This is a genomic window from Aequorivita iocasae (assembly GCF_016757735.1).
Taxonomy (GTDB): Bacteria; Bacteroidota; Bacteroidia; order Flavobacteriales; family Flavobacteriaceae; genus Aequorivita; species Aequorivita iocasae.
Map to the genome: position 1 here is coordinate 3206713 of NZ_CP068439.1, position 54819 is coordinate 3261531.

65 protein-coding genes and 1 tRNA gene (2 of these 66 cut by a window edge) are annotated in these 54819 nt (G+C 38.4%); 30 read left to right on the forward strand and 36 right to left on the reverse strand.

The genetic code is table 11. The annotated features are described in order from the left end of the window. Nucleotides 1-151, reverse strand: the start of a protein-coding gene (locus JK629_RS14670; RefSeq protein WP_202336353.1) for a lytic transglycosylase domain-containing protein. Its footprint begins 770 nt before the window's first position; only the first 151 of its 921 coding nucleotides appear in the window; the start codon lies at nt 149-151; its stop codon lies off the left edge, out of view. Between the two features lie 67 nt (nt 152-218). Next, nucleotides 219-872 carry an alpha/beta fold hydrolase gene (locus JK629_RS14675; protein WP_202336354.1) on the reverse strand — a complete coding sequence of 218 codons (654 nt, stop codon included), beginning with the start codon at nt 870-872 and terminating at the stop codon, nt 219-221. Nucleotides 873-1117: 245 nt separating this feature from the next. Here JK629_RS14675 and JK629_RS14680 point away from each other — a divergent pair, with 245 nt between their 5' ends. After that, nucleotides 1118-1417 carry a GNAT family N-acetyltransferase gene (locus JK629_RS14680; RefSeq protein WP_062620971.1) on the forward strand — a complete coding sequence of 100 codons (300 nt, stop codon included), beginning with the start codon at nt 1118-1120 and terminating at the stop codon, nt 1415-1417. Here the strand turns inward: JK629_RS14680 and mtaB are convergent. After that, the gene (gene mtaB / locus JK629_RS14685) at nt 1414-2745 is read right to left on the reverse strand and encodes a tRNA (N(6)-L-threonylcarbamoyladenosine(37)-C(2))-methylthiotransferase MtaB (RefSeq protein ID WP_202336355.1); all 1332 of its coding nucleotides are present in this window, start codon (nt 2743-2745) and stop codon (nt 1414-1416) included. The genes JK629_RS14680 and mtaB overlap by 4 nt on opposite strands. 67 nt (nt 2746-2812) lie before the next feature. Here mtaB and JK629_RS14690 point away from each other — a divergent pair, with 67 nt between their 5' ends. Both JK629_RS14690 and JK629_RS14695 read left to right on the forward strand, forming a co-directional pair. Further along, the gene (locus tag JK629_RS14690) at nt 2813-4447 is read left to right on the forward strand and encodes an ABC transporter substrate-binding protein (RefSeq protein ID WP_202336356.1); all 1635 of its coding nucleotides are present in this window, start codon (nt 2813-2815) and stop codon (nt 4445-4447) included. Nucleotides 4448-4510: 63 nt separating this feature from the next. Further along, the gene (locus JK629_RS14695) at nt 4511-4765 is read left to right on the forward strand and encodes a hypothetical protein (protein ID WP_202336357.1); all 255 of its coding nucleotides are present in this window, start codon (nt 4511-4513) and stop codon (nt 4763-4765) included. Here the strand turns inward: JK629_RS14695 and JK629_RS14700 are convergent. Beyond that, nucleotides 4762-5937 (reverse strand): GlmU family protein, encoded by a 1176-nt coding sequence (locus tag JK629_RS14700; protein WP_202336358.1) that lies wholly within the window; start codon nt 5935-5937, stop codon nt 4762-4764. The genes JK629_RS14695 and JK629_RS14700 overlap by 4 nt on opposite strands. An 89-nt stretch (nt 5938-6026) precedes the next feature. Then, nucleotides 6027-6308, reverse strand: a complete 282-nt coding sequence (locus JK629_RS14705; RefSeq protein ID WP_202336359.1) for a type B 50S ribosomal protein L31 — start codon at nt 6306-6308, stop codon at nt 6027-6029. Nucleotides 6309-6494: 186 nt separating this feature from the next. On the opposite strand from JK629_RS14705, the gene JK629_RS14710 reads away from it, so the two are divergent. From JK629_RS14710 to JK629_RS14740, 7 genes are all read left to right on the forward strand, one after another. After that, nucleotides 6495-7037 carry a DUF4199 domain-containing protein gene (locus JK629_RS14710; protein ID WP_202336360.1) on the forward strand — a complete coding sequence of 181 codons (543 nt, stop codon included), beginning with the start codon at nt 6495-6497 and terminating at the stop codon, nt 7035-7037. A gap of 3 nt (nt 7038-7040) precedes the next feature. Continuing rightward, the gene (locus tag JK629_RS14715) at nt 7041-7994 is read left to right on the forward strand and encodes a glycosyltransferase family 2 protein (protein ID WP_202336361.1); all 954 of its coding nucleotides are present in this window, start codon (nt 7041-7043) and stop codon (nt 7992-7994) included. Between the two features lie 39 nt (nt 7995-8033). Further along, nucleotides 8034-9749, forward strand: coding sequence for a phospho-sugar mutase (locus JK629_RS14720; protein WP_202336362.1), 1716 nt, complete (start codon nt 8034-8036; stop codon nt 9747-9749). Continuing rightward, a complete protein-coding gene (locus JK629_RS14725) occupies nt 9749-11575 on the forward strand; it encodes an ABC transporter ATP-binding protein (protein ID WP_202336363.1) in 1827 nt (608 codons plus the stop codon). The genes JK629_RS14720 and JK629_RS14725 overlap by 1 nt, the downstream gene beginning before the upstream one ends. A gap of 72 nt (nt 11576-11647) precedes the next feature. Beyond that, nucleotides 11648-12202 (forward strand): RNA polymerase sigma factor, encoded by a 555-nt coding sequence (locus tag JK629_RS14730; RefSeq protein ID WP_202336364.1) that lies wholly within the window; start codon nt 11648-11650, stop codon nt 12200-12202. Nucleotides 12203-12226: 24 nt separating this feature from the next. Continuing rightward, entirely contained in the window at nt 12227-12724 is a 498-nt protein-coding gene (locus JK629_RS14735) for a hypothetical protein (protein WP_202336365.1), read from the forward strand. Next, the gene (locus JK629_RS14740; RefSeq protein WP_202336366.1) at nt 12724-13167 is read left to right on the forward strand and encodes a sensor of ECF-type sigma factor; all 444 of its coding nucleotides are present in this window, start codon (nt 12724-12726) and stop codon (nt 13165-13167) included. Before JK629_RS14735 ends, JK629_RS14740 begins: the two co-directional genes overlap by 1 nt. Before the next feature lie 57 nt (nt 13168-13224). On the opposite strand, the gene JK629_RS14745 is transcribed toward JK629_RS14740, so the two are convergent. Further along, on the reverse strand, nt 13225-14070 hold the full coding sequence (locus JK629_RS14745; RefSeq protein WP_202336367.1) for a DUF2911 domain-containing protein: 846 nt from the start codon (nt 14068-14070) through the stop codon (nt 13225-13227). 335 nt (nt 14071-14405) lie between these two features. On the opposite strand from JK629_RS14745, the gene JK629_RS14750 reads away from it, so the two are divergent. From JK629_RS14750 to JK629_RS14770, 5 genes are all read left to right on the forward strand, one after another. Further along, nucleotides 14406-14867, forward strand: a complete 462-nt coding sequence (locus JK629_RS14750; RefSeq protein ID WP_202336368.1) for an SRPBCC family protein — start codon at nt 14406-14408, stop codon at nt 14865-14867. Nucleotides 14868-14884: 17 nt separating this feature from the next. Beyond that, nucleotides 14885-15580 (forward strand): SDR family NAD(P)-dependent oxidoreductase, encoded by a 696-nt coding sequence (locus JK629_RS14755; RefSeq protein WP_202336369.1) that lies wholly within the window; start codon nt 14885-14887, stop codon nt 15578-15580. Between the two features lies 1 nt (nt 15581). Next, nucleotides 15582-16886 carry a cryptochrome/photolyase family protein gene (locus tag JK629_RS14760; RefSeq protein WP_202336370.1) on the forward strand — a complete coding sequence of 435 codons (1305 nt, stop codon included), beginning with the start codon at nt 15582-15584 and terminating at the stop codon, nt 16884-16886. 79 nt (nt 16887-16965) lie between these two features. Further along, nucleotides 16966-17247, forward strand: coding sequence for a (4Fe-4S)-binding protein (locus JK629_RS14765; RefSeq protein WP_237460061.1), 282 nt, complete (start codon nt 16966-16968; stop codon nt 17245-17247). 77 nt (nt 17248-17324) lie between these two features. Continuing rightward, a complete protein-coding gene (locus JK629_RS14770) occupies nt 17325-17912 on the forward strand; it encodes a hypothetical protein (protein WP_202336371.1) in 588 nt (195 codons plus the stop codon). A 3-nt stretch (nt 17913-17915) separates the two neighbouring features. Here JK629_RS14770 and murA read toward each other — a convergent pair whose 3' ends face one another. The 3 genes from murA to JK629_RS14785 all read right to left on the reverse strand — a co-directional run bounded on the left by murA (nt 17916) and on the right by JK629_RS14785 (nt 20266). After that, nucleotides 17916-19229, reverse strand: coding sequence for a UDP-N-acetylglucosamine 1-carboxyvinyltransferase (murA, locus tag JK629_RS14775; protein WP_202336372.1), 1314 nt, complete (start codon nt 19227-19229; stop codon nt 17916-17918). A gap of 17 nt (nt 19230-19246) precedes the next feature. After that, the gene (locus tag JK629_RS14780; protein ID WP_202336373.1) at nt 19247-19900 is read right to left on the reverse strand and encodes a DUF4290 domain-containing protein; all 654 of its coding nucleotides are present in this window, start codon (nt 19898-19900) and stop codon (nt 19247-19249) included. A gap of 75 nt (nt 19901-19975) precedes the next feature. Further along, nucleotides 19976-20266, reverse strand: a complete 291-nt coding sequence (locus JK629_RS14785) for a DUF493 family protein (RefSeq protein ID WP_202336374.1) — start codon at nt 20264-20266, stop codon at nt 19976-19978. A gap of 82 nt (nt 20267-20348) precedes the next feature. On the opposite strand from JK629_RS14785, the gene JK629_RS14790 reads away from it, so the two are divergent. The 5 genes from JK629_RS14790 to JK629_RS14810 all read left to right on the forward strand — a co-directional run bounded on the left by JK629_RS14790 (nt 20349) and on the right by JK629_RS14810 (nt 24964). Continuing rightward, a complete protein-coding gene (locus JK629_RS14790) occupies nt 20349-20894 on the forward strand; it encodes an AAA family ATPase (RefSeq protein ID WP_202336375.1) in 546 nt (181 codons plus the stop codon). Then, on the forward strand, nt 20891-22789 hold the full coding sequence (locus JK629_RS14795; RefSeq protein ID WP_202336376.1) for a RecQ family ATP-dependent DNA helicase: 1899 nt from the start codon (nt 20891-20893) through the stop codon (nt 22787-22789). The genes JK629_RS14790 and JK629_RS14795 overlap by 4 nt, the downstream gene beginning before the upstream one ends. 4 nt (nt 22790-22793) lie before the next feature. Then, nucleotides 22794-23744, forward strand: coding sequence for a methionyl-tRNA formyltransferase (fmt, locus tag JK629_RS14800; RefSeq protein ID WP_202336377.1), 951 nt, complete (start codon nt 22794-22796; stop codon nt 23742-23744). Nucleotides 23745-23925: 181 nt separating this feature from the next. Beyond that, the gene (locus tag JK629_RS14805; RefSeq protein WP_202336378.1) at nt 23926-24198 is read left to right on the forward strand and encodes an HU family DNA-binding protein; all 273 of its coding nucleotides are present in this window, start codon (nt 23926-23928) and stop codon (nt 24196-24198) included. A gap of 205 nt (nt 24199-24403) precedes the next feature. Further along, a complete protein-coding gene (locus tag JK629_RS14810; protein WP_202336379.1) occupies nt 24404-24964 on the forward strand; it encodes a YqgE/AlgH family protein in 561 nt (186 codons plus the stop codon). Here the strand turns inward: JK629_RS14810 and JK629_RS14815 are convergent. Further along, a complete protein-coding gene (locus JK629_RS14815; protein ID WP_202336380.1) occupies nt 24961-25806 on the reverse strand; it encodes an aminotransferase class IV in 846 nt (281 codons plus the stop codon). The two genes, JK629_RS14810 and JK629_RS14815, sit on opposite strands and share 4 nt — an antisense overlap. Nucleotides 25807-25860: 54 nt before the next feature. Then, nucleotides 25861-26247 (reverse strand): START-like domain-containing protein, encoded by a 387-nt coding sequence (locus JK629_RS14820; RefSeq protein WP_202336381.1) that lies wholly within the window; start codon nt 26245-26247, stop codon nt 25861-25863. A gap of 195 nt (nt 26248-26442) precedes the next feature. Between JK629_RS14820 and JK629_RS14825 the strand changes: the two genes are divergently transcribed. From JK629_RS14825 to JK629_RS14840, 4 genes are all read left to right on the forward strand, one after another. Next, nucleotides 26443-26516 (forward strand) — tRNA-Met (locus JK629_RS14825). Between the two features lie 254 nt (nt 26517-26770). Beyond that, nucleotides 26771-26929 (forward strand): hypothetical protein, encoded by a 159-nt coding sequence (locus tag JK629_RS14830; protein ID WP_157881719.1) that lies wholly within the window; start codon nt 26771-26773, stop codon nt 26927-26929. A gap of 142 nt (nt 26930-27071) precedes the next feature. Beyond that, a complete protein-coding gene (locus JK629_RS14835) occupies nt 27072-27446 on the forward strand; it encodes a hypothetical protein (RefSeq protein ID WP_202336383.1) in 375 nt (124 codons plus the stop codon). After that, nucleotides 27443-27589: a hypothetical protein gene (locus JK629_RS14840; protein ID WP_202336384.1), complete on the forward strand. Its 147-nt coding sequence runs from the start codon at nt 27443-27445 to the stop codon at nt 27587-27589. Before JK629_RS14835 ends, JK629_RS14840 begins: the two co-directional genes overlap by 4 nt. 10 nt (nt 27590-27599) lie before the next feature. Here JK629_RS14840 and hisS read toward each other — a convergent pair whose 3' ends face one another. Beyond that, the gene (gene hisS / locus JK629_RS14845) at nt 27600-28973 is read right to left on the reverse strand and encodes a histidine--tRNA ligase (RefSeq protein ID WP_202336385.1); all 1374 of its coding nucleotides are present in this window, start codon (nt 28971-28973) and stop codon (nt 27600-27602) included. A 149-nt stretch (nt 28974-29122) separates the two neighbouring features. Between hisS and JK629_RS14850 the strand changes: the two genes are divergently transcribed. Next, entirely contained in the window at nt 29123-30364 is a 1242-nt protein-coding gene (locus JK629_RS14850; protein WP_202336386.1) for an ABC transporter permease, read from the forward strand. Between the two features lie 81 nt (nt 30365-30445). On the opposite strand, the gene JK629_RS14855 is transcribed toward JK629_RS14850, so the two are convergent. The 4 genes from JK629_RS14855 to rpsF form a co-directional block, all read right to left on the reverse strand. Next, nucleotides 30446-30919 carry a DUF6495 family protein gene (locus tag JK629_RS14855; protein WP_202338075.1) on the reverse strand — a complete coding sequence of 158 codons (474 nt, stop codon included), beginning with the start codon at nt 30917-30919 and terminating at the stop codon, nt 30446-30448. 152 nt (nt 30920-31071) lie between these two features. Continuing rightward, nucleotides 31072-31617: a 50S ribosomal protein L9 gene (rplI, locus tag JK629_RS14860; protein WP_202336387.1), complete on the reverse strand. Its 546-nt coding sequence runs from the start codon at nt 31615-31617 to the stop codon at nt 31072-31074. 16 nt (nt 31618-31633) lie between these two features. Further along, nucleotides 31634-31930, reverse strand: a complete 297-nt coding sequence (gene rpsR / locus JK629_RS14865; protein WP_062620899.1) for a 30S ribosomal protein S18 — start codon at nt 31928-31930, stop codon at nt 31634-31636. A 3-nt stretch (nt 31931-31933) separates the two neighbouring features. Beyond that, the gene (gene rpsF, locus JK629_RS14870; protein WP_202336388.1) at nt 31934-32272 is read right to left on the reverse strand and encodes a 30S ribosomal protein S6; all 339 of its coding nucleotides are present in this window, start codon (nt 32270-32272) and stop codon (nt 31934-31936) included. A 212-nt stretch (nt 32273-32484) separates the two neighbouring features. On the opposite strand from rpsF, the gene JK629_RS14875 reads away from it, so the two are divergent. Beyond that, nucleotides 32485-33198 (forward strand): LytR/AlgR family response regulator transcription factor, encoded by a 714-nt coding sequence (locus tag JK629_RS14875; RefSeq protein WP_202336389.1) that lies wholly within the window; start codon nt 32485-32487, stop codon nt 33196-33198. On the opposite strand, the gene priA is transcribed toward JK629_RS14875, so the two are convergent. The 4 genes from priA to nadC form a co-directional block, all read right to left on the reverse strand. Beyond that, entirely contained in the window at nt 33195-35645 is a 2451-nt protein-coding gene (priA, locus tag JK629_RS14880) for a replication restart helicase PriA (protein WP_202336390.1), read from the reverse strand. The genes JK629_RS14875 and priA overlap by 4 nt on opposite strands. A 106-nt stretch (nt 35646-35751) precedes the next feature. Further along, complete coding sequence (locus JK629_RS14885; protein ID WP_202336391.1) at nt 35752-36180, reverse strand: DUF2147 domain-containing protein; 429 nt, start codon at nt 36178-36180, stop codon at nt 35752-35754. Nucleotides 36181-36204: 24 nt separating this feature from the next. Then, nucleotides 36205-37119 (reverse strand): YihY/virulence factor BrkB family protein, encoded by a 915-nt coding sequence (locus JK629_RS14890; protein WP_202336392.1) that lies wholly within the window; start codon nt 37117-37119, stop codon nt 36205-36207. Then, entirely contained in the window at nt 37116-37976 is an 861-nt protein-coding gene (gene nadC, locus JK629_RS14895) for a carboxylating nicotinate-nucleotide diphosphorylase (RefSeq protein ID WP_202336393.1), read from the reverse strand. The genes JK629_RS14890 and nadC overlap by 4 nt, the downstream gene beginning before the upstream one ends. A gap of 106 nt (nt 37977-38082) precedes the next feature. Between nadC and rlmH the strand changes: the two genes are divergently transcribed. Then, entirely contained in the window at nt 38083-38556 is a 474-nt protein-coding gene (rlmH, locus tag JK629_RS14900; RefSeq protein WP_202336394.1) for a 23S rRNA (pseudouridine(1915)-N(3))-methyltransferase RlmH, read from the forward strand. 34 nt (nt 38557-38590) lie between these two features. Here the strand turns inward: rlmH and JK629_RS14905 are convergent, their stop codons facing one another. Continuing rightward, a complete protein-coding gene (locus JK629_RS14905) occupies nt 38591-38896 on the reverse strand; it encodes a DUF6122 family protein (protein WP_202336395.1) in 306 nt (101 codons plus the stop codon). A gap of 6 nt (nt 38897-38902) precedes the next feature. Next, nucleotides 38903-39367, reverse strand: coding sequence for a DinB family protein (locus tag JK629_RS14910; protein ID WP_068760901.1), 465 nt, complete (start codon nt 39365-39367; stop codon nt 38903-38905). A 386-nt stretch (nt 39368-39753) separates the two neighbouring features. Between JK629_RS14910 and JK629_RS14915 the strand changes: the two genes are divergently transcribed. Then, complete coding sequence (locus JK629_RS14915) at nt 39754-40143, forward strand: HU family DNA-binding protein (RefSeq protein WP_068760793.1); 390 nt, start codon at nt 39754-39756, stop codon at nt 40141-40143. A 175-nt stretch (nt 40144-40318) separates the two neighbouring features. On the opposite strand, the gene JK629_RS14920 is transcribed toward JK629_RS14915, so the two are convergent. From JK629_RS14920 to udk, 7 genes are read right to left on the reverse strand one after another with little or no spacing between them, the layout of a single operon-like run. Beyond that, the gene (locus JK629_RS14920) at nt 40319-40669 is read right to left on the reverse strand and encodes a hypothetical protein (protein WP_068760794.1); all 351 of its coding nucleotides are present in this window, start codon (nt 40667-40669) and stop codon (nt 40319-40321) included. A gap of 50 nt (nt 40670-40719) precedes the next feature. Beyond that, nucleotides 40720-41688 carry a hypothetical protein gene (locus JK629_RS14925; protein ID WP_068760795.1) on the reverse strand — a complete coding sequence of 323 codons (969 nt, stop codon included), beginning with the start codon at nt 41686-41688 and terminating at the stop codon, nt 40720-40722. A 26-nt stretch (nt 41689-41714) separates the two neighbouring features. Then, nucleotides 41715-43874 carry a methylmalonyl-CoA mutase gene (gene scpA, locus JK629_RS14930; protein WP_202336396.1) on the reverse strand — a complete coding sequence of 720 codons (2160 nt, stop codon included), beginning with the start codon at nt 43872-43874 and terminating at the stop codon, nt 41715-41717. Further along, nucleotides 43867-44049, reverse strand: a complete 183-nt coding sequence (locus tag JK629_RS14935; RefSeq protein ID WP_202336397.1) for a hypothetical protein — start codon at nt 44047-44049, stop codon at nt 43867-43869. The genes scpA and JK629_RS14935 overlap by 8 nt, the downstream gene beginning before the upstream one ends. Further along, the gene (locus JK629_RS14940) at nt 44046-45437 is read right to left on the reverse strand and encodes a methylmalonyl-CoA mutase subunit beta (RefSeq protein WP_202336398.1); all 1392 of its coding nucleotides are present in this window, start codon (nt 45435-45437) and stop codon (nt 44046-44048) included. The genes JK629_RS14935 and JK629_RS14940 overlap by 4 nt, the downstream gene beginning before the upstream one ends. Continuing rightward, on the reverse strand, nt 45434-45766 hold the full coding sequence (locus JK629_RS14945) for an FtsB family cell division protein (protein ID WP_202336399.1): 333 nt from the start codon (nt 45764-45766) through the stop codon (nt 45434-45436). The genes JK629_RS14940 and JK629_RS14945 overlap by 4 nt, the downstream gene beginning before the upstream one ends. Continuing rightward, entirely contained in the window at nt 45763-46383 is a 621-nt protein-coding gene (gene udk / locus JK629_RS14950; protein ID WP_202336400.1) for a uridine kinase, read from the reverse strand. Before udk ends, JK629_RS14945 begins: the two co-directional genes overlap by 4 nt. A 163-nt stretch (nt 46384-46546) precedes the next feature. On the opposite strand from udk, the gene JK629_RS14955 reads away from it, so the two are divergent. Beyond that, entirely contained in the window at nt 46547-47176 is a 630-nt protein-coding gene (locus JK629_RS14955) for a WbqC family protein (protein WP_202336401.1), read from the forward strand. Nucleotides 47177-47212: 36 nt separating this feature from the next. Here the strand turns inward: JK629_RS14955 and JK629_RS14960 are convergent, their stop codons facing one another. The 7 genes from JK629_RS14960 to JK629_RS14990 form a co-directional block, all read right to left on the reverse strand. After that, the gene (locus JK629_RS14960) at nt 47213-48229 is read right to left on the reverse strand and encodes an endonuclease/exonuclease/phosphatase family protein (RefSeq protein WP_202336402.1); all 1017 of its coding nucleotides are present in this window, start codon (nt 48227-48229) and stop codon (nt 47213-47215) included. A gap of 3 nt (nt 48230-48232) precedes the next feature. Then, nucleotides 48233-49108 (reverse strand): rhomboid family protein, encoded by an 876-nt coding sequence (locus tag JK629_RS14965; protein WP_202336403.1) that lies wholly within the window; start codon nt 49106-49108, stop codon nt 48233-48235. A gap of 2 nt (nt 49109-49110) precedes the next feature. Further along, nucleotides 49111-49845, reverse strand: coding sequence for a rhomboid family intramembrane serine protease (locus JK629_RS14970; protein ID WP_202336404.1), 735 nt, complete (start codon nt 49843-49845; stop codon nt 49111-49113). Continuing rightward, nucleotides 49846-51690 carry a DNA mismatch repair endonuclease MutL gene (gene mutL, locus JK629_RS14975; protein ID WP_202336405.1) on the reverse strand — a complete coding sequence of 615 codons (1845 nt, stop codon included), beginning with the start codon at nt 51688-51690 and terminating at the stop codon, nt 49846-49848. A 6-nt stretch (nt 51691-51696) separates the two neighbouring features. Continuing rightward, nucleotides 51697-51981: a riboflavin synthase subunit beta gene (locus tag JK629_RS14980; protein ID WP_202336406.1), complete on the reverse strand. Its 285-nt coding sequence runs from the start codon at nt 51979-51981 to the stop codon at nt 51697-51699. A 193-nt stretch (nt 51982-52174) separates the two neighbouring features. Beyond that, nucleotides 52175-52672 (reverse strand): 6,7-dimethyl-8-ribityllumazine synthase, encoded by a 498-nt coding sequence (ribH, locus tag JK629_RS14985; RefSeq protein ID WP_202336407.1) that lies wholly within the window; start codon nt 52670-52672, stop codon nt 52175-52177. Continuing rightward, nucleotides 52673-53440 carry a tetratricopeptide repeat protein gene (locus tag JK629_RS14990; protein ID WP_202336408.1) on the reverse strand — a complete coding sequence of 256 codons (768 nt, stop codon included), beginning with the start codon at nt 53438-53440 and terminating at the stop codon, nt 52673-52675. It lies immediately after the preceding gene. A gap of 322 nt (nt 53441-53762) precedes the next feature. Between JK629_RS14990 and recF the strand changes: the two genes are divergently transcribed. Next, nucleotides 53763-54819: the 5' portion of a DNA replication/repair protein RecF gene (recF, locus tag JK629_RS14995; protein WP_202336409.1), read on the forward strand. It continues 29 nt past the right edge of the window; 1057 of the gene's 1086 nt are visible here — the first part of the coding sequence; the start codon lies at nt 53763-53765; its stop codon lies beyond the right edge, outside the window.

Below are 54819 nucleotides of genomic sequence, written 5' to 3' on the forward strand. Positions count from 1 at the left end.
TTTCGGGAATTGGCAACGCATATACATTGTAATCATTAACTAATTTCTTTTCAAGATTTGCATCTGTGGGGGTATCCTGCACTGCATGAATGCTAAGGGCACTAACCACAACAATCATTACTCCCAACCCTATCTTACCTATCATTTTCATAAAATCATATTTTCAATAAAGATACTTAATTCATCAATTTTTTTATTGATCAAAGAATAGATTATTTTTAAAAAATTTCCAAAAGCTTATGCGAAATTTCCCTTCCTTTATTTAAAATCATTATATGCGTTCCACCTTTTATAACCTCACACCCATCAATATATTTTATGGGAAACACCATATCCTTATCGCCATGGATGTGGATCACATTTTTTAATTTATCTTTTCTTTCCCAAGTTATCATTTTTTCGAGCGCCCAATCCAGATATTGCTTATTGCGAACGTGCAAATATTCCTGATAGAGAGACAAGCGCTTTTTGGTTTTGGGACCAATGGAATATTTGGTCAAATCGTCTGCACTTAAAACCAAACTTGTGGGGATTAATTTATAAGCCTTTGTAAAACTTGCGAGCTTCATACGTCGAGGCAGTTCATTTTTCGATTTTACACTGGAAATAATTATAAGTTTTCTCAACTTTAAAAACTGGTTCATTTCCTGTACCACCACGCCACCAAATGAAACCCCTATCAAGACCGCATCTTTCTCCTTTATTCGGCGCGCCATTCTTTTGGCATATGCTTCCAAACTTTCACTTTTCTCTGGAATCAACCATTCCAGAATGTGGACTTCATAGCTCTCAGGAAAGTTAATATTCCGAAAAATTTCACTTCCAGCCGCCATACCTGGAACAAAGTAAACATGTGTTTTTATAGAATTCATAAGTCTTTTGTGAAGAAAATGGCAAAGCCCAAAGATTATTCGTAAATTTACGGGTACAAAGATAGAATTATAAAACTGTTTCTTTACAACTGAATAATTTCAGTCATAATTTGCTTTGAAAACAAACCAAATATCAAAAAGTAGCGTATATAATAACACTTTAAGTTACCCTATTCCGTATCTTGAAAATGAACATTCCATATCACTGCATTCTAAATATCCCTTTTAAATTAAAATAACTCCCAATGATTGAAGATGTAGAAATTACCGACAACGAATTTTTGAGACAGTTCGAGCTCGAAATTGGCGACAATATGGCCCGCATTGAATATGCGCTGCAGGACCGAAAAATTTTCCTAACAAAATATGAAATGCCCGAAGATCTCGAAGAGCAGGGCTTTAGGGAGATATTCATAAAAGCTGTTTTTGAGGAAGTGAAAAACCGAGGTATAAGCTTGGTTCCCACCAGTCCCGAGATTGCAGGGTTTATGCGAAAAAATCGCAGAAAGTACAAAGATCTGCTACCTGTGGGAATTAATATTTAAGCCAAAACTGTTTCAGCAACCTTAAACCGTACCAAGCCATCTTCATCAATTTCAGTAAGTGTAATTTGCTCTAAAGTATTTACCAATTCCGGATTCCACGGAGCTTTTACCTTTACGTAATTTTCGGTAAAACCGTGAATATACCCTTCTTTGTTTTCTCCCTCAAAAAGAACTGTTCGGGTTGTGCCAAGCTGACTTTCATAAAAAGCCCTCCTCTTTTTTGCCGAAAGGCCTCGAAGCATTTTGCTGCGCTTATTTCTCACTTTCATTGGCACTACGCCTTCCATCTCAGCGGCTGGCGTATTATCTCTTTCAGAGTATGTGAAAACGTGTAAGTATGAAACATTAAGTTCGTTTAAAAAATGATACGTTTCCAAAAACCGTTCATCCGTTTCACCCGGAAAACCAACAATTACATCAACGCCAATGCAAGCGTGTGGCATCACTTCCCTAATTTTTGAAACTCTTTCCGTATAAAGTTCCCGCATGTAGCGACGGCGCATCAATTTTAAAATTTCGTTGCTTCCACTCTGTAATGGAATGTGAAAATGTGGCACAAAGGTTCGTGATTTTGAGACAAAATCTATTGTTTCGTTTTTTAACAAATTCGGTTCAATTGAAGAAATGCGAAGCCTTTCAATGCCTTCTACCTCATCCAAGGCTTTTACCAATTCCAGAAAAGTGTGCTCATGTTTTTTATTTCCGAACTCTCCTTTTCCGTAATCGCCAATATTTACGCCAGTTAAAACAATTTCCTTTATCCCTTGTTTTGAAATTTCAAACGCATTTTTCAAAACGTTTTCCAACGTATCGCTTCGCGAAATACCTCGCGCCAATGGAATAGTGCAATACGTACATTTATAATCGCACCCGTCCTGCACCTTTAAGAATGCACGGGTTCTATCACCAATGGAGTAAGACCCTACATAAAAATCAGCCTCTTCTATTTCGCAGGAATGCACTTCGCCAAAATCATTTTTGGAAAGGTCATTTAAATAATCAGTTATTTTGAATTTTTCAGTAGCTCCAAGTACCAAATCTACCCCATCCACATCTGCCAATTCGTGTGGCTTCAGTTGGGCATAACAGCCAACGGCTGCAACAAAAGCTTCGGGATTTACTTTCTGTGCTTGCTTTACGATAGTTTTAAATCGCTTATCGGCATTTTCGGTAACGCTACAGGTATTTATTACATAAATGTCGGCCTTTTCAGAAAAATCAACACGGTCAAATCCCTCACCCTCAAAACTCCGTGCAATGGTAGAAGTTTCACTGAAGTTGAGTTTACAGCCTAAAGTGTAAAATGCGACTTTTTTTGATGCGTTCATTATTGTATTTTTGGCAAATGAGGGCACAAAAATACAAACTTAAATCGGTTCCCGAAAAAACTTGATAATGCCTTTGAAAAATCTAATCTTAAGAATTTCAACATATTTCGTACTCTTCTTTTTACTTTCCTGTGGAAATAATAAAGAAACCGAAAATGACCACCTTGTTTTCCGCTACAACGAACACGGAAACATCCCCACGCTCGATCCTGCTTTTGCAAGAAATCCGCAGGCCATTTGGCCGGATAACCAACTTTACAATGGTTTGGTGCAATTAGATGACTCTTTAAATATAATTCAGGACATTGCAAAAAGTTGGTCTGTCAATGATTCTACAAACACCTATACTTTTAATCTTCGGAATGATGTATATTTTCATCAAAATATAGCGTTCGCCCAAAAAGGACTTCACAGTCCACCCCGATATACACGAAAGGTTGATGCGTCAGATTTTGTGTATAGCTTTAACCGTTTGACCGATGAAAAAGTTGCCTCTTCCGGAAGTTGGGTAATGAATTATGTTGAAAAATATTGGGCTGAAAACGATTCCACTTTTGTAATTCAACTGAAACAGCCCTTTCCTGCATTTTTAGGATTGCTTACTATGAGGTATTGTTCCGTTGTACCAAAGGAGGCTGTGGAATTTTATGGTAATGAATTCCGAAGTAATCCTGTGGGCACAGGGCCGTTTCAGTTTAAAATGTGGGAAGAAAACGTGAAACTCGTTTTCAGAAAAAATCCACTTTATTTTGAAAGGGATGAAAATGGAAACAAACTTCCTTATTTGGATGCCGTTTCAATTACTTTTTTACCCGATAAACAGAGTGAGTTTCTTCAATTTGCACAGGGAAAGCTTGATTTTATTTCAGGTTTGGACGGTAGTTACAAAGATGAACTTTTAACCACTCACGGAAAACTGCAACCAAAGTATGAAGACTTGGCGTATATGATTACGGGACCGTATTTAAATACGGAATACCTCGGTTTTTTTCTCGGTACAAATACTCCGGAAATACAGAGCAAAACATTGCGGCAGGCAATAAATTATGGTTTTGACCGTGAAAAAATGGTTACCTACCTCCGCAACGGCATGGGCATTCCAGCCACTCACGGCTTCATTCCAAAAGGTTTGCCGGGTTATGCAGCGATTGACGGTTACACCTATCAGCCTGAAAAAGCAAAACAATTAATTGAAAAATACAAAGCTGAAACTGGCGATCAAAATCCAGAGATAACCATCGGCACAAACAGTCAGTATTTGGATTTGTGCGAATATGTGCAGCGTGAACTCGAAAAACTCGGGATTGCCGTGACAATAGATGTAATGCCGCCTTCCACGCTTCGGCAGATGAAAAGTAGCGGAGAACTTGATATTTTTCGCGCTAGCTGGATTGCCGATTATCCAGATGCCGAAAATTATTTATCGTTATTTTACAGTCCCAACTTTGCACCAGATGGGCCAAACTATATGCACTTTCGTAATACTACTTTTGACAGCATTTATGAAAAGGCGCTTTCAATTTCAGAAATTGAGGAACGAAAACTTCTTTATACTAAAATGGATTCCATTATTGTTGAAGAAGCGCCGGTAGTGCCTTTGTTCTACGATATGGCCGTGCGTTTTGTAAATAAAAAGGTTTCGGGTCTCGGGATCAACCCGCAGAATTTTTTAGTTTTGAAACACGTAAAAAAGTCGAAATAATTTGTAAATTACAGTTTAAACTTCAAAAAAGTAAAAAATGGATTTGGAGGTTCTGCTCTGGCAATGGCACAAACGCTTCGCAATAATGCAAAGCAACTTGTAAAACGTGATAAATACTTTGAAAAGGACATCACACCTTCAAATAGTAGCTATGGAAAAATCATCGATTACAAAAAAATGTCCCCCGAACAATTTGAGGCATTCAAACAAAAACTGCGTCAAAAAGAAGTAGAGCGACAAAAACGGCTAACCATTGTCTGTGGAAGCGTTATGGTAGTGATTGTTGCAGCCCTGGTTTATCTTTTATTTTTTTATTAAGCCTTTCGCCACTTAGCGGTTTCCTCAAAAACATGTTCCAAAATCTTGGCGTCCACTTCTGAAAATTCAATATTTCTTCGACCCATCACTACTTTTGCCACTTCAAAAGCCTTGTCGGTTTTATAAGTTGTAAAACCCCCGCTTCCGCCCCAACTGAAGCTGGGAACAAAATTTCGTGGAAAACCGCTTCCGAAGATATTTGCGCTAACGCCAACCACAGTTCCAGTATTAAACATGGTATTGATGCCACATTTGCTGTGGTCGCCCATCATCAGCCCGCAGAACTGTAATCCGGTTCTTGCAAAACCTTCAGTTTCGTAATCCCAGAGCCGCACTTCGGCGTAATTGTTTTTTAGGTTGGAATTGTTGGTATCTGCCCCCAAATTGCACCATTCGCCCAACACTGAATTTCCCAAAAATCCATCGTGGCCTTTGTTTGAATATCCAAAAATCACACAATTGTTCACTTCACCTCCTACTTTACTATGTGGCCCAATAGTAGTATTGCTATAAATTTTTGCGCCCATTTTTAAAGTTGAATGTTCACAAAGTGCAAAAGGCCCACGAACAGCACACGCCTCCATAATTTCGGCATCTTTGCCAATATATATAGGGCCATCGGAAGCATTTAATGAACAAAGTGGTAATTTGGCCCCTTCTTCAATAAAAATATTCTCAGGATTGCTCGTCCAAACAGCTTCGGGAATGGGTTGCGATTCACGGCCTTTGGTAAGCATTTCAAAATCGCGTTTTATCGCTTCGCCATTTTTTGAAAAAATATCCCAAGCGTGTTCTATTCTTAATACATCATCGTGCGCATATTGGATTATATCAAAAGTTTCAAAATCTACTTCCTGTCCTTCCGAAGTAAAAAAAGCAATAGGTTCATCATCAAAAAAAACGGCTTGGTTTTCCGTCAAACCTTTTATGATATTCACCAAATTCTCCGAAGGCAAAAAGGAAGCATTTATAAATATGTTCTTATCAAGTTCTAAAAACGGATATTTTTCGGAAAGATAATCTTCTGTAACCGTAGTTGTAGTAAAGCCCAGCAGATGCTCCCATTTTTCGCGAATGGTTAAAATACCTATTCGAATATCAGCCACGGGGCGGGTAAATGTGAAAGGTAAAAGCTGGTTGCGGACGTTACCGTCGAAGAGAATATAATTCATTTTTAAGACTTCTAAATTTAAATTCAAAGCTAATAAAAAAAGCCCTCGATTTCTCGAAGGCTTTTATATGTTTTACTAAAAAGTGAAGACTACTCTTCAGCCTTAGCTTCTTTTGCTGCAGGTTTTTTAAACTTGTCGTATTTGTTCTTGAATTTGTCAATACGTCCAGCAGTATCAATAAGTTTTGCTTTTCCAGTATAGAAAGGGTGTGAAGAACGTGAAATTTCCATCTTAACCAAAGGATACTCAACACCATCAACCTCGATAGTTTCTCTTGTATCTGCAGTTGATTTAGTAAGGAAAACATCTTCGTTGCTCATATCCTTAAAAGCAACTATTCTATAATTTTCTGGGTGGATACCTTTTTTCATCTCTCTAATATTATAATTTAAAATGCGCTCTTCCGACCTTTCGGAATTGAGTTTGCAAATTTAAGTATTAATTGGAAACTAGCAACAAAAATATCCACTTTTTTAATTCGTTACTAAATCGCCTGCAAATGTAACGTTTTGCTATCTTTGTTTACTAACCAACCGAACCAAAAAAACATTTAAAAAATGGAAACGCAACCTATTTCAATTAAAAAAACTGCAGCCAATTACGGCCTTATTTTAGGTGCAGTGCTTGCACTTATGACCACGCTTATGTATGTTCTAAACCCAGACCTCTTTACAAAATGGTGGGTGGGTATTATTAGTTTTTTGATAATTATCGTTACGGGAATTGTTTCAGTTGCCAAAGCAAAGGGATTATTGGGAGGAATAATGAATTTTAAACAAGCCTTTACAGTGTATTTTATTACTGTTGCAATCGGGCTGTTGATAAGTACTGTCGTTGGAATTTTAATATTCAACATCATCGATCCGGAATTAGCTGCTTTTTTACAGGAAAAAACTTTGGAAATGACCGCTGAATTCTTACAAAAACTAGGCACTCCTCAAGCTGAAATAGACAAGCAAATGGAAAAAATGGCTGAACAGGATAACTTTGCGATTGGCACACAGCTCAAAAATTACGTATTTAGCCTTGCGTTTATGAGTGTTATCGGTTTACTCGTTGCGCTTATTTTCAAAACAAAAAATCCAAATCCGTTAAACTAATTAATGAATATTTCCATCGTCATACCTCTTCTGAACGAAGAAGAATCGCTAAATGAATTGTACCGTTGGATTGCAGATGTTATGCAATCCAATGGTTTTTTATACGAGCTCATCTTTATTGACGATGGCAGTACCGATGAATCCTGGAATATAATTGAAAAATTATCCCTTGAAAATTCTGAGGTTAAAGGAATTCGTTTTCAGAAGAACTACGGAAAATCGCAAGCCTTGCACGCGGGCTTTGCAATGGCAAAAGGCGACGTCATTATTACGATGGATGCCGATTTGCAGGACAATCCCGAGGAAATTCCCGAACTCTATAAAATGATTACCGAAGAAGGTTTCGACCTTGTTTCGGGCTGGAAAAAGAAACGATATGATTCAGTGCTCAGCAAAAATATGCCTTCCAAATTGTTCAATTACGCAGCCCGAAAAACATCTGGGGTAAAACTGCACGACTTTAATTGTGGGTTGAAAGCTTATAAAAAAGATGTTGTAAAAACCATAGAGGTTACTGGCGAAATGCACCGCTACATTCCAGTATTGGCTAAAAATGCTGGTTTCAGCAGAATTTCAGAAAAACCTGTTTTGCACCAGGCCCGAAAATACGGAACCACCAAGTTTGGCGCCGAACGTTTTATCCGCGGGTTTTTGGACTTGATTACCATTTGGTTTTTGTCGCGTTTCGGCAAAAGACCCATGCACCTTTTTGGCGCTTGGGGGGCATTAATGCTGATAATAGGTTTCTTTTTGGCGCTTTACTTGGGAATTGACAAACTGTTTTTAAATCCCTTCGGAAGACTTATCACAGAGCGTCCGCAATTTTACATTGCACTTACTGCGATGATTTTGGGAACGCAACTTTTCCTCGCCGGATTTTTAGGAGAATTGATCCTGAGAAGCAAAAAGGATTCCCGAAACTACATTATTAAAGAACAACGAAACTTCCACGATTAACCATTCAGATTCGTTATTTTTGCACTTTAAATTAAGCGAATGATTTACGTAGATCCGAAAATTTTAGACCGCGTTAACCAGTGGCTCACTCCCTTTTTCGACGAAAAAACCCAGCACGACATCAAAGAAATGATTGCTTATGATCCCGAGGGATTGGAAGACAGCTTTTATAAAAACCTAGAGTTCGGTACCGGTGGTATGCGAGGCATCATGGGGCTTGGCGACAACCGAATCAATAAATATACTTTAGGAAAAAACACCCAAGGGCTTTCAAATTATTTAAAAAAACAATTTCCAAATAAAGAAATTAAGGTCGCAATCGCCTATGATTGTCGCCACAACAGCAAGGAATTTGCAAAAATTGTAGCCGATGTCTTTTCGGCAAACGGTATAAAAGTTTTTCTTTTTTCAGAATTAAGGCCCACTCCCGAGCTTTCCTTCGCAGTAAAATATTTAGATTGCCAAGCTGGAATTGTTTTAACGGCTTCGCACAATCCACCCGAATACAACGGCTATAAAGTGTATTGGAAGGATGGCGGACAGCTTGTTCCACCGCAAGACGGCAAAATAATTGCGGAAATAAATTCACTGAAATACGAAGACATAAAATTTGAAGCGAACGAAAATTTAATCCAATTTATAGATTCGGAAGTTGACGAAGCATTTGCAAAAGCTTCAGTTGAAAACGGTACTTTTAATAGTTCACAAGAAGCGAAAGACCATTTGAAAATTGTTTTTACTTCGCTTCACGGAACGTCAATTACAATGATTCCGAAGGTTTTGGAACAAGCGGGCTATAAAAATGTTTCCATTGTTGAAGCACAGGCTGAACCGAACGGCGATTTTCCAACGGTAAAATCTCCCAACCCGGAAGAGCCTGCAGCTTTAAAAATGGCTTTGGAACTTGCAGAAAAAGAAAATGCAGATATCGTAATTGGTACCGACCCCGATTGTGATCGTTTGGGTATTGCCGTTCGTAATGATAAAAACGAAATGGTGTTGCTCAACGGAAACCAAACTATGGTTTTGATGACGCACTTTTTATTGGAACAATGGAAAAAAGCTGGAAAATTGAACGGAAAGCAGTTTGTGGCTTCCACAATTGTTTCAACACCAATGGTTGAAAAAGTTGCGGAACATTTCAACGTAAAATATATGGAAGGGCTCACGGGCTTTAAGTGGATTGCCAAAATGATAAAGGACCATCCCGAACTTGAGTTTATTGGCGGAGGCGAAGAAAGCTTCGGTTATTTGGTGGGCGATTTTGTTCGTGATAAAGATGCCGTTACCGCCACCCTACTCGCCTGCGAGATTGCCGCGCAGAAAAAACATGCTGGCAGCAACATGTTCCAGTATTTAAACGAAATTTACGACACTTACGGAAATTACCGTGAACATCTTATTTCAATTACAAAAAAAGGGAAAAAAGGTGCTGAGGAAATTTCAGCGATTATGAAAACACTTCGTGAGAATCCTTTTAAGGAAATTGCAGGCAGTAAAGTAATTAGAATGGACGATGTTTCAAAAAACGAAACTACAGATTTCACAAAACAAGAAACTTTGTCATTAAACCTGCCAAAAAGCAACGTTTTAATCTATTATACTGAAGACGGCAGCAAAATTGCAGCGCGGCCTAGCGGCACCGAACCGAAAATAAAGTTCTACATTAGCGTGAATACTTCCGAAAAGGATAATTTTGAAGAAATACTTCAGAAAAAAATAGACGCTATTGCCGCACAACTAAACGTGAGTTAATGAATTATTTCAGAAAAATACTGCGCTACGCGTATCCTTATAAAAGATTTGCTTTTTTAAATATCTTTTTTAACGTGCTGTATGCTTTGTTCAGTACGCTTTCGTTTGTGGCGCTCATCCCTGTTTTGGAAATTATCTTTAGCGACCAGCGCACGCTTGGGCCACGGCCGGTTTATAAAGGAATATCAAACGTAAAAGATTTTTCACAGGAATACCTAAATTACTTTATAATTGAAAACATCAACAAATACGGGGAGTTCAAGATTTTGATGTACATGGTTGGGATTATAATCGCTTTGTTTTTGTTGAAGAACTTAAGCAATTATTTGGCGATGTTCTACTCAACCTTTCTTCGGAACGGAGTATTGAAGGATCTTCGGAACGATCTTTACAGCAAGGTAATACAGTTTCCTCTGGCGTTCTATTCCGAAAAGCGAAAAGGAGATACTATTTCCCGACTTAGCGGTGACGTAGACGAAGTAAAAAATTCGGTGCTTTCGGTCTTGGAAATGATTGTTCGTGAGCCGTTGACCATTATCTTTTCTTTAGTTACAATGCTTTTCATTAGTGCAAAACTTACATTATTTGTATTTCTTTTTCTACCTATTTCCGGTTTTTTAATTTCTAAAGTGGGAAAATCACTTAAAAAAGGCTCTTTAAAAGTGCAACAGGAACAAGGGGTGTTTCTTTCCATTCTGGAAGAGACCATGGGCGGTCTGCGCATTATTAAAGCTTTTCATGCAGAAAACCTCTTTCAGAAAAAATTTGAGGACAGTAATGAACGATTTTATAAATATTCAAATTCAGTATTGAACCGACAAAACCTTGCTTCACCGTTAAGTGAGCTGTTGGGAATCATTACCATTGGCGTTCTTTTGGTGTATGGCGGTTATTTGGTTTTTGTTGATAGAACACTGGAGGCCAGTTTCTTCATTGGCTATATTATGTTGGCCTATAATATTCTAACCCCCGCTAAGGCTATTGCAAAGGCTAGTTATTCCCTTAAACGCGCTGATGGTTCCGCACACCGGATTTTGGAATTGTTAGAAGCTGAAAATACTATTGTAGATATTAAAAATCCTGTGCAAAAGGAAGGTTTTGATGGAGTTATTTCAATCAAAAATATTTCCTTTAAATATGAAGACCAATACGTGTTAAAGGATTTTTCACTTGAAATTCCAAAGGGAAAAACCGTTGCGCTTGTGGGCCAATCTGGGAGTGGAAAAAGTACAATTGCGAATTTGCTTACCCGTTTTTACGATGTGAACCAGGGAAGCATTGAAATTGACGGCGTGGATATAAAAAATATTTCAAAAAAATCCCTTCGCGGCTTAATGGGTATTGTTTCACAGGATTCCATTCTTTTTAATGACTCCGTTGCTAATAACTTAAAGCTTGGAAAACCCAATGCTTCCGAAGCTGAATTGATGGAAGCTGCGGAAATAAGTAATTCCTATGAATTCATAAAAGATTTGCCCGAAGGTTTTGAAACCAATATAGGCGATAGCGGCAACAAACTGAGTGGCGGCCAAAAACAGCGATTGAGCATCGCCCGCGCCGTTTTGAAAAATCCGCCGATTATGATTTTGGACGAGGCAACTTCGGCTTTGGATACCGAGAGCGAACGTTTGGTGCAGGATGCGTTGGAGAAAATGATGAAAAACAGAACTTCCATCGTCATTGCCCATAGGCTTTCTACCATTCAAAATGCCGATAATATTGTGGTGCTTTCCAAAGGAAAGATCGTAGAACAGGGCAAGCACCAAGAGCTTTTGGAGAAAAAAGGCGTGTATTACAGTTTGGTGGAAATGCAGTCTTTGGCGTAACGGAAATTAAAAATTCCGTAACAAATTAAACCTTTCCGAAATATTTCCGTCATATAACCGATTGCGCAAACAATGGTTGAAGAACAAGAACTGGTAACGGCATTGCAGACCGATGGGGCCAAAGAGGCTGCGTTTCGGGAACTGGTGGCGCAGTATAAAGAGCGACTCTATTGGCAAATCAGGAATATGGTCTTGGATCATGATGATGCAGATGATGTGCTTCAAAACACCTTTATAAAAATTTTCAGAAATATTAAATCGTTTAAAGGTGAAAGCAAGTTGCACACGTGGATGTACCGCATTGCCGCCAATGAATCCATTACCTTTCTGAACAAAAAGGCACGCCGCAACAATGTATCAATAGACAATGTGAAAGACAATGCGGTGCGCAAACTGGAAACAGATGTCTATTTTGAAGGAGACCAATTGCAACTGGAGTTTCAGAAAGCAATTGCAACCCTCCCAGAAAAACAACGGTTGATTTTTACGATGAAGTATTTTGAAGACCACACCTTTGAGGAACTTTCAGAAATACTGGAAACCTCTGTGGGCGGTTTAAAAAGCAGCTACCACATAGCCGTAAAGAAAATTACCGAATTCATAAAAAATCACGATGAAACTCTTTGAGGTTTTTAAAGTCAGAGTTAAATAATGGAAAAAAATAAAAACATACCTACTTTTAAAACCCCCAAAAATTATTTTGAAACTTTTGAGGAGCGCCTTTTCGTTAAAATGGCTGAAGAAAACTTCCCCAAAAGCACAGGATTTAAAATACCGAAGCAGTATTTTGAAAACTTCGATGCAAGAATTTTAAAAGAAATTTCATCGTCAGAAAAACCAAAAAAAGTAATCCCACTTTTCCCTCGGAAATATTTTGGGTATGCCGCCGCTATTGCCGCTTCTTTGGTTATTGGCTTTACACTTTTCAATACAAAAAACAATACATCCACGCTTGATTCGCTTCAATTGGCAGCTATTGACACCTATATTGAAGAGGGTAACTTAAACCTAGACCTTTACGACGTGACTTCATATATAGAAAATGAAGACATTGCCAACATAGATTTGGACGCCAAGTATTTTACCGACAGTTCACTAAAAGAATATCTTTTTGAAATTATTGATACAGAAACCTTAATTGATGAGTAATGAATAAATTAGTCATGCTACTTTTCCTTTTGGCAGCAACCATGCAGGCACAAGATGGAAAACACGAAAAAATAAAGGCTTGGAAAACAGCTTATATTACTGAAAAACTTTCGCTCACCTCTGCTGAGGCAGAAAAGTTCTGGCCTATTTATAATAAATACGATGATAAATTTCACGAGCTTCGGAAAAAAGAGCGAACTGAAATTTTTAAAAAGTTGAGAGATGGACTTGAAAATCTTACCGAGACCGAAGCCAATGAATTAATAGACAAGAATCTTTCCATTGAATCCAGTGAACTGGAATTACGTAAGCAAATGACTGTGGAACTGAGAAAAGTACTTTCACCCAAAAAAATAATTATTCTCAAAAAAACGGAAGACGATTTTAAGCGGGAACTTTTAGAACGCTACCGTGGCAGCAAAGGCGAAAAAGGTCCCAAGTAACCAAAATAGAAAAAGCCCCGGCATGCTGGGGCTTTTTCTATTATTTAAATTATTAAATTACATTGCGCCCCATTCTTTTAATGACTTTTGATTTAAAGCCACATAATCATCATTACCTGCTGCCTTTGCAAGTTCTATCGATTTTTTTGCGGCTTCAATAGCGCCTTTTTTATCTCCCGCTTTTGCGTAGATTAAAGACTTTTGTCGCAACTGCCAAAACTTGGGCTCTTTGTTCATTTCAACTGCCTTATCAATCCAAGCCTTAGCCTGATTTATATCTTTTCCAGCCTCTAAATAATACACGGCTGCTGAATAATAATCGTTTGCCGAAGGGCCGTTCATCACTCTTTGGATGCTCTCTGAAACGGTTTTGTCAGTTCCAAATTTAATGGGTACGCCCACATAGGTTTTTTCCCAAAGTAATCCCAGCATGGCAGAATCATTTTTCAACTCATCAAAAGACATTGTAAATGTTTCTATATTCATAGGCATCGGGTACGCTGCAGCAGATACTTGTGCAGCAACTTTACTATCGTCCCATTTTTCAGGAGTTCCCCAATTAGTAGTGTCCTCATAAAAGTATATCTCCCAGTTTGATGTTCCTGGTTTTGTGTAAATAGCATAACTGCCTGCCTTAACTGTTTTACCTCCTATCTCCACATCGTCGCTAAAGGTTATCTTCGTATTTGCATTTGCCCCTGTACGCCACATTTTGTCATAAGGAACCAAGCCCCCGTATATAATTCTTCCTTTCATGGACGGCCTAGAGTATTCTAAAGTTACATCTGTCAAGCCCACTTTTTGCTCAATTTTTTGGAACGGGCTAGGTTGGGGGGTTTCTATTTGTGCCTGTATGCCAAATGTTAACATGAAGGCAGAAAAAAGTAAAAAAATTTTTTTCATTGTAATGGTTTTAAGGTGATTATAATTTTCACGAAGTTACTGTTTGGTTTTTTTTAAATAGTTAAGGAAAACCTAAAATCTTACTTTTTTTGAGCGAAAAGAAAGTCTGTAATCAATGAGTATAGCTTAAACACAGCACAACTGTTAATTTTTTGTTTAATCTTTTTATACTATCTTAAAACAAACTATTTTTAAGAAAAAAATTGAATCCATGTTTAAGTTTTTAAAAAGAATATTTAAAGTTCGTTTCCGAAATGGCGCTGTAGAAGCAAATACTTATAGGCTTTTGCGCATGAACAGTAAACTTTCGTTCAAGCAAGTAAAATAAGCTTTTAATGAAAATTTACACTCTACAGGCCAAACAAAATTTGCCCATATCTAAGGAGGAGGCTTGGCGGTTCTTATCAGATCCTAAAAACCTGAAAATAATTACGCCAGATTATATGGGTTTCAATATCCAGTCCGGAGCAGACAGACCTATGTTTGCAGGGCAAATTATTGAATATTTAGTCACCCCAATTCTGGGAATAAAAACTAAATGGGTTACAGAAATTACCCACGTTGTAGATAAGGAATATTTTGTTGATGAGCAACGCTTTGGGCCTTATGCGCTATGGCACCATAAACATTTTATAAAAGAAATTGATGGCGGGATTGAAATGGAGGATTTGCTTCACTATAAGCTGCCTTTTGGTTTTTTGGGCCAATTGGCGCATCCTTTTTTGGTGAAACCCAAACTCGACGAAATATTTGAATATCGAAAAAATAAATTGGTGGAACTTTTCGGTCCCTTATAATTCACAACATAAGAATTATGCAAAAAAACATACTATTAATAGGTGGTTCTTATGGAATTGGAGCTGCTATTGCTGCAAAATTGAAAGAAAATCATAATGTGATCATCGCATCACGAAGCAGTGAAGATATTCCAAAGGGCATAACACACTTTTCTTTTGATGCGTTGAAGGATGATATTACAACATTGGATTTGCCCGAAAGAATTGATGGTTTTGTATACTGCCCGGGCAGTATTAACCTCAAACCTTTTAAAATGATGAGCCCTGAAACGTTTAGCCAAGATATGGAACTTAATTTCCACTCGCTTATGCGGGTGGTTCACGGTTTGTTGCCCAATCTGAAAAATTCAGATCAGGCCAGCCTTTTATTTTTCAGCACCGTTGCTGTTAAGATAGGGATGCCTTTCCATACCAGCGTGGCTGCAGCAAAAGGTGCTATTGAAGGATTTGCAAAAGCTCTTGCCGCGGAATACGCCCCAAACTTTCGAGTGAACGTAATTGCACCATCATTAACCGATTCGCCTTTGACTTCAAAACTTTTGAATAACGATGCAAAAAAAGAAAAGATGGCGGAGCGTCACCCACTGAAAAAAGTAGGCAACACTGAAGATATTGCTGCAATGGCAACATTTCTACTAAATGATGAATCAAAATGGATTACGGGTCAAATTTTTGGGGTAGATGGCGGACTTTCAACCTTAAACGTAAATTAATTTGGCAGAAAAAGTAAATATATTTTGGTTCCGACGAGACCTTCGACTCGATGACAATGTGGGCTTTTACAAAGCACTTCACGGAAAATTTCCGGTACTTCCTCTATTTATATTTGATACAGAAATACTCAACGAGCTTCCCAAAGACGATGCCCGTGTTACTTTTATTTTCGAAACGCTCCAAAAAATGCGCAATGAATTGCAGAAGCAGGGAAGCAGCATTGCAATATACCACGGCAAACCAGAAGCTATTTTCAAAAAAGTAATTTCAGAATTTGAAGTGCAAAACGTAATTACCAATCACGACTACGAACCTTATGCAAAGAAGCGTGATGCAACTATTGAAAAGCTACTTACAGAAAAAGAAATAGGTTTTTACACTTATAAGGATCAGGTTATTTTTGAAAAGGATGAAGTAGTTAAAGATGATGGCGATCCATACATTGTCTATACACCTTATATGAAAACTTGGAAAGCAAAGTTTAAAAAGGAATATGTGGAAAAGATTTATTACACAAATGAATTTTTAAATAATCTGTACCAAAATTCACGATTGTCAAATCTATCACTAAGTGATATTGGTTTTAAAAAATCTAAAATTGAAATTCCAGAATATGATGTAACCCCCACGACTATTCAGGAATATGAAAAGAGACGAAATTTTCCCGCAGAAGATGCCACTTCGCATTTGGGGCCGCACCTTCGTTTCGGTACGGTAAGTATTCGCAAAATGATTAAAAAAGCAACTGCAGAAAGAAACGAAGTGTTTTGGCAGGAACTTATTTGGCGTGAATTCTTTATGCAGATTCTTTGGCATTTTCCGGAAACGGTAGAAAATGCCTTTAAAAAGAAATATGACCGTATTGAATGGAGAAACAATGAAGAAGAATTCAAAAGATGGAAAGAAGGTAAAACAGGTTACCCATTAGTTGATGCAGGAATGCGCCAGCTTAATGAAACAGGCTATATGCACAACCGGGTTCGAATGGTTGCGGCCAGTTTTTTGTGCAAACATCTTTTATTAGATTGGCGCTGGGGCGAGGCCTATTTTGCTGAAAAACTATTAGATTATGAAATGTCCAGCAATGTGGGTAATTGGCAATGGGCAGCGGGCAGCGGGGTAGACGCAGCGCCCTATTTTAGGATTTTCAATCCCACCACACAGATTGAAAAATTTGATAAAGACTACAAGTACATCAAAAAATACGTTCCAGAATTCGGCACTTCAAGCTATCCAGAAAAAATGGTAAACCACAAGGATGCCCGTGAAAGATGTTTGAAAGTCTACAAGTCAGCAGTTTCTTAAAAATTGTTAAATTTTGTGCGATTATTCCTATTTTGTGTATTATATCGATAAAATATGTAGTTTTGTCGATGTTTTAATAATGGATTTTACAAAAACCCCAAATTGTAAAGTAATGGAAACCTACAAACACGTATATAGTAATGGTGAAGTTATCATAACATATGAACCCACCCGGTGCATTCATTCAGAAGCCTGTGCCAAAGGTCTTTCCGAAGTTTTCAAAACTTCAGTGATTCCATGGATAGATTTAGATGGCGCCAGTACAAAAAAAATTATGTCACAAGTAAAAAAATGTCCTTCAGGAGCATTATCATGTACCAAAATAAAATCGAGGGAGTTTGTTAAAGATTTTGTAATGTGAAATAAAATTTGGGTGGTTGCGTACAATTTTTCTACTCTTGCACTGTTAATTAAAGCATTGCAAACAAACCCGAAAACATGAAGAAGATTTTAGTTATAACCCTTCCCCTATTTCTATTCACGCTCTGCGCGACAGCCCAGGACTCTATCCAAGTTCGAAAAAATACACTCAACGAGCAAATGACAGATGCTTTTGATAAAAGCAACAGTTATCAGGAATATAAAGTCATCAAAAAGAACCAGCTCGCTACATTAAAACGAAATATTCTTGATTCAGTTTCTTCTTTGGAAAAGAAAATAAGCACTCAGGAAATTGAATTGCGGGAGAAAAAAAATGAAGTTGATTCCCTACGTCAAAATTTGGTAAATACAAAGCAAAATCTTGAAATTTCCAAAGAAAAGGAAGACGGAATTGAAATTTTTGGCATTCTCACTTCAAAAGCCACTTATAATACTATTATGTGGAGTATTATCTTTATTTTATTATTGATTAGCGGCTTTTTATTCTATAGGTTTCTAAACAGCCACAAAATTACCAACGCTGCACAACTTAAAATGGCAGAGATGGAAATTGAGTTGGAAGATTACCGAAGAAACAGTTTGGAACGTGAACAGAAACTTCGCAGAAAACTTCAGGACGAGATTAACAAAAACCGAAAGGCTTAATATTTATGCCTCTGAACGCGTAATTTTTGCGCCAATGGCTCTAAGTCTTTCATCAATATTCTCATAACCACGATCTATCTGTTCAATATTGTGGATGGTACTTGTGCCTTGTGCAGATAGCGCTGCAATCAAAAGTGAAATTCCCGCTCGAATATCTGGTGAAACCATAGTTGTAGCTTTCAGGTTTGATTGAAAGTTATGGCCGATTACAGTTGCCCGGTGCGGATCGCAAAGAATGATTTTGGCACCCATATCTATCAGTTTATCTACAAAGAACAGACGGCTTTCAAACATTTTTTGGTGAATAAGCACGCTACCCTTTGCTTGGGTACAAACTACTAGTACAATACTCAACAAATCTGGGGTAAAGCCAGGCCACGGCGCATCGGCAACCGTTAGTATGGACCCGTCGATATAGCCTTGTATTTCGTACTCTTTTTGAGATGGAATGTGAATATCATCTCCTTTTTTGTTCAGTTTAATTCCGAGTTTTCTAAAGGTTTCAGGAATCAATCCTAAGTTTTCCCAACTTACATTTTTAATGGTTATTTCACTTTGCGTCATTGCCGCAAGGCCAATCCAGCTACCAATTTCAATCATATCTGGCAGAATACGGTGTGTACAGCCACCAAGGCTTTTTACACCTTCAATCACCAATAAATTCGAGCCAACGCCTGAAATATTAGCGCCCATGGCGTTCAGCATTTTACAAAGCTGCTGGATGTACGGCTCGCATGCTGCGTTATAAATGGTGGTGGTGCCTTTGGCTAAAACGGCAGCCATAATAATATTGGCCGTTCCAGTAACCGAAGCCTGGTCTAAAAGCATATAAGTGCCCTTTAAACCTTTTGGGGCTTCCACGCCATAGAATCGTTCTTCCTTATTGTAGCGAAACTTAGCTCCAAGATTTATAAAACCTTCAAAGTGGGTGTCGAGTCTTCTTCTGCCAATTTTATCGCCTCCGGGACGCGGAATGTATCCTTTTCCAAATCTGGCCAACAAAGGACCTACAATCATAATGGAGCCGCGAAGGGAGCTTCCCTCCTGCTTAAAAAGTTCTGATTCTAAATATTCCAGATTAATTTCATCAGCGATAAAGGCATATTTACCTTTTGCCAATTTCTGAATTTTAACCCCAAGATTTTCTAGAATTTTTATGAGTTTATTAACGTCCAGAATATCCGGAATATTTTCAATGATTACCTTCTCAGGCGTTAACAATACTGCACAAAGAATTTGTAAGGCTTCGTTTTTGGCACCCTGAGGCGTTATTTCGCCCTTTAGTTTATGCCCGCCCTCTATTTGGAAAGTTCCCATAGATAATGGTTGAAATTTTAATAACGCTTGCGGTTGCGGTTATTTGATTTGTAATTTTTCTTGTTGGAAGAGTTGGTGTTGAAACGCTTTTTATTTTTCATCAAATCGGAAGCGTTGCTCAGATCTTCATCGCTGTTCTTAAGATTTATCTTACCGCCGGAAAGTTCAAAAAGATGTTCAAAGATAACCTCGTCCTCTACTGTGTCCTTGTTCCAGTTTAGAAAACACTTTTTCATGTGATTGGCAATGGTAAGGATAAGTCCCTCTTTTTTATCGCCATCCTCCCAACTGTTTGCCACATCAATCATCCGCTTTATATTGTTTCCATAAAAACGATATTTAGGATGGTTTTGCGGATAGCTTAAAGGTTCTGGCCTTTCCATCAATTCTTCACGGGAAGGAATTGGGAAAGGAGAATCTACATCAAGTTTAAAATCTGAAATTATAAAAAGTTGGTCCCAAAGCATCGGTTGAAAGTCTGGCACATCGCGAAGGTGCGGGTTAAGGTTGCCCATAACCGCTATTATGCTTTTGGCAATTTTATTGCGCTCTTCTTTGTCTTCGGTGGCGATGGCGTGGTCTACCATTTTTTGGATGTGGCGGCCGTACTCAGGAATAATCAATTTTGGGCGCTCTGTATTATATTCTATTTGTGCTACTTCTTGTATCAAAATGTTTTAATTAAGGGAAGAATATTTGTGTATTCGGAAAGATTGAAAATCATTTCGCTCGCAAAATACTAAAAATTAAAGTGAAATAACACCTTCAACCTTGGAAACTTCAAGATATTTTTTTACGACGTCATCGGGTGAATCCATCGTAACTTTTATTGAAATGCTGGAATAGGTTCCTTTTGATGAATCGCGGGTTGTTATTTCGGCGTCGGTACCGTCAAAAATAGCTTCTATTTCCGCTATTTTTTCCAAGCTGGCGGGTACTATAAACTTAAACAGATAAGGGGAAGGCCAGGTGGTATCTTCTTCAAGTTGTTTTTTTAATCTATCGTAAAATTCTTCAGTATTTTTTTCTTGATCCATGAAATTATTTTGCTCTGTGGGTAACAAAGATACACTTTCACCACAAATATTTATTTACTTACTTTGTAGAAAATTGAAACTTTTGGACACGAAAAGAATTGTAATTACCGGCGGGCCCGGCTCAGGAAAAACGGCACTTATTAATTATTTGGAAAAAGAAGGTTATCCAGTAATGCACGAAATTTCAAGGGATGTAATTCTTGAAGCACAAAAGGAAGGGATTGAACAATTGTTTTTGGAGAACCCTATTCTATTCAGTGAAAAATTACTGGAAGGCAGGTTGAAGCAATTTCACGAAGGAAAAAAATTTACAGCCCCCATCCTATTTTATGACCGCGGTATGCCTGACGTCACAGCCTATATGGACTTTGTGGCTACCCATTATCCAGAAAACTTTTGTGAAACTTGCAAGAAGTACAGATATGATGAAATATTTGTTCTCCCCCCCTGGGAAGAAATATATGAACAGGACAACGAGCGTTACGAATCCTTTGAACAGGCCGAGAAGATATTTAATTTCCTTAAAAAAGGTTATGAAAATTATGGCTATAAAATTCACGAAGTACCCGTGGGCACTATTAAAGATAGAGTTGAAAATATTCTGAATCACCTTAAAAATACGCCTTGATAAATGTCCGCGACATCCTAACCAAATACTGGGGTTATACTTCCTTCAAACCAATGCAGGAAGAAATAATCGAGTCTGTAATTGACGGGAAGGATACTGTGGCACTTTTACCCACAGGCGGCGGAAAATCGTTGTGTTTTCAAGTTCCTGCTTTAGCAACTGATGGCCTTTGTATAGTTGTTTCACCTTTAGTGGCATTGATGGGCGATCAGGTAAATGCATTGAAGGAGCGCGGAATAAAGGCGCTTAAATTAACTGGCGGAATTTCTTTTGAAGAACTGAACACACTTTTGGACAACGCGCTTTACGGAAACTATAAATTCCTTTACCTCTCTCCAGAACGACTTCAGCAGGAAATAGTCCAGAATTACATCAAGCAGATGAACGTGAATTTAATCGCAGTTGATGAAGCACACTGTATTTCGCAATGGGGAAATGATTTTCGGCCGGCCTACAAAAACATTACCTTGCTTCGGGAAATACATCCCTTAGTTCCCATCATAGCACTTACCGCTACAGCAACACCCGAAGTTTTGGAAGATACCATTTCAGAATTAAAAATGGAGTTTCCGGCGGTTTTCAGAAATTCCTTCGTTCGCGAAAATCTATCCTATCAAGTTTATAAGGAAGAAGACAAACTCTACAAAACCGAACAATTGCTAAAAACAAACAAAGGTGCTGCAATTGTGTACGTACGGAATAGAAAAGGAACCATTGAAATAAGCGAACAACTGCATAGTTTAGGCATTTCGGCTACATTTTATCACGGGGGAATTTCCGCAAAGGAAAAAGCACAAAAATTACAATCCTGGCGCAACGGTACTGTTTCCACAATGGTCGCCACCAACGCTTTTGGAATGGGCATTGATCATGCCAATGTGCGCTTTGTTATCCATCTTCAAATTCCCGAAAGCCTGGAGAGTTATTTTCAGGAAGCGGGACGCGCGGGACGCGATGGCGAATATGCCGCTGCGGTGCTTCTATATAATGAGTACGACAAAATATATGTAAAGCAGCAATTTGTGGAATCGTTGCCAACAACTTCAGATTTGAAAAATATTTACCGAACGCTGAGCAATTATTTTCAAATTTCCTACGGCGAAGGGGAATTCACAAAACACAATTTTGGTTTTTCAGAATTTTGCAAAACTTACAACCTGAATACTCTATTGGCATACAATGCACTCAACAGTTTGGACCGCTTGGGAATTATTCAACTTTCGCAGGAGTTTGGACGAAAATCCATTGTCCAGTTTTTGATTTCTTCTGAAAAAGTGCTTCAATATTTTGAACAGGACACAAAGGTTTCTGTCATTGGCAAAACAATACTTCGCATATACGGAGGAATTTTTGAAATGCCCACAGCTATTAATCTGGATTTAATCGTGACCAAAACGGGACAAACCATTGAAACCGTAATTTCAGTCCTAAAAAAGATGGAGCGCGACCAGGTTGTGGAAATGGCGCTGCAAATAACCGACGCCACACTCACCTTTTTGGTTCCGAGAGAAGATGATAAAACCATTAACGTAATTTCACGCGAGGTAGAAGCGCTAAATCGTAAGAAAAAGGCACAGGTTAATTCTGTTCTTAATTATATTGCGAATACAAAAACCTGTCGAAGCGTGCAGCTTGTTTCCTATTTTGGTGAAACCACTGCTTCAAACTGCGGCATTTGTTCGGTGTGCAAAACGCAAACTTCAAAATTTTCAAAAACGGATATGCAACAATTGGCAGGACAGATTTTGACCTTGCTTGAAGAATCGGAATTAACTTCGCGAGAGATTTCAGAAAAACTTACTTTTGCCGAAACTGATATTCTGAAAGTACTCCGTTTACTTATGGACACCGAGAAAATCAGTGCCAATCCAAAAAAACAGTATTATTTAAATTGATAAAATGCAGAACGATTTAAGAATAGTATTTATGGGAACCCCTGAGTTTGCAGTGGGGGTTTTAAAAGAAATGATGGGAGCCGGCAAAAATATTGTGGGAGTAATCACAGCACCAGATAGACCAGCTGGCCGTGGCAGAAAACTGATGGCCTCTGCAGTGAAGGAATATGCTGTTTCCCAAAATTTAAAAGTATTGCAGCCCACAAATTTAAAAGACGCGTCATTTATAAAGGAATTAAAAAAATTAAATGCCAATCTTCAGGTGGTCGTAGCTTTTAGAATGCTTCCCAAAGTGGTTTGGCAGATGCCGGAATTGGGCACTTTTAATCTTCACGCATCGCTACTTCCACAATATAGAGGTGCGGCACCTATAAATTGGGCCATTATTAATAATGAAGAGAAGACGGGCGTTACCACTTTCTTTATTGATGAAAAGATTGACACGGGTTCCATTATTGCCAACAAGGAAGTAACTATAGAAGAGAATGAAACCGCGGAAACGCTTCACGATAAACTAATGGGCAAAGGAAGCAAGCTGGTTTTAGAAACACTTGAATTGATTGAGAAAGGAAAAGCAAACCCAGTACCTCAGCCCGAGACAAGCAATCTGAAAGAAGCACCAAAACTCACTCCAGAAAACACGCGCATTGACTGGACAAAAAAAGGAGAGGAAATTGATGCTTTTATTCGAGGGCTTTCCCCCTATCCTGTTGCGTGGACTATTCTTCATAATAATAATGAAGAATTAAAGACAAAAATTTATAGCGCAAGCTTTGAGAGAAGTGAGCAAAATTTAAAACCTGGCAGGATTCTAACTTCCAAAAAAGAGGTAAAGGTATCCTGTGCAGATGGATTCATTATTATTAATGAAATACAACTTCCCGGAAAACGCAAGATGGAGATTTCTTCACTTTTAAATGGTTATTCTTTTGATGAAGATTCCAAGCTATCGTAAACCCTTGTCAGTACTGATTTCATTAAAAACTATAAAAAAACGACCATGTTTATTAACAAACGGTCGAAGTTATCAACAAAAACAGTGATTTACAGCGTGGTTACTTGCCTGAACGGATATTCCTGTTAAATTTGTAGGGCAATTAATCGAAGTTTAACCAACAATTTAATTTAAAAAAATTATGAACAAATCAGATTTAATCGATGCAATGGCAGCTGATGCCGGAATTACAAAAGCTGCTGCTAAGAAAGCTTTAGAGTCTTTCTTGGGCAACGTTCAAAAATCCCTTAAGAAAGGTAACAGAGTATCACTTGTAGGATTCGGATCTTGGTCAGTATCAAAAAGAGCTGCTAGAGAAGGTAGAAACCCTCAAACTGGTAAAACCATTAAAATTGCTGCTAAAAAAGTAGTTAAATTCAAAGCTGGTTCAGATTTACAAAACAGCGTAAACTAATTGTAAAATATTTTACAACATTTTAGGTCCTTCCTTTCATTCATTTGAAAAGAAGGGCTTTTTTTAATCTTATTGATAGTAAGCGCTTTATAATTCAGTAGATTTTGTTGCACTTTATTAAAAAAAACTGACGCAAATCATCAATTCAGTAATTTTTTGGTAATTCTAAAATTATTACTTAGATTTAATTTACCAAAAAAACTTTATGACCACCTTAAAACCAGCCAAAGGACTTTTATTGGTCGCAGAACCTTCTATTATTGGAGACGTTTCCTTTAATCGTTCTGTGGTGCTTTTGGCAGAGTATAATGAAAGTGGGTCTGTGGGTTTTATTCTCAACAAACCCTTGCCGTACAAGCTTCGAGACTTTGTGCCAGAGATAAATTCCAAACTTCCCGTTTTTAATGGCGGCCCTGTTGAGCAGGATAATTTATATTTTATCCATTGCATTCCAGAGATTATTCCAGATAGTATTGAAATTTCTAATGGTATTTATTGGGGTGGTGATTTTAGCGCCATAATCGATTTATTAAAAGACGACAAATTGAATAAAAACCAGATACGTTTCTTTCTCGGTTATTCAGGTTGGGAAAGTGAGCAATTGGAGCAGGAACTGGAAGTAAACAGTTGGGTGGTAGTCCCCAATAATTACAATAATGCAATTATCGGCAAAACGAATATTAATTTTTGGAAAGAAAAAATGATTGAGTTTGGGGGAGATTACATTTTGTGGTCCAACGCTCCCGAAAACCCAAGTTTTAATTAACCCATTCTAGCCTTTAAATTCAGCTTTTGCAGTAATACCTTCGCTGTTTCCTTTACAAATTCCTTTTTTCTATATTTTGTTACCGGAACAATTCCCTGAATGGTATTTGTGATAAAAAATTCATCTGCTTTTTGTAGTTCAAAAGGCGAAATGGAGGCTTCCTCAAGTGAAAAATCTGGGATTAATTTTATGATAGCGATAAGCTGTTTGCGAATAATTCCGTTTAAACAACCATCCGTAAGTGGCGGAGTTTTAATTTTATTGCCTAAGACTATAAAAATATTTCCGTTCAGCGCCTCAACAATTTGCTTGTTTTCATTCAGCAATAGACAGTTTTCGTAATCGTTTTCTTTGGCGTAAATACTTCCCAAGATATTTATTAGCCTATTGTTTGTCTTCAACGTTGACAATAAGCCCGAATTAATGTAATGGTCTTTAAAAAGTTCAATTTCACAATTTGCTTCGTTTAACTCATAAAATGGAGTTTTAAGTTTTTCACAAGAAATAACATATTGCACGTCATTGGTTTTTGGGGTATACTTTCCCCCGGTTTGCCTCCAAACAAGTAGCTTTATACGAAATGAATTCTTGTGGTTCTGTGAAGAATTGATGGTCCGCAATAGTTCTTCCTCTAAAAATTCCATCGTAAAATTCATGGGAATTTCCATTCGCAGAATTCGCATGGACGCCATCAACCGAAAATAATGGTCTTCCCAAAAACATATTTTTCCTGAAGAAAAGCGCACGGTTTCAAAAACGGCATCGCCGTAGTTTAACCCTCTATTATCTATAGCCACTGATGCCTTAGCGGCAGTTATTAACGTTCCGTTTAAATTTACCATAAAAAAACCGTCCTTTTGAGGGACGGTGCAAAGGTATTATATTTTAAAGGGATTTTAGACTGAACCCAAAATTGACTTTAAATTGGAGATCATGTTTTCCCAAAGCATTTTCCCTTCTTCTACTTCGTCTTCTTCGGCAAAATCGGTAACCATCAATGAAACATCTTTGGTAATTTCGTCAACCTGAATGCGGAGTTCAAAATAGAAGTCTTCCCCTTCATCTTCTACCCACCTAAATTTAATTCTCTCAGGGCTTTTTTTGCTCAGCAGCTTTGCCCGTTCCTCGCTTTCAGCCCAAATAAAAGTGTAATATTCACCCCGGGAATTTACATTGTCTGCGTACCATTCTGAGAGGCCGGACGGCGTTGATATATACTGATATAAAAGCGAAGGGGAAACCTGAATGGGAAATTCCATTTCATATTTTATTTTATCTTCCATAGTTCCTTGTTAGTTGATGCCCAATATATATATATTAATTTTAACCTCAAATGAAAGATTGAAAATTTTTCATTCAAATGAATTTGCTAAAAAGAGGAAATAATTTCAATAAAAACAGAAACTAATATTTGCGACAGATAATTTTGTTTCTATCTTTGCAGCCGCTTAGACATAAAGTTTGGGCAAAATAAATACGGCGAGGTAGCTCAGCTGGTTAGAGCGTCGGATTCATAACCCGGAGGTCGCGAGTTCAAGTCTCGCTCTCGCTACACATAAATCCCCCAGGATTAACTCCTAAGGGGATTTTTTTTTGGATAAGTTTCAGATTGTAAAATTTATTAATTCACTGACGTAAGAAATCCCTTTCGAAAACGATAAAATCTTCCTTTTGGTCGAAAATTTCTTGCGAGTATGCGCATAATTCTTACATTTGTTAAAATCTAGTTAATAAATAATTGAGCGACAGCCTTATATAGGCACTTTAAAGGTTTAACTTTACCCTTGAACTTTTAAAACCTATTATATGAAAAATTATTTATTTGCATTAGTAATGCTAGCAGGTCTAGCTTTTAGCTGTACCCCAGAAAACCAAATTAGCGATGAGCAACAAATCGACAAAGTCAAAATATGTCCGCCCGGAGACCGAAACTGTAACGGGATTCCTGATAATCAAGAAGACTAAAATAAGTTTTTACTTATTATTCCTTGCAATTGTAGCGGTCTTATCACCTTTCTTGCACATTTTTTATATATTTAATGATAGAGAGGGCATATTTGGATTTACCTATATGTCCTCTTTTATGTACTCTCTTAGTCTTCCTCTTATGGCGATTTGTTCCGGATTACTTTTAAAATTTGTTGCGCAACAAGTTTTGGAGTTTAGAATGTTTTTGACCTTTATAAGCCATTCATTTCTTTTCGTCGGAATATTTTTTATAATTTATACTTTAGTTCCGTTAACAGATTTTTCCACATCAATATATTTCATCTCTCTATTTATTCTTTCAGTAGCGCTTACTTTTGCTGCTCATTTTTTACACAGGGCTATATTTACCACAGAACAGCGCCTCAAAAAAATAATATCCAAACTTTTTGATTTTATAATTCTTGAAACTCCCCGCAAACACGTTTCAGAGGAAAAACAGATTGATTATGTTATTTCCTATGAAAAAATCATTAACGAAATTGGGGACGAATGAAACATACATTAATCAACCTTACCAAACTCCGAATTGCCGGTATGCTTTCCGAAGCCGCACGACAAGAGGTGGAACAAAAAATTCTGGAAATTCCGGAAGAGAAAACCACCAATACTAATGATCCAACAATTAGTTTTGGTTAAGACTAAATTTCTATTCCGAAAGTATTTGACTTAATTCTGTGAAGCTTACTTGGGATTGGTCACCGCTTTTCATGTTCTTAAGCGTGAAAGACTGAGCGTTCATCTCTTTTTCGCCAGCCAGTACAGTAAATGGAATATTTCTTTTATCGGCATAGCCCATTTGCTTACCCATTTTAGTGGCATCGGGATACAATTCAGTTTTTATCCCAGCATTGCGCAAACCAGTTATTGCCTTCATAGCGTACAATGCTTCCTTCTCTCCAAAATTTATAAAAAGTGCCTTACTGTTTTGTGAAACCGTTTCGGGAAAAAGATTCAACTCTTCCAAAACCAAATAAATACGGTCCAACCCAAATGAGATTCCCACCCCACTCATCTCCTTCAATCCAAAAATTCCGGTTAGGTCATCATATCTTCCGCCGCCGCCAATACTGCCCATACTTACTTCGGCAGGAGCCGCGACTTCAAAAATAGCACCCGTGTAATAATTCAATCCGCGCGCAAGCGTAACGTCAATATTCAGAGAGGCTGTCTGTAGGCCGAGCACTTCAATATTTTCTGTAATAAACTCTAACTCTTTTACGCCTTTCATTCCCATTTGTGAGCCCCTAAGTAAATCTTTTAGGGAATTCAACTTTTCTTCATTGTTTCCTTTAAAAGAAAACAATGGTTGCAGTTTTTGGAGTGCTTCATCAGAAATACCTTTTTCGCGCATTTCCCTTTTCACGCCTTCCTCCCCTATTTTATCGAGCTTGTCCAAAGCCACCGTAAAGTCAATCAATCTGTCTTCGGCGCCAATGGTTTCTGCTATACCACTCAATACTTTTCGGTTGTTGATTTTAATGGCCACATCCTTTAGACCGAGTTTGTTGAAAACAGCATCGTACAATTGTACAAATTCTACTTCCTGCCAAAGTGAAGTGGAGCCCACCACATCTGCATCACACTGAAAAAACTCACGGAAACGACCTTTTTGAGGTCGGTCGGCACGCCATACAGGTTGTATTTGGTAGCGTTTAAAGGGAAAGGTGATTTCGTTTTGGTGTTGCACTACATAGCGAGCAAAAGGAACTGTTAGGTCGTAGCGGAGGGCTTTTTCAGAAATTTTTGAAGTTATTTTATTACTATCTTTTTCGGAATATAATTTCTCGTTTACTTTGGAAAGAAAATCGCCACTGTTCAAAATCTTAAAAATCAATCGGTCGCCCTCTTCGCCATATTTTCCCATCAAGGTTTCACTGTTTTCAAAGGAAGGCGTTTCAATGGGTTGAAACCCGAACAATGAAAATGTTTCCTTAATTACATTGAAAATATAATTGCGACGCGTAACTTCTTCAGGATTGAAATCGCGCGTACCTTTTGGGATGGATGGTTTTTTAGACAAGATTTTCAGGTTTTTATTTGATTAGGCAAATATCCTAAATATTAATGAAGTTTGCCACAATAAGATTGGTGTAAAAAATTAATTGACTCATGGTTATTCTGTAACTTTATTGCCCATTTGCTGTCTAACGGTTAACACAAATTAAAAATATGTTTTCACTTTTCCGGGAAAATGTTCGAATTGCGTTGGATTCCATTAAAAGCCAACTCTTAAGGACCATTCTTACTATTGTTATTATTGGAATTGGCATCTGGGCGCTTGTTGGCATTTTGAGTGCCGTGACGGCGCTTGAAAATACTATTTCGGGCAACTTTGCCTCCATGGGCGCCAATACTTTCAATATTCAGCAATACGAATTTTCGGTACAAACGAACAATAGTGGAGAAAGAGAAAAGATAAATCCTATTATTAGTTACAACGATGTTCGGGAGTTTATTGATAAATATGAATTTCCACACACCCAAACCTCCCTTTCTTTTCAAGGAACATCAACTGCCGAAGTAAAATACGGTTCCGAAAAAACCGATCCCGAAGTACAGATTTACGGTGTAAATGAAAACTATTTGGAAAACACCGGAACGGAAATTGACAAAGGTCGAAATTTCACCATTTTTGATATCCAGAATAATAATAAAGTATGTTTAATAGGCGCTGATTTTGTAAAAAACCTATTCGAAAATGAAGACCCCATAAACAAGACCATTAGCATTCGCGGGGTTAAATTTAAAGTAATCGGTTTGTTGGAATCAAAGGGGTCTACTTTTGGGAACAATCAGGATTTAAAGGTTTTGATTCCAGTTCAGGTGGCTCGCGGCATTTTTACACAGCCCAATATTAATTACAACTTAAGTGTAAAGGTTGACGACAAACAAATGATGGAAGCCGCACAGGATGAAGCCATCATTACTTTCAGAAATATTCGCGGTTTGAATCCTGTGGAAGAAAATAATTTTGGCATTGAGCGTAGCGACGATTTAATAAACCGTATTGCAACGATTACGGGCTATTTGGAAGCAGCGGCTTGGATAATTAGCATTATAACCATTCTGGGATCTTCCATAGCATTAATGAATATTATGTTGGTTTCGGTTACGGAACGAACCCGGGAAATTGGTGTTCGCAAAGCTTTGGGAGCAAAACGTTCTACCATTTCTACCCAATTTTTTATGGAGACAATTGTTATTGGCCAATTTGGAAGTGTCCTCGGAATTATCCTCGGAATTTTAACCGGATTTGCATTTGCAAAAATCTTCAAATTTGATTTTACACTCCCGTGGGCCGCAATTATCTGGGCTACCATCATCACTTTTATAGTTGCAATAATTGCAGGCTCCTATCCTGCTTCCAAAGCGGCGCGATTGGACCCAATTGAAAGTTTGCGTTATGAATAATATAGAAAATTACAAATAACAAATTCCAAATCCCAATCATATTCAATTTTGGATTTGAGGAATTTTAACCGGTGCTTTTTATTATTCGCTCAACAAGTCGCTGAAATACGTATAAAGCTCTCCTTTGGTTATTACCGAACCTTGCTGTATCAAAACGAAAATATCTTTGTTGCGGTCATCAGTAATTGCTTTTGTGGATGTATATAAGTTTACCGAATCGTCGTGGAGATTTTGCTGAAGCCATTTGTAACCGTATTCTGTGGTAATGTCAATACTATCATCATCAATCTTTATTGCGATTAATTCCATAAATGCTTCGGAAACATGGAAAAGCATAAGTTGTTTGGGTGAAATGTGTTCCAAATACTTCACTTTATTTATTACTCCTTCCCAAATTAGGTCACTGAAAACATCAAGCTCCTGTTCGGCGACATCTGGTTTTTCAATCTTTAACTTCTTCCATTCATCAGCGGTGATGGACTGTGTGGCCAAGAAATTTATGAATTCTTGGTGCAGTTCTTCAAACTGCTCTTTTGTTAATCTTGCATATTTCATCATTAAATAATTTTTTGATAAAGCGGAAGATGGAATGCCCAATATAAGTATTCTGTTTGTTTATTATTTTCAAAGGGCATTTCATGAAGTTTATAAAAAAATAAAACCTTTCCCGTAAACGGGAAAGGTTTATAAACAATTAATCGTGTTACTTAGTTTACTTCTTCCGAATTAGCTTCTTCAGAAGTAGTCTCTTCAGATTTAGCTTCTGCCTTTGGCTTCGCTTCCGGTTTTGATTTTGCTACAGGTTTAGCTTCAGCAACCACTTCAAAAGTGAAGTTGCTTATCACATCTCTGTGAAAGCGAATAGTGGCATCGTAAGGCCCGGTACGCTTAATGGCCCCGCCGGCAATCGTGATATACTTTTTCTCGATGGAAACACCTTCTTTTTCAAGGGCATCTGCAAGGTCAGCGTTTGTTACAGAACCAAACAATTTATCGCCTTCGCCTGTTTTGGCGGTAATTTTAATTTCAAGGCCGTTGAGTTTCTCAGCCTGGGTTTTGGCTTCGTCCACAACTTTCTTTTCTTTAAAGGCACGTTGCTTCAAAGTTTCAGCCAATACTTTTTTTGCCGAAGGGGTTGCAAGTACTGCGTGCCCTTGTGGAATCAAAAAGTTTCTTCCGTAACCGTTTTTTACAGTTACCACATCATCTGTAAATCCCAGATTTTCTACGTCTTTTTTTAATATAAGTTCCATACTGTTCTCTGGTTTTTTATTTTAATAAATCGGCTACGTAAGGCATAAGTGCCAAATGGCGTGCTCTTTTAACGGCCACGGCCACTTTGCGCTGATACTTTAATGAAGTTCCGGTAAGTCTTCTTGGAAGGATTTTACCTTGCTCGTTCACAAATTTCAATAAGAAATCTGGATCCTTATAATCAACATATTTAATACCAGACCTTTTGAACATGCAATATTTCTTGGTCTTGTTGGTCTCTATGTTAAGCGGGGTAAGATATCTTATCTCTCCGTCTTTTTTTCCTTTTGCTTGTTGTTGTAATGTAGCCATAATTTAAGCTGATTTTTTATTGCGGTTTCTTCTTTTTTCTGCCCACGCAATTGCGTGCTTGTCGAGGCTCACTGTAAGGTAACGCATAAAACGTTCGTCCCTTTTAAATTCAGTTTCAAGTTCGTGTACTACTTCACCGTCAACGGTGAATTCAAAAAGGTGATAAAACCCACTTTTTTTGTTCTGGATTGGGTAAGCAAGTTTTTTCAAGCCCCAATTTTCTTTGGATATCATCTTAGCACCTTTAGAAACAAGAAGATCTTCGTATTTCTTTACTGTTTCCTTTATCTGATCTTCAGATAAAACGGGATTTAAGATGAAAACAGTTTCGTAATGATTCATAAAAAATCTATTAAAATTAATGTTTAAAACCTTGGCTTTCTGCCAAAGAGGGTGCAAAAATAATACTTTATTTGGTATAATCAAACCTTATTTTGAATTGTCTTCAGAAAAAGCAATTATAGACGAAGTGCGCATTTATTTCGATTAAAATCAAAAAAAGTTGCATTTCATCGATTATTTGCATATCATTGCCTTAAGCAAAACCTACTATTGTGGAAAAAACAATTTTGAAATGTGCAATTGTAGATGATTCTACATTGCAAAGGCTTTCCATCGTGAAGCTGATACAAATGCATCCATCCCTTGAACTTGTGGGGGAGTACAAAAATGCTATTGAGGCCAAAATGGGCCTTGCCTCTACTGAAATCGACCTGATCTTTTTGGACATAGAAATGCCCATTCTTTCTGGATTTGATCTGCTGGACGACATCCAAAGAAAGCCACAAGTAATTTTTGTTACCGGAAAAACAAAATATGCTTTTAAAGCTTTTGATTATGATGCCGTAGATTATCTACGGAAACCTATCGCAAAGGATCGTTTTTTAAACGCAGTTCACAAAGCAATTACAAATTATAAGCTGAAAAATGAAGAAGGTTTTGACGATGAAGATTTTATCTTTGTAAAAAGCAACCTGAAAAAAAGAAAAGTTTTTCTGAACGAACTTCGCTATATCGAGGCTCTAGGTGATTATGTGAAACTGGTAACCGAGCATGAGTCCCTCGTGGTGCTTTCCACCATGAAAGCCTTTCAAGCACTGCTACCGAATGAACGTTTCCTGAGAATCCACAAGTCTTACATAGTGAATTTAGACAAGGTGCAACGCTACAATAGCAAAACTATAGAGTTGGACAAAGACCAGTTGCCGTTGAGCAGAAACAGAAAATCTGACTTGGTTGAAGCTTTGGCCGCAACGCAGAACGCCTAATAATTATCTACATCTATAGTGACGCGAACGCTTGAAAATTCTTTAATAGAATTAAAACTGCGCTGTACATTATCAATATACTTTTTCGTCTTTTCCAATGATTGGTTTTTAGGAATTTTTACCAAAAGATTCATAATGTACTTATTCTTTATTCTACCTACTGGCGGTGGCTCGGGGCCTAAAATATTTTCCTTGAACTGTAATTCCAAAGCCTGTCCAAACCAGGCGGATGCTTTTTGAACACGTTCTAAGTTCTTGTTTTTGAAAGTAATTTTCAAGGTTCTGTAAAAGGGAGGATACTTGTAATTGTAACGCTCTTCCAGCTGTTCTTTATACATCGCCTCATAGTCGTTAACGCTTACTTGCTTTAATATTTGATGGTAGGGATTGTAGGTCTGTATTAAAACCTTGCCGCGCTTTTGGGTGCGCCCTGCCCTACCCGAAACTTGCTGTAGCAACTGAAAACTGCGCTCATGCGCACGAAAATCGGGGAAGTTTAAAAGATTGTCTGCATTCATAACTCCCACCAAACTTATATTCCGGAAATCCAAACCTTTGGCGAGCATTTGCGTTCCCACCAAAATATCAATCTCTTCATTTTCCAGAGCTTCAATCAATTTGGCGTACGCATGCTTTCCTTTGGTTGTATCCTGATCCATCCGAGCAACCTTGGAATTTGGAAACAGTGACTTTAATTCGGTTTCTATCTGTTCGGTCCCAAAACCTTTGGTGTCCAGTGTTTCGCTTCCACAGGCAATACAGCTTTGCATCATCGCCATATGATAACCACAGTAATGGCAACGCAATTGGTTTTTATGTTGGTGAAAAGTTAAGCTCACATCACAATTGGGGCATTGGGGGGAGACTCCGCAGGTAGTGCATTCCACAACGGGTGAAAAACCTCTTCTGTTTTGAAAAAGGATAATTTGTTCCCCATTTTTCAAAACCTCATGCATTTCTTCGAGCAATCGATCGCTGAAATGGCCGGTCATTTGTTGTTTCCGGGTTTTTTCTTTTATATCTACCAGTTCAATATCTGGCATTAACACATTTCCAAAGCGTTTATTCAAGGTCACCAATCCAAATTTTCCAGATTTTGCATTATGGTAACTTTCCAATGACGGCGTGGCGGAGCCCATCAAAAGTTTTGCATTTTGCAGATTGGCCAAAACTATGGCACTGTCCCGTGCATTGTAGCGTGGCGCCGGACTGTATTGCTTGAAAGAAGGCTCGTGCTCTTCGTCAACAATTATAAGTCCGAGGTTTTTAAAAGGAAGAAATAATGACGAGCGAGCGCCAATAACAACTTGGGCTTTTGGTTTTCCAGCAAGTACATTGTTCCAAACCTCAACCCTTTCATTCACTGAAAACTTTGAGTGATAGACCGAAATCTTTTCTCCAAAATACTTCTGCAGCCGCGTAATGAGTTGGGTAGTCAGGGCAATTTCGGGAAGCATATAAAGCACCTGTTTTCCTGTTGCAAGTACTTCTTCAATAAGGCTGACATAGATTTCGGTCTTTCCACTGGAGGTCACACCGTGAAGTAATACTACATCATTTTTTTCAAAAGAAGCGTTTATTTCTTCATATGCTTTTTTTTGTACTTCGCTCAAGGATTTTATTTCAGAAGAAGCTTCGCCGGAAAACTCCACGCGATCGTGCTGAATGTAATATTCCTCCAAAATGCCTTTATCAATCAATGCCTTTATGGTGGCGGCAGAGGCTTCACTTTTCTTTTGTAAGGCCACGCTGCTGATTGGTTTTTTGGTCTGCGTATTCAACATAAAAAGATGCATAAGTACTTCCCGTTGTTTGTGCGCACGGGTCAATGAATCTAAAAGCGCGCGCAGTTTATCTTCGGCAGTGTATTTAGGCGCAAGTTTTATGTAGCGCTTCATCTTGGGGACGTATTGCTCATAAACCGTTTCTTCAACCTCAATAATATTTTTTTCAAACAATTTCTGGATGACTGACACTATATTTTTTCTTTCCAAAATGGAACGCGCATCATTTATATGAAGTGATGATTGGTGCTGCAAGGCTTCGTATAAAACGAACTCATCATCGGTTAAAGATTCCTCGTCTTGAAAATTTCGGGAGGAAAGTTTGATGATGGTTTCGCTCTCCAAAAGAAACGCACTCGGCAGTGCCGCTTTAATTACTTCACCTAAAGAACACATATAATAACCGGCAAGCCACTCCCAGTGTTTTAATTGAAACTGTGTGATGATGGGCTCTTCATCCAAGATATGGTCAATGGATTTTGTTTCATAACCTATAGGCGGTTGGTCATGTATTTGATACACTATACCTGTATATACCTTTGATTTTCCAAAGGGCACAGCAACGCGCATACCTTGCAGTAAAAAAGCAGCTTCGTCTTTATTCACGCTATAAGTGAAAGCTTGCTTTAAGGGGATAGGAAGAATTACATCTATGAAGTACAAAGAAATTGCTGTTTATAAGGATTAGGAATTTAATAGATTTTTAGCCGTTGAAATAAAAAAAGACCACCATAAATGGTGGCCTAAAGATACTATTTTTAATATTTTATTAATCAACGCGCGTCCAGGTTTGTGTTCTTCCCAAAAGCGAAAACCCTATATAACCGCGCACATCCAGTTTGTTTGGACCATCCAGTTCAATGTAGCATTTATAGACCTTTCCGTTGTTGGGGTCCATAATAGTACCGTCGTTGTATTCATCGCCATCTTTTTCAAGGCCTTTGATGATTACTAGGCCCTGGATTGGTTTTCCTTTATCGGCACCGGAACATTCCTCGCATGTAGCATTCTTTTTGGCGGGATTTAAAATTTCTACCACTTTTCCATAAACTTTTCCGTCCTGCTTGTATATTTCGACAATAGATTTTGCTTCGCCAGTTTCATCGTCAATGGTTTTCCATTTACCGGTTACATCTTGCGCCATAGTAGTGAGAACTGTTAAGACAATCAGGGAGCATGTTAAAAGTATTTTTTTCATCTGTTTAAAAAATTAAGTTTATTGTTAAAGTTTTTCTTTTAGTCGCTTTATTGATACGTTCAGCTCAAAACCTAGCAACAAGAGGTTTGCATTTATCCAAATATATAACATCAAAATTAAAAGGGCACCAATGGAACCGTATAACTCGTTGTAATTTGAAAAGTTATTTATGTAAACTCCAAAAAGGTAGGTGGTCAACACAAAAAGTATTGTTGTGGTTACTGCCCCTATTGAAAAAAACCGTGATGATTTTCCTTCCTTAGTACCATAATAATACAAAGTGGCTATTACCACATATATCATCATTAGGAATACAATAAACTGAAAGAACGAAATCCAGAAAACATCATTATCTATATATGCCCTAGATTGAAGGTCCCGAATTATATATTCAATATAAAGGATGACTCCTACTGAAGTTAACAACAACAATGCCAAGAAAATAGAAACCACCACAGCTACCATATACTGACGTAAAAAGCTTCTGTTTATAGTTACGTGAAAAGAATATTCAAAAGCGCTGAAAATAGTGTTCACACCATTTGCAGATAAAAAAATGGAGAGAAAAAAAACAAAAGATATTAATCCAGCTCTTGGGTTTACCGCAATATCTGCAATGATGGGATAAAAGAATTCGGTAGTCTTGGCGGGCAGCAAAGCTTCAATAAATATTAAAAAACGGGTCTGGAAACCGTCTATGGGAATGTATGGAATGAGGTTAAGCAGAAACAATAAAAAAGGAAATAGTGCCAAAAAGAAACTATAAGCAATAGAACTGGCACGGAATGAAAAAGTTCCATTTATAATGCCTACAACATATACATCCAACAGATTGTACAATGAAAACTCGCCCATACCGGGAAGTTTTATTTTTTTGCTGAATCTTACCAGATCCCGAACAATCGGGATTTTTATTTCCTTTTCTTCCTCTTTGTTCATTTAATGGCTTTTAAGCTCAAATCCATATTATAAACGGAATGCGTCAAAGCACCGCTGGAAATATAATCCACACCACATTCAGCGTATTTTCTTGCGGTTTCTAAAGTAATACCACCACTGGATTCAGTTAGGCATTTTCCGTTTATTAAACTTACCGCCTTACGCGTATCTTCGTAGTTAAAATTGTCTATCAATATTCTATACACGCCTTCTGACTGCAATATTTCCGCAATCTCGTCCAAGTTTCGTGCTTCGACTATAATTTTAAGCCCCAACTGGTTTTCCTTTAAGTAATTCTTAGTCTTTTCAATCGCCTTTGTAATGCCTCCGCAAAAATCTATGTGGTTGTCCTTGAGCATTACCATATCATAAAGTGCAAAGCGGTGGTTCTCCCCGCCCCCAATCTTTACCGCCCACTTTTCCAAAGCGCGTATTCCGGGCGTGGTCTTTCGGGTGTCCAGAATTTTAGTATTGGTTCCTTCCAGTAATTTTACATATTCATTGGTCTTGGTAGCAATAGCGCTCATACGCTGCATGGCGTTTAAAACCAATCTTTCCGATTTTAAAATGGATTGTGAAAGGCCCGAAACGTAAAAGCACACATCGCCATACTTTACGGCGCTTCCGTCCTTTATCTTTATATCCAACTCTAAACCAGGGTCCACATATTCAAAAACCTGTCGGGCAAATTCTACCCCAGCTATAATGCCCGCATCCTTCACCAAAAGTTTTGCAGTACCCCTTGCGTCCTCGGGAATACAAGCCAGCGAGCTGTGGTCGCCATCACCTACGTCCTCTCGGATGGCGTTGGCAATGATGATGTCTATTTCTTTGTTGAATTGTTTTTGTGAAATCATAGCAAGGAAATTTTAGCTAAAATACTTTAAAAAGTTTGAAGGACGAAGTGGGAAGTGGGAAGTAGCAACTTTTATCTTTGTATTTTTGGCATCTGAAAAGTTTTTAATGAAAATTACACTTCTCGCCATTGGCAAAACTGACAACAAGCAGCTGCAAACCTTGATGGATGACTATACCAAGCGTCTCGGTTTTTATATTTCTTTTGAAATGGAAGTGATTCCCGATGTGAAGAACGCTAAAAATCTTTCCGAAGCACTTCAAAAACAGGCCGAAGGGGAAGAAATTTTGAAACGAACTTCTACTGCTGATGTCTTGATTCTGCTTGATGAAAAGGGAAAAACTTATACTTCGGAAGGGTTTGCACAGTTTCTTCAGAAGAAAATGAACAGCGGCTTGAAGAACCTCATCTTCGTAATTGGCGGTCCTTATGGGTTTAGCGATGCGGTTTACGTGCGTGCTAACGGGAAGGTTTCACTTTCCTCAATGACCTTTTCGCACCAAATGGTTCGGCTTTTCTTTATTGAGCAACTCTATCGTGGGTTTACTATTCTTCGGAATGAACCGTATCATCATCGATAGGAATTAGCGAAAAGCGAAGAGCGAAGAGGGTTTTCTACCATTGGCAATCTATGAAGTCTGTTAGCAAGTGGAATAGTAGGCCTACTGCTATGATTCTGGTTTTTTTAAAGAATAATAATACTACGTAAACCGCCATTGCCCAATAGGTGTGCAGCGGATGGAAATTTATGCTGCAACGGCCGGGATCAAATATTGGATTTGCGAAAAGATGATCCAAATCTACCACCATTGTGGCTACCATAATGAGCCACGCTTTTTTCCATTCTTTTCTGAAAAAAACATACGCAATCAAGCCCGGAACCAGAAAATGCAGGCTGTAGTGTAGTACCGTTTGAAGCATTTCCTTTTAATATTTTACCATTTTTGCCAAAAGCACTATTTGCCCCAAGTGATAGGCGTCGTGCTGGATGATGCCGTGAATGTGCTGATAATAGGTGAGTTTGTTAACTGGGTATTCGTTTATAAAATCTGCTTCGTTAAAAGTGCTGAGAAAATAAAGCCATTCCTTTTGGGTAGTTTCCAAGGCATCTAGCGTTTGGCGCCACGCTTCATCTGAATCATCTTCTATTTTTACTATATAATTGTTTGAAGGTGTTTGGATCACTTCGCCCTGTACTCTTTTCAGTACGTTTTCACGCCAAGAAATTATGTGGTTTACTATTTCCCAAATGGTATTGCCGTTTTTTATGGGGCGTTGAGCGGCTTGCTCTGGGGTGATTTGCGATAGTGTGTCCTGCAGGGTAACGTCCAGCCACGGATGACCGTGATATAGGTCTGTGAAAAGGGTTTGTATGCGATGCGACTCGTTCATTTTTTGGTTGAGGGTTGATGGTTTATTGTTGATGGCCAATCAAAGATAACGAAATATTTTAGGAAGTTTTGATGGGTCTTTAAATGCGAATCGCAATTGTAAGGATATGAGCGGAAAACTCGAAATGGCTTGGGCAAATATTTATTCTAGCCTTGCAATTCCACAATAAAGTAACATAAATATTTTGATTATAAAGCGCTGATTTTTATAATTATACATAACAAAGCCCAGCAGAAGGTCAATTTCTCCCCCTTGCAGACCTTCAGCGTTTTTTTGCAACGCTCGGTTTCTTGCCAAGCTACATATTTACACAAACGCCTTGCGGGCATTGACTGTTTTTGTTTTAGGATCTTTTAATTTATTTATTAATCTTAAATCTATTTAATATGGCTATTAAGTACAAATTAGTAGAAAAAGGGGAACCCGGCGTGGTAGGCGGCGGGACCAAAAAATGGTATGCCAGATGTATAACAGACGGCGAACTAACAATTGACGATCTGGTGGAGCAAATTGAAAAATTTAGCGCCCTGAGCGAGGCAGACATCAAAGGTGTAATTATTGCCTTAGAGAACGTTATCCAAAACGCAATTGCCGATTCAAAGATTGTGCGCTTGGAAAAACTAGGGTCACTCTACCCCTCCATTAGCAGTAAGGGCGCAAACCGGGAAGAGGATTTTGTGGCAAACACTATGATTGAAAAAGTGAATGTGCGCTACCGTCCCGGTAAGCGGATAGCAGACAGTGTGCGCAACGCAGGCTTCAAGAAGCAGAGCTAGTGCAAAACTGGTGCGCACCAACCGAACAACTGGTGCGGAACAAATGGTTAACTGGTGCGCACCAATCTGTAGCTTGGTGCGCACTAAATTTTTAGGGGGGGGGTGGGGACACACGAGCGGGACGCTCGCGCTAGCTGGGTACAACGGGATGGTTGTGGTGGCTGAGGCATTATAGTTAACTATAAAAAACAAATTCTGTTATCAAACCAATAGCAATCAATAAAGTTATAATTATTGCAGCCCACACATACACTTTATAAAACTTCTTTTGATTGCGGAAATCATAATTTGAAATGGTTTCGGTGCTGGCTATTATATCATTTTCGATAAGTAATTTATCTACTTTTCCACGGTCTGTGTCTAAAATGAAATATCTTATTCCTTCTGCTATATCGGGCTGTTCGTTGATTTCTGAATAGAATGGTATTTGTTTGCGGTTCATCACATCTTCAAACCTTATTTTATCCTTTAACAAAACATATAATTTTAGATGGTCTTGATGTTTTATGTGGAAGGGTTTGTTCATTTAAAGAGATTGAGGCACGAGCGGGACGCTCGCGCTAGCTGGGGTCAAATTTAAATTCTTTCTACTGATATGTAATCTCTTTCACCAAAAATAATATCTCCTTTTAACTCTCCATTATTGTAAATTAATTTTATTGGATCATTTAATCCGTAAAGAATTACATTGTGATAGTCATGATTAACTAAATCATCTTTACTAGGGAAGCTATTATATAATATTCTATTATAATCTGGTTGTAAATGTTTTATTAATGCCTTCTCAGCGTCTAAGGATATAGTTTTTTTTGATGGTAACATATAATCCAATAAATAATTTGACATTTCTGTTGGGGTGGCATCATCTCCCCATTTTACAATTGTGTTATTATCCTTAATTCTAAATAACATTATCATAATTTCATTAGAAGGAATGTTTTGGAAAGATAAAGGTTCTTGATTAGTTAAGATTTCTTGAAAAGTAGAATGGCTAGATAATCTTTCACAAATATTTTGCTCTGTAGATTTACCTACATAATGAACTTTATACTCCAACATTTTAGAATAGTCTCCATTAAATTTAGCTCTAATATGCCCTTTCCAATAATTTTGAAGAAGTTTATCAGGAGTGAATTGCGCTAACCTTGATACTTCTCCCGATACTTTATTCTTTGATTGAATAGTAAATGCTTGAGTGCCTTTAAAAGGAGCTCCTATTTTTTTTTCAGGGGTGCTTTTACGATTATGTAATCTTAATTCTATAGACTTTGATAAATCTGTCGCAATATTATCCTGAATAAGAGGTAGCATGCATCTAACAATCTCGGGATTACCTTCTTGCTCGATATCAAAGCTGAGTTCTAAAGTATCCTCCCAGAGAAAAAAATTACTGAATGTAATTTCTTTACGTTGAATAATCATATAAATATGACTATCGTAGACATTTTCGCGAAATTCTTTATCCTTAATAAATTTTGCAAAGTAATAAGCACTTAATGGAGCATATCCTAATTCCAAATCATTTATTAGAATACCTTTTGTCATTCAGTGATTTCTTTGTATTAATATTTCTACTCCACCCCCTCAATCAAAACCCCCAACATCTCAATAGCAGCATCACTAATGCGGGTTCCTGGACCGTAAACGGCCACTGCGCCGGCATCAAAAAGGTATTGGTAGTCCTGCGCGGGTATTACGCCGCCCACGATAACCATAATGTCTTCGCGGCCATACTTTTTTAGTGCCTCTATAACCTGTGGCACGAGGGTTTTGTGCCCCGCGGCAAGGGAGGAAACACCGAGAATGTGTACGTCGTTTTCCACGGCCTGTTTGGCGGCTTCGGCGGGCGTTTGGAAGAGTGGGCCTATGTCCACATCAAAACCTACATCGGCATAGCCGGTGGCTACTACTTTGGCGCCACGGTCGTGGCCGTCCTGCCCCATTTTGGCAATCATAATACGGGGGCGGCGGCCTTCCAGTTCCGCAAACTTATCGGCCATTTGTCTTGCTTTTTCAAAACTTGGATCTTTTTTCATCTCTTTGCTATAAACGCCGCTAAAGGAGCGTATTTGTGCCTTATACCTACCGAATTCCTTTTCCATCGCGGTTGAGATTTCGCCAAGGGTTGCTCTGTGGCGAGCGGCTTCTACGGCTAAAGCTAACAAATTTCCTTCACCTGTCTTTGCACATTCGGTAATTGCTACCAATGCCTTCTCCACCTTTTGGGTATCGCGCGCTGCTTTTATTCGGTTTAAACGTTCAATCTGCGAGGTGCGGACTTTTTGGTTGTCTACATCCAGAATTTGTAGCGGATCTTCCTTTTCAAGTCGGTATTTGTTAACGCCCACGATAATATCCTGCCCGCTGTCAATGCGTGCCTGCTTGCGTGCGGCGGCTTCCTCGATGCGCAGTTTGGGGATGCCGGCCTCAATGGCTTTGGTCATGCCGCCGAGTTCTTCTACTTCTTCTATGAGTTCCCAGGCTTTGTTGGCGATTTCGTTGGTAAGACTTTCCACATAATAGCTGCCCGCCCAAGGATCCACGGTTTTGGTGATCTGGGTTTCGGTCTGAAGGAAAATCTGGGTGTTTCGTGCAATGCGTGCGGAGAAATCGGTGGGCAGTGCGATGGCCTCATCCAAAGCATTTGTGTGCAATGATTGCGTTCCGCCGAAAACTGCTGCTGCTGCCTCAATTGCGGTTCGGGCTACGTTGTTGAATGGATCCTGCTCGGTAAGGCTCCAACCGCTGGTTTGGCAGTGGGTTCTTAAGGCGAGTGATTTTTCGTCCTTTGGATTGAACTGTTTTACAATCTTTGCCCAAAGCATTCTGGCAGCGCGCATTTTTGCAATTTCCATAAAATGGTTCATCCCGATGGCCCAAAAGAAAGAGAGTCGCGGGGCGAAAGTGTCAATATCCATTCCCGCCTTTATTCCGGTGCGGATGTATTCCAATCCATCTGCTAAAGTGTAGGCAAGTTCAATATCTGCCGTGGCTCCCGCTTCCTGCATATGGTAACCGGAGATGGAGATGCTGTTGAACTTGGGCATATTTTTCGAAGTGAATTCAAAAATATCGCTGATAATCTTCATCGAAGGCGTGGGCGGATAAATGTAGGTGTTCCGCACCATAAATTCCTTCAAAATGTCATTTTGGATAGTTCCCGCCAAATCCTTTGGCGAAACGCCTTGCTCTTCCGCAGCGACAATATAGAATGCCATAACGGGAAGCACGGCGCCGTTCATTGTCATGGAAACGCTCATCTTGTCCAACGGAATTTGGTCGAAAAGGATTTTCATATCCTCTACGCTATCTATGGCTACCCCTGCTTTCCCTACGTCGCCTTCTACCCTTTCGTGGTCGCTGTCGTAGCCGCGGTGCGTGGCGAGATCGAAAGCTACCGAAAGCCCCTTTTGGCCTGCGGCGAGATTCCGTCTGTAAAAGGCGTTGCTATCTTCAGCTGTTGAAAAACCTGCATATTGACGGATGGTCCAGGGACGGCGAACGTACATAGTGGAATATGGCCCGCGGAGGTTTGGCGCGATTCCGGCAACAAAGTTTAGATGCTGTAGGTGGGCTATGTCTTCAGCCGTATATTCTTTTTTTATAGGTATTTCTTCGGCTGTTTGAAAAGTTGAAGAGTTAGTCTCGTGGGAGTTCTTGAGTGCGCTCGTACTGACATTTGAGTCATTCGAGTTAGTTAATCGGATGTTTTGTAAATTTTTTCTATCCATATAGATAAATGCTTTGTGTTGCTAAATAAATACCAAAGCCTATCAACAAAATTGCTCCAGCAAGAAACAGGTAACGGTAATATTTAGATTTGCTCAATTTTTTTAATCTAATCAAAATTGCAAGTCCTAAAATTGAAAAGATTATTCCCAATAAAATTTCAAGTTCTTCTGTCATGATTCAAGTTTTAAGCGTTCTTGTTCAGTGATTTCAGATAATCTTCTTTCAACAATTGGTGGGATGAGGGTTTTTACGGGATTGTGTTTTACGAAGGGAAAAAGTTCCAAATCGTGTTTCATTCTATCATTTTTGTTGGGATGGTAGTTGGTTCCCAATAATTTCAGTTTGCCGCTATCGAAAAGTTGCTGTTCCTTTTCAGCGCTTTCCTTTATTTTCTTTTGAATGGTACCTTCCTTTAGTTGCTGAAGAAATCCGCCGCCTTTTTCTATTTCCTTAAAAAGCTGAAGCGCTTTTTCTGCAAGTGCTGCCGTCAAGCTTTCAATATAGTATGCTCCGTCTGCAGGATTGCTAACCGTATCAAAATAACTTTCGTGCTTTAAAATAAGCAATTGGTTGCGGGAAATGCGTTCGCCAAACTCGTTGCTCTTGTGGTACAACGCATCGTACGGCAAATTGCAGACGGTATCTGCCCCGCCAAGGATTGCGCTCATACATTCTGTGGTGCTACGCAATAGGTTTACGTTGTAATCGTAAAGGGTTTTGTTGCGTTTTGAAGGCGTTGCTATGATGTGGCAGGTTTCGGTTGTTCCGTATTCTTTTGCCAGGGCTGCATAGAGTTTTCGCAGGGCGCGGATTTTCGCTATTTCGAAGAAGTAGTTTGGGCCAGTTGTGAGTAGAAAGGTTAATTTAAAATTCTGCTTATGAAGCCCCTCGAGACGCTCAGGATGACATACGTGGTTTAAATATTCGTTAGCATGTGCCAAGGCGTAGGCTAATTGTTGTACTATGTTGGCACCTGCATTTTGGTATAAAGATGCATCAACTGAAAGAAGTTTTTCGGAAGGATATTTTTGAAAAAGGGAATCAAGCATTTCATGATCTTTTTTCAAATTGTTAAACCAATTTCCGGTGCGGGCCAAATTTCCTATTAAATCTATATTGTAAAAGACAGTTGCCTTTTTTTCTGAAAAGAATTTGATGAGTTTACCGTAAAAAGCTTCGGAAAGAAATGATAGTTTAAAATAAATGGAAGCCTGATCCAATGGAAAATCCTTAAAAACGGTCTTTGGGTCAAAATCTTCCGCAGCTGTAAAAACAATAGCCTCTGCGCCTCTTTTTAAAGCATCCAAAGCAATATGGTTTGCTATCTTTTCATCATCTATAAAAATCTCTTGGGCTATTTTCCAGGTTTTTGGCTGGCCGGGAACGGGCTGAAAACCTTCCTTAAAATCGTCTTCGTGGTAAAAAGGTTTTACGTTAATACCTTCGGGACTTTGCCAAACCAAGGTTTCGTTGTAATCGGCGCCTTTTAAATCGTACTGTATTTGTTGTTTCCACTGTTTAGCGGAAACTTCATCAAAATCTTCAAATAGAAATTTACTCATCGTTTTTCTTCTTTTTTGATGCTGTCTTCGTGTTCAATTATATAAATATCTTCGTTTTCCTTTTTCAAATAATATTTTTCGCGGGCGAATTTCTCCATCTCGTTGCTGTCCTCCATTTTTTTGATGAAGGTTTTATCTTTATCTATTTCGTTTTGATAAAACTCTGCGTTTTCTTCCAAGGCATTGATATCGCTGTCCAATTCGTGATGGATTAAATAGGAATTGGCATCAAAGAAAATCATCCAAACTACAAATAGAAGAAGGATAAGCACATATTTATTGCTTATAAATCGAATCCACTTGTTCTTTTTTAGCTCTGATAGTTTCACGATTCGGTATAGCTTAGTTTTTGATGGATGATGCTTCTTATAACGTTTACAGCTACCGTATTGTATCTGTTTGTAGGTATAATGATGTCCGCAAATTCCTTGGTAGGCTCAATGAACTGCTGGTGCATCGGTTTTAGGGTGTTTTGGTAGCGGTTGAGCACTTCTTCCAGATCACGGCCACGTGTGGCAATGTCGCGTTTTAAACGACGAATTAAACGTTCGTCGCTATCTGCATGCACGAAGATTTTTATATCGAACATTTCGCGAATATCGGTATGCGCCAAGATTAAAATTCCTTCAACAATAATAACCTTTTTTGGAAAGGTAGTGATTGTTTCTCCAGTTCGGTTGTGCTCCACGAAGGAATATACAGGTTGCTCAAAAGAATTTCCGTCGCGAAGTTCCTTTAAATGGCTCACCAATAAATCAAAATCGATTGCCTTCGGGTGGTCGAAGTTTATTTTTGTACGCTCCTCAAAAGAAAGATGGCTGGTATCGTGATAATAGGAATCTTGTGAAATAACGCATACTTCATCAACAGGAAGCTCTTCCACAATTTGGTCTACAACGGTTGTTTTTCCAGAGCCGGTGCCGCCGGCAATGCCAATTATGAGCATATTTTAAAGGTTTTTACAAAGGTAGGGAAAAGGGTTGCAGGTTTCAAGTTTCAGGTTTCAAGTTTTAAACATCCCCCCAGTCCGCTAAAAGAGGGGCAATTTCGTTTTAGATTTTGTTTGCATTATCAATTTCTTACCTATTTTTGAAGTCTTTAAATTTTGAATGAAAACAATCCTCCTCCACCCCTCTTATTTTCCGTCCATTGAACAGATGGCTGCGGTAGCACAGGCCGAAAAGGTTGTTTTTGAAGTTGAGGATAATTACCAAAAACAAACGTATAGAAATAGAACCTTTATCGCCCACAGCAATGGAAAACTTTTGCTGAACATTCCCATAAAGCACACCAAAACCGGAAAACGCCAAAAAACTAAGGATGTGATTGTTGAAAATGACTTTCCGTGGCAGGAACAGCACTGGAAAAGTTTGCAGAGCGCTTATAGAACTTCACCTTTTTTTGAGTATTACGAGGATGATTTGGAGCCATTGTTCACCGAGACCGTGGGTAATTTGATGGAGCACAATCTAAAAATCTTTGACTTGCTTTGCGAATTGTTGGGGATTGAAGTTGAAGTTACAAAAACAAACTCTTTTGAAAAAAATCCCGGGGTAACAGATTTACGCATTTTGGTAAACGCAAAAAGAAATTCAGCTTTCCAACCCGAAAACTATATACAGGTACACGAGGCAAATCATGAATTTCTCCCAAATCTTTCGGTACTGGATTTACTTTTTAACGAAGGGCCGAACGCCTTGAGTTATTTGGAAAAACAACAGTTAAATATTACAGAATAAAATCGGTTTTTGCTAATTGGTAATTGGTAATTGAATTCACCACCCTACAGTAGCCCGAACAGCGTAATGATCGGAAAAAGTTTTTTTCAGAGTACCAAAAGAGACAATATCAAGGCCTTCGGAGGCAAAGATATAATCGATGCGCATGGGGTATTTCTCAAACTTGAAGGTTGTTCCCAAACCGTTTCCCCGCTCACGGAAGGCGTCTTGCATACCGTTCTTTAATTTTCTATAACTGTACGAAAAGGGCGTATTGTTGAAATCCCCAGCAAGAATAACTGCGTGTTTGGTTCCCGATTTGTGCTCCAAAATAGCCTCCACCTGTCTTTGTTGCATTTCAAAAGCGCGCGATACCCGTTTTCGGAGTTTTTCATTATCGCTTTCCTGCAAAAAGCTTACCCTCGGTATAATACCAAGGGATTGTAAATGTAGACTGTAAATACGAATCGTGTCAGTGCCTTTAACAACATCGGCGTACAGGGTGTTATTGTAGGTCTCTTCAAAGTCAAAAGCACCTGTATTGACAAGGGGATATTTTGAAAAGATGGCATGGCCCAACTTTGCCTTTTCAGATTTAAAGTGAATGTATTGATACTTATAAGCTGAAAAATCAATTGTATTGGGTTTATAATATTCCTGCACGCAGACCACATCAGGGGATTCTTCAAAAAGCATTTTAGAAAGTATTTGCGAAGCATCCGTTTGTGGGTTCTTTTCGTATGCGTTGAAAAGGCGCACATTGTAAGACAATACACTGAGGGTGTTTTTATATTGGGAAGCATCGCCTTCCGAGGAAATTTCGTAAAATACGTTGAAGTAAAAATAGGAAATCAAAAGTACGGTGAACGACACTAAGAATCTTCGCCTAAATTGTACGGCCCAATAGATTGCGAAGATAATATTCACAATTATTAGCAAGGAAACTATCAGGCTGAGTAATGAAAGTGTGGGGAAACTTTTAGGCGGTAAATAAGGCAAAATGAAGGAAATCAACAATAAAAATGCCGCGAGCAAATTGCCCCAGTAAATCAATTTGTTGAGAGTTTTCCGCATGGGCTAGTCTTCTTTTCCGGCTTTAAACAGAAAGTCCTTTTCTTCCTTTGTGAGACTTTCGTAGCCGCTTTTTCCTATTTTGTCAAGAATACTGTCCACCTTTTTTTGGTTTTCAGATTTTTCGGTTTTGGAGGTAGAACGCCGTGGAGTGGGTTGTGATGTACGGTGTACTTTTTTAAACGGTTTTTTTGTTCTGGGCTTAAAGAGATTTGCAATCCAATCCATAAAGTTCTCAAACCATTTACCAATGTCGTTTCCTTTGGCAAGTTGTACTGCGTAAATATAGCCGAAAACAGCTCCCCCCACGTGCGCCATCAACCCACCCGCATTCCCCGAAGAGGGAATTCGCACCAAATCAAAAAGGAAAAGAAACAGCGCAATATGCCAAAGCTTAAGGGTAAAGGTGAAAAGCCGTACTTCGGTGTTTGGTGTGTAGGTAGCAATAAAAACCATAATAGCCGTTACCGCTCCCGATGCGCCAATAAGAAACCCGCGTTTCATTTCAAAAACAGGGAAGAAATTGTATGAGAGCATAAACAATAGTCCACCCACAGCGGCTCCAAGCAGATAAACGGTAAGCAATCTTTTTCCAGTGAAAAGGTTTAAAATAAATTGCCCAAACCAATATAACCATAGCATATTAAACAAAATGTGGAAAAAACCAAAATGCAGAAAACCATAGGTAATTAATGTCCATGGACGAAATAAAAGGGTATCGAAATCATCACTAAGTACAAACCATCGCGATAAATATTGTGGGCTCATACTCAAGAAAAAAGAAGCCAGGTACACTACCAAAAACACAGCTACATTTATAACAATGAGCTTTACCAAAATACTGGCGGTTTTATATTTATATGAAAGGTTAGTTGCTGCCATAATTAGTTCCAGCGATGGTTATCAAAACTATTCTTTTTCCAGTACCAAGCCATGATAAAGCCAAAGAGTGCTCCACCTATGTGTGCCCAATGCGCAATGCCTGTAGGGGTTCCGGTAATTCCAAAAACTATGTCCAATAGAATTATTCCAGGAATAAAATATTTTGCTTTTATCGGTATGGGGAGAAAAATAAGCATAAGCTCTATGTTTGGGAAAAGCATTCCAAAAGCTACCAAAACACCATATACCGCACCCGAAGCTCCCAAAGCCACACCATTGTAGGTATTGTACATTCCCTGTATGGTATCTTGCGAGACATAATCTAAAATGGCGGTGTTATATTTACCAGAATTCAAAAGATCCATAACCTGCTCTGGGCTCATTCCCGCACTTATTAAGGCGTCCATTCCATTATGCAGTTGAAAATAATTTACCAACGTATAAATTAAAGCTGAACCAAGCCCTGCCGAAAAATAAAAAAACAGGAATTTTTTTTGTCCCCAACGTATTTCCAACGGTGAGCCAAAGGCCCAAAGCGCATACATATTAAAAAGTATATGGAAAAAATTGGCATGCATAAACATAGAAGTTAATGGCTGCCATAACTGAAATCCCGGATTTTCAAAATAGTACAAAGCAAAAAGACGCTCCGCCGTTCCACCAGTAAACTGTGTTCCTATAAAAAAGATCACATTCAGTATTAATAGAAATTTTACGGTATCGGTTATTCTTCCCATTTACATAAATTTTTTATCGAGATCACTCACATCCATGGTTGTAAAAATCAGTTTATTCCTTGGAGACACAGATGGTTCTTTGCAAGCAAAAAGTTGGTTGATCAAATGCTCACGTTCTTCGCTATTCAACGAAACCCCAGTCTTTATAGCCATACTGGCCGCCATGGATTTTGCCAACATATCGTTCTGGCTAAAACCACTATCAGGTACTTCCTCTTTTATATCGTGCACCAATTGGCTGAGCAAATTTACAACATGGCTTTCCAATATCAGCACTGGAATTCCGCTAATCTCAATCGTTTCATCTTTTATTTCTGAAAAGATAAATCCGGTGTGCTCCAATTGTTCTCGTACTTTTTCAATAATTTCAAGATCGGGTTTTGAAAAATGCAGCTGCAATGGAAATAATAATTGCTGGCTTACCGCTTCTTTTACGGTGATGTTTTTCAGTAATTCCTCGTAAAGAATCCTTTGGTGTGCAAGGTTTTGATGAATTATCATCATCCCGTTTTTCAAGGGACTCACAATGTATTTATTTTGAAGCTGAAAAGTTAGTTGTCCCGATTCGGTTTCGGTATTTTCAAAAAGACTGCCGGTTACTTCCTCACTTTCGAACTCAATATCTTCCAAATTTGAAACAGCAGCATTTTCATCCTTTAATCCAACGTATAATGACTCCCACGAAGCAGACTGCTCCCTTTTGAAAGGAAAATTGATGTTACCCTGTTTGGGTTTTTCCTTAAAAGGATTAAAGTCGCGATCCACTTCAATGGAAGGCGCAGTTGGTGATTTTTTGCTGTATTCATAAGGCGTATCAAAACCTTTGTCTCTTTCAAAATCGAGCACTGGCGCAATGTTGAATTGCCCTAAACTGTGTTTCACCGTAGCGCGAAGCATGGCATAAATAGAATGCTCGTCGTCAAATTTAATTTCGGTTTTTGTGGGATGAATGTTGATATCGATGGAATGTGGATCTACGTCCAAACAAAGAAAATAGCCCGGATGCACGTCATTTTTCATCAAACCCTCAAACGCAGCAGAAACAGCGTGATGCAAATACGGACTTTTAATAAAGCGGTGGTTTACAAAAAAGAACTGTTCTCCCCTACTTTTTTTTCCAAATTCAGGTTTTAGCACAAAGCCTTCAATTTTTAGGATTTCGGTTTCTTCGTGAACGGGAACCAGTTTTTCATTGGTTTTGCTGCCGAAGATATTTACAATTCGTTGCCGAGAATTTGAAGAAGGGAGGTTAAAAACATCGCTCCCGTTGTGGAGCATTTGAAATGCAACATTTGGATGTGCCAAAGCCACACGGTGGAATTCGTCAATTATATGACGGGTTTCCACGGGATTGCTTTTCAGAAAATTTCTACGCGCGGGAATATTATAAAAAAGATTTTTAACTGAAATGGTCGTGCCCTTTGGAACCACTGCAGGATCTTGTGAAATTACTTTACTACCTTCAATAGTGAGGTGGGTTCCAATTTCAGAATCTTCTGTTTTGGTTTTCAGCTCAACATGTGCAATTGCTGCAATTGAAGCAAGTGCTTCGCCCCGAAAACCTTTTGTGTGAAGGTTAAAAAGATCTTCCGCCGATTTTATTTTTGAAGTAGCATGACGTTCAAAACTTAGCCGGGCATCGGTAACGCTCATCCCTATTCCATTATCAGTAACCTGCACAAGAGTTTTACCGGCATCTTTTATTACCAGTGTAATTGAGGTTGCTTTGGCATCAATAGCATTTTCAAGCAATTCCTTCACTACCGAAGCGGGTCGTTGTACAACTTCCCCAGCTGCAATCTGGTTTGCAACGTGATCCGGTAATAACTGAATAATGTCTGCCATTAAAATTTATGCGTAGAAAATAGATAAATCGAAATCAATAATAAATAGGAAAAGTAGGATAAGAATTGCTATTATTATAATAAGTCTACGGTTTGCGTTTCTGTCCGAAGATTGCCGTAAATCTGCCCAAGCGGTTTTGAATTTTCCTTTCAAACCTTTATTATCGCCAACAGTAGTTCGAAATTCATCAAATTTATGCCCCATTGAAAAGGGGCTACCGTCACCGTCAAACTCATAATGACGAGGTTTGTAACTGTACTTTTTGTTTTTTCTCTTACCTATTAGTCCCATAATTGACGTGCTTCAAAGTTACTGAAAATAGTATGTTTTCTAAAGTGTTTCTGAAGCTTGTTTTAAACAATTATGATGCCGTTTTTCTGAAGTATTCAGTATTCGGTTGCAGTTGGCAGTAGTTGAAATTTGGAATTTGGGACTTGGGATTTGAAAATAATTACTTTTCCATTTCGAAAATCCAATTTCGTATTTAAAACTTAGAATCTTTCCGAAGTTGTGCCATTTTAATCGCAGCAATCGCAGCCTCAGTACCTTTATTACCGTGTTTTCCACCGCTGCGGTCTATAGCCTGCTGCATATTGTTATCGGTAAGAACGCAGAAAATGACGGGAATATTACCTTGCACGTTTAGGTCCTTTATGCCTTGCGCAACAGCCTCACAAACATAGTCAAAGTGTTTTGTTTCACCTTGGATTACGCTTCCTATTGCAATTACGGCATCCAGCATATCATAACTTTGCGTCATTCTTTTACATCCGTAAACAAGTTCAAAACTGCCGGGAACATTCCAACGCACAATATTTTCATTGATGGCACCACAATCTTTTAGAGCATCAAATGCACCTTGAAACATGCCTTCAGTTATATCGTGGTTCCATTCTGAAACAACAATCCCAAACCGAAAGTCCTTCGCGTTTGGGATTGTTGTTTTATCGTAAGCCGATAAATTTGTATTTGCTGTCGCCATTTATTTGTTCATTGCTTCCGCGCGGCCGGTATATATTTCAGCCTTAGTAGCTTCTGTAGATTTTGGATATTCTTCAGCTATTTTTTTGAAATGTGACAATGCTTTATCATTTTGGTCTAAAGACATTGCTGCAATACCCGCTTTTAATAGAAAACGCGGTGTTGTAAAATCATTGGTACGCATTGTAGCGGCTTCCTCGTAATATTTTAGAGCATCCTCGTTTTGACCCAATTGTACGAAAGCATCGCCAATTGCGCCTTTTGCCAAAGGCGCCAAAATATCATCATCACTGCTGAATTTATCTAACTGGGCAATTGCATCTTGATATTTGTTGGTATTCAAGTAAGCCATTCCAGCATAATAATGTGCAAGGTTGGCTGCATTTGTACCGCCGTAGTTTTCAATAATGTCCAAGAAACCGTATTTGCCTTCACCACCTTGTAAGGAAAGATTGTAAAGCGAATCTTTTGCCGGTGCTGTCAACGCCTGTTCCCAATAGCTCTGTGCTTGGAACATTTCGTTCATTGCCTCTGTTTCTTTTGGGGTTTTAATATATTGATCGTATGCAAAATACCCCAACACGAGAACGGCCACAACGATGATAAAGCCCAAAATTCCCTTTTGGTTTTTTTCAACCCAAGCTTCCGTTTTTGATGCGCCCTCGTCAAGCGTGTTAAATACTTCTGCTGTTGTGCTGTTTTCTTCAAGCTGTGTTTCTTTTTCAGCTTTTGTAGTTGGTTTGCCTCCGCGTTTCTTGTACGTTGCCATATTGTTACTTATAATTATTAAGATTCCCGCCTTCGCGGGAATGGCGCAAAAATAAAATTTTTAATGGAATTTGAAAGGATAAATATTTCTTATTTTTTAATAATTTGCAAAGCGGTTATTCATCACAGACAAGCCGTCAATATTGAAAATTGCTGCAGAAATTTTAAATTTTGACAAAAGACTAAAGACTAAAGGACAAAAGATGTAAGACATAATCATAACAAACAGCTTATTTTTACACCTTTTTGAAATGCTTTCCGAATGAAATTTTTAATACTTTAATCTTAAGTCCTATCTCAAAAAGTCTTAAGTCCTTTTTTATATGATTTTACAAAAACTATCCTTACTCAACTATAAAAATTTTGAAGCTGAAACTTTCGACTTCGACCCAAAAATAAATTGTTTTGTGGGAAATAATGGTGTGGGAAAAACTAACGTGCTGGATGCAATCTACCATCTTTCCTTCGGAAAAAGTTATTTTAACCCCATTACTATCCAAAACATAAAACACGGCGAAGATTTTTTTGTGGTGGAAGGTTTTTATGAAAGAAAGGAAGCGCCCGAAAAAATTGTAGTCAGCGCAAAAAAAGGACAGAAAAAAATTATAAAACGAAACGGGAAAACCTATGATAAATTCAGTGAACACATAGGTTTTTTGCCCTTGGTAATTATTTCACCGGCAGATCGGGACTTGATAATTGAAGGAAGCGATACGCGCCGAAAATTTATTGACGGGGTAATTTCACAGCGCGATTCTAACTATCTCAATACGTTGATTAAATACAACAAAGTACTTGCTCAGCGTAATTCGCTTTTGAAATATTTTGCGGCAAACAATACTTTCAGTCAAGACACGATTGATATTTATAATGAACAGCTTCACAATTACGGAACTTCAATTTTTGGAAAACGTACTGCCTTTTTGGAAGAGTTTCTACCAATATTTTTAAACCGTTACAAAAGCATCAGCAGCGGTGAGGAGAGCATCAATTTGGTTTATGAAAGCCAATTGCAGGAGAATGATTTGTTGACGCTACTTCAAAAAAATATTACGAAAGATAAAATTACCCAATACACCATCTTCGGAATACACAAAGACGATCTCGTTTTTGAAATTGATGGCCATCCGATCAAGAAATTTGGCTCTCAAGGACAACAAAAATCGTATCTTATAGCTTTAAAATTGGCGCAGTTCGATTTCATAAAAAATCATTCAAAAACGAACCCGATTTTGCTGTTGGATGATATTTTTGATAAATTGGACGAAACACGGGTAGAACATTTGATTACCCTGGTTGACAATGAAAATTTCGGACAGCTTTTTATTAGCGACACACACGCCGAACGTACTGAAGAGGTGATTAAAAAAGTACATCAGA

What these genes read in the sequence shown, in the direction of transcription:
- JK629_RS14675 (WP_202336354.1), bottom strand. Translation starts at nt 872, where the DNA reads ATGAATTCTATAAAAACACATGTTTACTTTGTTCCAGGTATGGCGGCT.
- JK629_RS14680 (WP_062620971.1), top strand. Translation starts at nt 1,118, where the DNA reads ATGATTGAAGATGTAGAAATTACCGACAACGAATTTTTGAGACAGTTC.
- mtaB (WP_202336355.1), bottom strand. Translation starts at nt 2,745, where the DNA reads ATGAACGCATCAAAAAAAGTCGCATTTTACACTTTAGGCTGTAAACTC.
- JK629_RS14690 (WP_202336356.1), top strand. Translation starts at nt 2,813, where the DNA reads ATGCCTTTGAAAAATCTAATCTTAAGAATTTCAACATATTTCGTACTC.
- JK629_RS14695 (WP_202336357.1), top strand. Translation starts at nt 4,511, where the DNA reads ATGGCACAAACGCTTCGCAATAATGCAAAGCAACTTGTAAAACGTGAT.
- JK629_RS14700 (WP_202336358.1), bottom strand. Translation starts at nt 5,937, where the DNA reads ATGAATTATATTCTCTTCGACGGTAACGTCCGCAACCAGCTTTTACCT.
- JK629_RS14705 (WP_202336359.1), bottom strand. Translation starts at nt 6,308, where the DNA reads ATGAAAAAAGGTATCCACCCAGAAAATTATAGAATAGTTGCTTTTAAG.
- JK629_RS14710 (WP_202336360.1), top strand. Translation starts at nt 6,495, where the DNA reads ATGGAAACGCAACCTATTTCAATTAAAAAAACTGCAGCCAATTACGGC.
- JK629_RS14715 (WP_202336361.1), top strand. Translation starts at nt 7,041, where the DNA reads ATGAATATTTCCATCGTCATACCTCTTCTGAACGAAGAAGAATCGCTA.
- JK629_RS14720 (WP_202336362.1), top strand. Translation starts at nt 8,034, where the DNA reads ATGATTTACGTAGATCCGAAAATTTTAGACCGCGTTAACCAGTGGCTC.
- JK629_RS14725 (WP_202336363.1), top strand. Translation starts at nt 9,749, where the DNA reads ATGAATTATTTCAGAAAAATACTGCGCTACGCGTATCCTTATAAAAGA.
- JK629_RS14730 (WP_202336364.1), top strand. Translation starts at nt 11,648, where the DNA reads ATGGTTGAAGAACAAGAACTGGTAACGGCATTGCAGACCGATGGGGCC.
- JK629_RS14735 (WP_202336365.1), top strand. Translation starts at nt 12,227, where the DNA reads ATGGAAAAAAATAAAAACATACCTACTTTTAAAACCCCCAAAAATTAT.
- JK629_RS14740 (WP_202336366.1), top strand. Translation starts at nt 12,724, where the DNA reads ATGAATAAATTAGTCATGCTACTTTTCCTTTTGGCAGCAACCATGCAG.
- JK629_RS14745 (WP_202336367.1), bottom strand. Translation starts at nt 14,070, where the DNA reads ATGAAAAAAATTTTTTTACTTTTTTCTGCCTTCATGTTAACATTTGGC.
- JK629_RS14750 (WP_202336368.1), top strand. Translation starts at nt 14,406, where the DNA reads ATGAAAATTTACACTCTACAGGCCAAACAAAATTTGCCCATATCTAAG.
- JK629_RS14755 (WP_202336369.1), top strand. Translation starts at nt 14,885, where the DNA reads ATGCAAAAAAACATACTATTAATAGGTGGTTCTTATGGAATTGGAGCT.
- JK629_RS14765 (WP_237460061.1), top strand. Translation starts at nt 16,966, where the DNA reads ATGGATTTTACAAAAACCCCAAATTGTAAAGTAATGGAAACCTACAAA.
- JK629_RS14770 (WP_202336371.1), top strand. Translation starts at nt 17,325, where the DNA reads ATGAAGAAGATTTTAGTTATAACCCTTCCCCTATTTCTATTCACGCTC.
- murA (WP_202336372.1), bottom strand. Translation starts at nt 19,229, where the DNA reads ATGGGAACTTTCCAAATAGAGGGCGGGCATAAACTAAAGGGCGAAATA.
- JK629_RS14785 (WP_202336374.1), bottom strand. Translation starts at nt 20,266, where the DNA reads ATGGATCAAGAAAAAAATACTGAAGAATTTTACGATAGATTAAAAAAA.
- fmt (WP_202336377.1), top strand. Translation starts at nt 22,794, where the DNA reads ATGCAGAACGATTTAAGAATAGTATTTATGGGAACCCCTGAGTTTGCA.
- JK629_RS14805 (WP_202336378.1), top strand. Translation starts at nt 23,926, where the DNA reads ATGAACAAATCAGATTTAATCGATGCAATGGCAGCTGATGCCGGAATT.
- JK629_RS14810 (WP_202336379.1), top strand. Translation starts at nt 24,404, where the DNA reads ATGACCACCTTAAAACCAGCCAAAGGACTTTTATTGGTCGCAGAACCT.
- JK629_RS14815 (WP_202336380.1), bottom strand. Translation starts at nt 25,806, where the DNA reads ATGGTAAATTTAAACGGAACGTTAATAACTGCCGCTAAGGCATCAGTG.
- JK629_RS14820 (WP_202336381.1), bottom strand. Translation starts at nt 26,247, where the DNA reads ATGGAAGATAAAATAAAATATGAAATGGAATTTCCCATTCAGGTTTCC.
- JK629_RS14830 (WP_157881719.1), top strand. Translation starts at nt 26,771, where the DNA reads ATGAAAAATTATTTATTTGCATTAGTAATGCTAGCAGGTCTAGCTTTT.
- JK629_RS14835 (WP_202336383.1), top strand. Translation starts at nt 27,072, where the DNA reads ATGGCGATTTGTTCCGGATTACTTTTAAAATTTGTTGCGCAACAAGTT.
- JK629_RS14840 (WP_202336384.1), top strand. Translation starts at nt 27,443, where the DNA reads ATGAAACATACATTAATCAACCTTACCAAACTCCGAATTGCCGGTATG.
- JK629_RS14850 (WP_202336386.1), top strand. Translation starts at nt 29,123, where the DNA reads ATGTTTTCACTTTTCCGGGAAAATGTTCGAATTGCGTTGGATTCCATT.
- JK629_RS14855 (WP_202338075.1), bottom strand. Translation starts at nt 30,919, where the DNA reads ATGAAATATGCAAGATTAACAAAAGAGCAGTTTGAAGAACTGCACCAA.
- rplI (WP_202336387.1), bottom strand. Translation starts at nt 31,617, where the DNA reads ATGGAACTTATATTAAAAAAAGACGTAGAAAATCTGGGATTTACAGAT.
- rpsR (WP_062620899.1), bottom strand. Translation starts at nt 31,930, where the DNA reads ATGGCTACATTACAACAACAAGCAAAAGGAAAAAAAGACGGAGAGATA.
- rpsF (WP_202336388.1), bottom strand. Translation starts at nt 32,272, where the DNA reads ATGAATCATTACGAAACTGTTTTCATCTTAAATCCCGTTTTATCTGAA.
- JK629_RS14885 (WP_202336391.1), bottom strand. Translation starts at nt 36,180, where the DNA reads ATGAAAAAAATACTTTTAACATGCTCCCTGATTGTCTTAACAGTTCTC.
- JK629_RS14890 (WP_202336392.1), bottom strand. Translation starts at nt 37,119, where the DNA reads ATGAACAAAGAGGAAGAAAAGGAAATAAAAATCCCGATTGTTCGGGAT.
- nadC (WP_202336393.1), bottom strand. Translation starts at nt 37,976, where the DNA reads ATGATTTCACAAAAACAATTCAACAAAGAAATAGACATCATCATTGCC.
- rlmH (WP_202336394.1), top strand. Translation starts at nt 38,083, where the DNA reads ATGAAAATTACACTTCTCGCCATTGGCAAAACTGACAACAAGCAGCTG.
- JK629_RS14905 (WP_202336395.1), bottom strand. Translation starts at nt 38,896, where the DNA reads ATGCTTCAAACGGTACTACACTACAGCCTGCATTTTCTGGTTCCGGGC.
- JK629_RS14910 (WP_068760901.1), bottom strand. Translation starts at nt 39,367, where the DNA reads ATGAACGAGTCGCATCGCATACAAACCCTTTTCACAGACCTATATCAC.
- JK629_RS14915 (WP_068760793.1), top strand. Translation starts at nt 39,754, where the DNA reads ATGGCTATTAAGTACAAATTAGTAGAAAAAGGGGAACCCGGCGTGGTA.
- JK629_RS14920 (WP_068760794.1), bottom strand. Translation starts at nt 40,669, where the DNA reads ATGAACAAACCCTTCCACATAAAACATCAAGACCATCTAAAATTATAT.
- JK629_RS14925 (WP_068760795.1), bottom strand. Translation starts at nt 41,688, where the DNA reads ATGACAAAAGGTATTCTAATAAATGATTTGGAATTAGGATATGCTCCA.
- scpA (WP_202336396.1), bottom strand. Translation starts at nt 43,874, where the DNA reads ATGGATAGAAAAAATTTACAAAACATCCGATTAACTAACTCGAATGAC.
- JK629_RS14935 (WP_202336397.1), bottom strand. Translation starts at nt 44,049, where the DNA reads ATGACAGAAGAACTTGAAATTTTATTGGGAATAATCTTTTCAATTTTA.
- JK629_RS14940 (WP_202336398.1), bottom strand. Translation starts at nt 45,437, where the DNA reads ATGAGTAAATTTCTATTTGAAGATTTTGATGAAGTTTCCGCTAAACAG.
- udk (WP_202336400.1), bottom strand. Translation starts at nt 46,383, where the DNA reads ATGCTCATAATTGGCATTGCCGGCGGCACCGGCTCTGGAAAAACAACC.
- JK629_RS14955 (WP_202336401.1), top strand. Translation starts at nt 46,547, where the DNA reads ATGAAAACAATCCTCCTCCACCCCTCTTATTTTCCGTCCATTGAACAG.
- JK629_RS14960 (WP_202336402.1), bottom strand. Translation starts at nt 48,229, where the DNA reads ATGCGGAAAACTCTCAACAAATTGATTTACTGGGGCAATTTGCTCGCG.
- JK629_RS14965 (WP_202336403.1), bottom strand. Translation starts at nt 49,108, where the DNA reads ATGGCAGCAACTAACCTTTCATATAAATATAAAACCGCCAGTATTTTG.
- JK629_RS14970 (WP_202336404.1), bottom strand. Translation starts at nt 49,845, where the DNA reads ATGGGAAGAATAACCGATACCGTAAAATTTCTATTAATACTGAATGTG.
- mutL (WP_202336405.1), bottom strand. Translation starts at nt 51,690, where the DNA reads ATGGCAGACATTATTCAGTTATTACCGGATCACGTTGCAAACCAGATT.
- JK629_RS14980 (WP_202336406.1), bottom strand. Translation starts at nt 51,981, where the DNA reads ATGGGACTAATAGGTAAGAGAAAAAACAAAAAGTACAGTTACAAACCT.
- ribH (WP_202336407.1), bottom strand. Translation starts at nt 52,672, where the DNA reads ATGGCGACAGCAAATACAAATTTATCGGCTTACGATAAAACAACAATC.
- JK629_RS14990 (WP_202336408.1), bottom strand. Translation starts at nt 53,440, where the DNA reads ATGGCAACGTACAAGAAACGCGGAGGCAAACCAACTACAAAAGCTGAA.